Annotated in this window: 49 protein-coding genes and 1 rRNA gene (1 of these 50 cut by a window edge); 24 read left to right on the top strand and 26 right to left on the bottom strand. The window is 44.0% G+C overall.

What is annotated here, in order from left to right; translation table 11 throughout:
• Positions 1–186: 186 nt before the first annotated feature.
• Positions 187–298 (top strand): 5S ribosomal RNA (gene rrf, locus GGE08_RS14000).
• 85 nt (positions 299–383) lie between these two features.
• Positions 384–1,022: a PAQR family membrane homeostasis protein TrhA gene (gene trhA / locus GGE08_RS13995; RefSeq protein ID WP_179385501.1), complete on the top strand. Its 639-nt coding sequence runs from the start codon at positions 384–386 to the stop codon at positions 1,020–1,022.
• Positions 1,023–1,027: 5 nt separating this feature from the next.
• Here trhA and GGE08_RS13990 read toward each other — a convergent pair whose 3' ends face one another.
• Both GGE08_RS13990 and GGE08_RS13985 read right to left on the bottom strand, forming a co-directional pair.
• A complete protein-coding gene (locus GGE08_RS13990; RefSeq protein WP_179385500.1) occupies positions 1,028–2,677 on the bottom strand; it encodes an Ig-like domain-containing protein in 1,650 nt (549 codons plus the stop codon).
• 113 nt (positions 2,678–2,790) lie between these two features.
• Entirely contained in the window at positions 2,791–3,477 is a 687-nt protein-coding gene (locus GGE08_RS13985; RefSeq protein WP_179385499.1) for a ZIP family metal transporter, read from the bottom strand.
• A 56-nt stretch (positions 3,478–3,533) separates the two neighbouring features.
• On the opposite strand from GGE08_RS13985, the gene GGE08_RS13980 reads away from it, so the two are divergent.
• The gene (locus GGE08_RS13980; RefSeq protein ID WP_179385498.1) at positions 3,534–4,697 is read left to right on the top strand and encodes a class I SAM-dependent RNA methyltransferase; all 1,164 of its coding nucleotides are present in this window, start codon (positions 3,534–3,536) and stop codon (positions 4,695–4,697) included.
• 144 nt (positions 4,698–4,841) lie between these two features.
• Here GGE08_RS13980 and GGE08_RS13975 read toward each other — a convergent pair whose 3' ends face one another.
• From GGE08_RS13975 to rlmD, 4 genes are read right to left on the bottom strand one after another with little or no spacing between them, the layout of a single operon-like run.
• A complete protein-coding gene (locus GGE08_RS13975) occupies positions 4,842–5,180 on the bottom strand; it encodes a VOC family protein (RefSeq protein WP_179385497.1) in 339 nt (112 codons plus the stop codon).
• Positions 5,181–5,936 carry a DUF6048 family protein gene (locus GGE08_RS13970; protein ID WP_179385496.1) on the bottom strand — a complete coding sequence of 252 codons (756 nt, stop codon included), beginning with the start codon at positions 5,934–5,936 and terminating at the stop codon, positions 5,181–5,183.
• Entirely contained in the window at positions 5,917–6,435 is a 519-nt protein-coding gene (locus GGE08_RS13965) for a DUF6452 family protein (RefSeq protein WP_179385495.1), read from the bottom strand. Before GGE08_RS13965 ends, GGE08_RS13970 begins: the two co-directional genes overlap by 20 nt.
• Before the next feature lie 30 nt (positions 6,436–6,465).
• A complete protein-coding gene (gene rlmD, locus GGE08_RS13960) occupies positions 6,466–7,878 on the bottom strand; it encodes a 23S rRNA (uracil(1939)-C(5))-methyltransferase RlmD (protein WP_179385494.1) in 1,413 nt (470 codons plus the stop codon).
• Positions 7,879–8,112: 234 nt separating this feature from the next.
• Between rlmD and rocD the strand changes: the two genes are divergently transcribed.
• Positions 8,113–9,396 carry an ornithine--oxo-acid transaminase gene (gene rocD / locus GGE08_RS13955; protein WP_179385493.1) on the top strand — a complete coding sequence of 428 codons (1,284 nt, stop codon included), beginning with the start codon at positions 8,113–8,115 and terminating at the stop codon, positions 9,394–9,396.
• A 29-nt stretch (positions 9,397–9,425) separates the two neighbouring features.
• On the opposite strand, the gene GGE08_RS13950 is transcribed toward rocD, so the two are convergent.
• From GGE08_RS13950 to GGE08_RS13930, 5 genes are all read right to left on the bottom strand, one after another.
• Positions 9,426–10,502, bottom strand: coding sequence for a trypsin-like peptidase domain-containing protein (locus tag GGE08_RS13950; RefSeq protein WP_179385492.1), 1,077 nt, complete (start codon positions 10,500–10,502; stop codon positions 9,426–9,428).
• Positions 10,503–10,518: 16 nt separating this feature from the next.
• Entirely contained in the window at positions 10,519–11,709 is a 1,191-nt protein-coding gene (locus tag GGE08_RS13945; protein WP_179385491.1) for a hypothetical protein, read from the bottom strand.
• 154 nt (positions 11,710–11,863) lie between these two features.
• Positions 11,864–12,916 carry an LD-carboxypeptidase gene (locus tag GGE08_RS13940; protein ID WP_179385490.1) on the bottom strand — a complete coding sequence of 351 codons (1,053 nt, stop codon included), beginning with the start codon at positions 12,914–12,916 and terminating at the stop codon, positions 11,864–11,866.
• 60 nt (positions 12,917–12,976) lie between these two features.
• Complete coding sequence (locus GGE08_RS13935; RefSeq protein ID WP_409553497.1) at positions 12,977–14,224, bottom strand: carboxypeptidase-like regulatory domain-containing protein; 1,248 nt, start codon at positions 14,222–14,224, stop codon at positions 12,977–12,979.
• Positions 14,225–14,412: 188 nt separating this feature from the next.
• Complete coding sequence (locus GGE08_RS13930) at positions 14,413–16,860, bottom strand: M14 family metallopeptidase (RefSeq protein WP_179385489.1); 2,448 nt, start codon at positions 16,858–16,860, stop codon at positions 14,413–14,415.
• A 159-nt stretch (positions 16,861–17,019) separates the two neighbouring features.
• Here GGE08_RS13930 and bshC point away from each other — a divergent pair, with 159 nt between their 5' ends.
• A complete protein-coding gene (gene bshC / locus GGE08_RS13925; protein WP_179385488.1) occupies positions 17,020–18,624 on the top strand; it encodes a bacillithiol biosynthesis cysteine-adding enzyme BshC in 1,605 nt (534 codons plus the stop codon).
• A gap of 212 nt (positions 18,625–18,836) precedes the next feature.
• Here bshC and pgmB read toward each other — a convergent pair whose 3' ends face one another.
• Positions 18,837–19,496: a beta-phosphoglucomutase gene (gene pgmB, locus GGE08_RS13920; RefSeq protein ID WP_179385487.1), complete on the bottom strand. Its 660-nt coding sequence runs from the start codon at positions 19,494–19,496 to the stop codon at positions 18,837–18,839.
• Between the two features lie 208 nt (positions 19,497–19,704).
• Between pgmB and guaA the strand changes: the two genes are divergently transcribed.
• Genes guaA through GGE08_RS13900 form a run of 4 tightly spaced genes read left to right on the top strand, consistent with a single transcriptional unit; the run spans position 19,705 to position 24,329 of the window.
• Entirely contained in the window at positions 19,705–21,237 is a 1,533-nt protein-coding gene (guaA, locus tag GGE08_RS13915) for a glutamine-hydrolyzing GMP synthase (protein WP_179385486.1), read from the top strand.
• Positions 21,234–23,420 (top strand): LysM peptidoglycan-binding domain-containing protein, encoded by a 2,187-nt coding sequence (locus GGE08_RS13910; RefSeq protein WP_179385485.1) that lies wholly within the window; start codon positions 21,234–21,236, stop codon positions 23,418–23,420. The genes guaA and GGE08_RS13910 overlap by 4 nt, the downstream gene beginning before the upstream one ends.
• The gene (locus GGE08_RS13905) at positions 23,398–23,802 is read left to right on the top strand and encodes an OsmC family protein (RefSeq protein ID WP_179385484.1); all 405 of its coding nucleotides are present in this window, start codon (positions 23,398–23,400) and stop codon (positions 23,800–23,802) included. Before GGE08_RS13910 ends, GGE08_RS13905 begins: the two co-directional genes overlap by 23 nt.
• Positions 23,790–24,329: a DUF922 domain-containing protein gene (locus GGE08_RS13900; protein WP_179385483.1), complete on the top strand. Its 540-nt coding sequence runs from the start codon at positions 23,790–23,792 to the stop codon at positions 24,327–24,329. The genes GGE08_RS13905 and GGE08_RS13900 overlap by 13 nt, the downstream gene beginning before the upstream one ends.
• Here GGE08_RS13900 and GGE08_RS13895 read toward each other — a convergent pair.
• Entirely contained in the window at positions 24,307–24,531 is a 225-nt protein-coding gene (locus GGE08_RS13895; RefSeq protein ID WP_179385482.1) for a helix-turn-helix domain-containing protein, read from the bottom strand. The genes GGE08_RS13900 and GGE08_RS13895 overlap by 23 nt on opposite strands.
• Positions 24,532–24,587: 56 nt before the next feature.
• Between GGE08_RS13895 and GGE08_RS13890 the strand changes: the two genes are divergently transcribed.
• Positions 24,588–24,785, top strand: a complete 198-nt coding sequence (locus GGE08_RS13890; protein WP_179385481.1) for a hypothetical protein — start codon at positions 24,588–24,590, stop codon at positions 24,783–24,785.
• Between the two features lie 52 nt (positions 24,786–24,837).
• On the opposite strand, the gene GGE08_RS13885 is transcribed toward GGE08_RS13890, so the two are convergent.
• Positions 24,838–26,175, bottom strand: coding sequence for a TrkH family potassium uptake protein (locus GGE08_RS13885; RefSeq protein ID WP_179385480.1), 1,338 nt, complete (start codon positions 26,173–26,175; stop codon positions 24,838–24,840).
• A gap of 127 nt (positions 26,176–26,302) precedes the next feature.
• Entirely contained in the window at positions 26,303–27,166 is an 864-nt protein-coding gene (locus tag GGE08_RS13880) for a hydroxypyruvate isomerase family protein (RefSeq protein WP_179385479.1), read from the bottom strand.
• Positions 27,167–27,209: 43 nt separating this feature from the next.
• On the opposite strand from GGE08_RS13880, the gene GGE08_RS13875 reads away from it, so the two are divergent.
• From GGE08_RS13875 to GGE08_RS13860, 4 genes are all read left to right on the top strand, one after another.
• The gene (locus tag GGE08_RS13875) at positions 27,210–27,452 is read left to right on the top strand and encodes a DUF3820 family protein (RefSeq protein WP_179385478.1); all 243 of its coding nucleotides are present in this window, start codon (positions 27,210–27,212) and stop codon (positions 27,450–27,452) included.
• Between the two features lie 49 nt (positions 27,453–27,501).
• Complete coding sequence (locus GGE08_RS13870) at positions 27,502–29,136, top strand: CTP synthase (RefSeq protein ID WP_179385477.1); 1,635 nt, start codon at positions 27,502–27,504, stop codon at positions 29,134–29,136.
• Positions 29,137–29,201: 65 nt separating this feature from the next.
• A complete protein-coding gene (gene yidC, locus GGE08_RS13865) occupies positions 29,202–31,076 on the top strand; it encodes a membrane protein insertase YidC (protein ID WP_179385476.1) in 1,875 nt (624 codons plus the stop codon).
• 82 nt (positions 31,077–31,158) lie between these two features.
• Positions 31,159–31,707, top strand: coding sequence for a DUF6515 family protein (locus tag GGE08_RS13860; protein ID WP_179385475.1), 549 nt, complete (start codon positions 31,159–31,161; stop codon positions 31,705–31,707).
• Between the two features lie 275 nt (positions 31,708–31,982).
• Here GGE08_RS13860 and GGE08_RS13855 read toward each other — a convergent pair whose 3' ends face one another.
• Positions 31,983–33,863 (bottom strand): fasciclin domain-containing protein, encoded by a 1,881-nt coding sequence (locus GGE08_RS13855; RefSeq protein WP_179385474.1) that lies wholly within the window; start codon positions 33,861–33,863, stop codon positions 31,983–31,985.
• 202 nt (positions 33,864–34,065) lie between these two features.
• Between GGE08_RS13855 and mnmA the strand changes: the two genes are divergently transcribed.
• Genes mnmA through GGE08_RS13840 form a run of 3 tightly spaced genes read left to right on the top strand, consistent with a single transcriptional unit; the run spans position 34,066 to position 36,779 of the window.
• Positions 34,066–35,256: a tRNA 2-thiouridine(34) synthase MnmA gene (gene mnmA / locus GGE08_RS13850; RefSeq protein ID WP_179385473.1), complete on the top strand. Its 1,191-nt coding sequence runs from the start codon at positions 34,066–34,068 to the stop codon at positions 35,254–35,256.
• A gap of 54 nt (positions 35,257–35,310) precedes the next feature.
• A complete protein-coding gene (locus GGE08_RS13845) occupies positions 35,311–36,252 on the top strand; it encodes an NAD(P)H-dependent flavin oxidoreductase (protein ID WP_179385472.1) in 942 nt (313 codons plus the stop codon).
• A gap of 50 nt (positions 36,253–36,302) precedes the next feature.
• Positions 36,303–36,779, top strand: coding sequence for a hypothetical protein (locus tag GGE08_RS13840; protein ID WP_179385471.1), 477 nt, complete (start codon positions 36,303–36,305; stop codon positions 36,777–36,779).
• Positions 36,780–36,857: 78 nt separating this feature from the next.
• Here the strand turns inward: GGE08_RS13840 and GGE08_RS13835 are convergent, their stop codons facing one another.
• From GGE08_RS13835 to GGE08_RS13810, 6 genes are read right to left on the bottom strand one after another with little or no spacing between them, the layout of a single operon-like run.
• Positions 36,858–38,189 (bottom strand): DUF58 domain-containing protein, encoded by a 1,332-nt coding sequence (locus GGE08_RS13835; protein WP_179385470.1) that lies wholly within the window; start codon positions 38,187–38,189, stop codon positions 36,858–36,860.
• 2 nt (positions 38,190–38,191) lie between these two features.
• The gene (locus GGE08_RS13830; RefSeq protein WP_179385469.1) at positions 38,192–39,175 is read right to left on the bottom strand and encodes an AAA family ATPase; all 984 of its coding nucleotides are present in this window, start codon (positions 39,173–39,175) and stop codon (positions 38,192–38,194) included.
• Positions 39,165–40,382, bottom strand: a complete 1,218-nt coding sequence (locus GGE08_RS13825; RefSeq protein WP_179385468.1) for a DUF4350 domain-containing protein — start codon at positions 40,380–40,382, stop codon at positions 39,165–39,167. The genes GGE08_RS13830 and GGE08_RS13825 overlap by 11 nt, the downstream gene beginning before the upstream one ends.
• Positions 40,375–41,103: a DUF4129 domain-containing protein gene (locus GGE08_RS13820; protein WP_179385467.1), complete on the bottom strand. Its 729-nt coding sequence runs from the start codon at positions 41,101–41,103 to the stop codon at positions 40,375–40,377. Before GGE08_RS13820 ends, GGE08_RS13825 begins: the two co-directional genes overlap by 8 nt.
• Complete coding sequence (locus GGE08_RS13815; RefSeq protein ID WP_179385466.1) at positions 41,104–41,994, bottom strand: hypothetical protein; 891 nt, start codon at positions 41,992–41,994, stop codon at positions 41,104–41,106.
• Positions 41,978–42,949, bottom strand: coding sequence for a stage II sporulation protein M (locus GGE08_RS13810; RefSeq protein WP_179385465.1), 972 nt, complete (start codon positions 42,947–42,949; stop codon positions 41,978–41,980). Before GGE08_RS13810 ends, GGE08_RS13815 begins: the two co-directional genes overlap by 17 nt.
• A 35-nt stretch (positions 42,950–42,984) precedes the next feature.
• Here GGE08_RS13810 and GGE08_RS13805 point away from each other — a divergent pair, with 35 nt between their 5' ends.
• The 4 genes from GGE08_RS13805 (at position 42,985) to GGE08_RS13790 (ending at position 46,157) form a co-directional block, all read left to right on the top strand.
• Positions 42,985–43,701, top strand: coding sequence for an RDD family protein (locus GGE08_RS13805; RefSeq protein ID WP_179385464.1), 717 nt, complete (start codon positions 42,985–42,987; stop codon positions 43,699–43,701).
• A gap of 2 nt (positions 43,702–43,703) precedes the next feature.
• Positions 43,704–44,312, top strand: coding sequence for a trimeric intracellular cation channel family protein (locus GGE08_RS13800; RefSeq protein WP_179385463.1), 609 nt, complete (start codon positions 43,704–43,706; stop codon positions 44,310–44,312).
• Positions 44,313–44,509: 197 nt separating this feature from the next.
• The gene (locus GGE08_RS13795) at positions 44,510–45,655 is read left to right on the top strand and encodes a hypothetical protein (RefSeq protein ID WP_179385462.1); all 1,146 of its coding nucleotides are present in this window, start codon (positions 44,510–44,512) and stop codon (positions 45,653–45,655) included.
• Positions 45,656–45,665: 10 nt separating this feature from the next.
• Positions 45,666–46,157 (top strand): DoxX family membrane protein, encoded by a 492-nt coding sequence (locus GGE08_RS13790; RefSeq protein WP_179385461.1) that lies wholly within the window; start codon positions 45,666–45,668, stop codon positions 46,155–46,157.
• A 26-nt stretch (positions 46,158–46,183) separates the two neighbouring features.
• Here the strand turns inward: GGE08_RS13790 and GGE08_RS13785 are convergent, their stop codons facing one another.
• Positions 46,184–46,909, bottom strand: coding sequence for a peptidylprolyl isomerase (locus GGE08_RS13785; RefSeq protein ID WP_179385460.1), 726 nt, complete (start codon positions 46,907–46,909; stop codon positions 46,184–46,186).
• On the opposite strand from GGE08_RS13785, the gene GGE08_RS13780 reads away from it, so the two are divergent.
• A complete protein-coding gene (locus GGE08_RS13780; RefSeq protein WP_179385459.1) occupies positions 46,908–47,549 on the top strand; it encodes an NUDIX hydrolase in 642 nt (213 codons plus the stop codon). The genes GGE08_RS13785 and GGE08_RS13780 overlap by 2 nt on opposite strands.
• A 40-nt stretch (positions 47,550–47,589) precedes the next feature.
• Positions 47,590–48,411, top strand: a complete 822-nt coding sequence (locus GGE08_RS13775; RefSeq protein ID WP_179385458.1) for a 1-acyl-sn-glycerol-3-phosphate acyltransferase — start codon at positions 47,590–47,592, stop codon at positions 48,409–48,411.
• Here GGE08_RS13775 and GGE08_RS13770 read toward each other — a convergent pair.
• From GGE08_RS13770 to GGE08_RS13760, 3 genes are all read right to left on the bottom strand, one after another.
• Positions 48,408–49,052: a hypothetical protein gene (locus tag GGE08_RS13770; RefSeq protein WP_179385457.1), complete on the bottom strand. Its 645-nt coding sequence runs from the start codon at positions 49,050–49,052 to the stop codon at positions 48,408–48,410. The genes GGE08_RS13775 and GGE08_RS13770 overlap by 4 nt on opposite strands.
• Before the next feature lie 2 nt (positions 49,053–49,054).
• Entirely contained in the window at positions 49,055–49,549 is a 495-nt protein-coding gene (locus tag GGE08_RS13765; protein WP_127139757.1) for an RNA polymerase sigma factor, read from the bottom strand.
• 72 nt (positions 49,550–49,621) lie between these two features.
• Positions 49,622–51,049: an amidohydrolase gene (locus GGE08_RS13760; protein ID WP_179385456.1), complete on the bottom strand. Its 1,428-nt coding sequence runs from the start codon at positions 51,047–51,049 to the stop codon at positions 49,622–49,624.
• Between the two features lie 100 nt (positions 51,050–51,149).
• On the opposite strand from GGE08_RS13760, the gene GGE08_RS13755 reads away from it, so the two are divergent.
• Positions 51,150–52,084: the 5' portion of an NAD(P)/FAD-dependent oxidoreductase gene (locus GGE08_RS13755; protein WP_179385514.1), read on the top strand. 373 nt of this gene lie beyond the right edge of the window; 935 of the gene's 1,308 nt are visible here — the first part of the coding sequence; the start codon lies at positions 51,150–51,152; the stop codon falls past the right edge of the window.

The raw sequence follows: 52,084 nt of genomic DNA, 5'->3' as shown, positions 1-52,084 counted from the left end.
AGCTTGCGCATTGCCCCCTCGGAAGCTCCTTAAGGACGCTGAACTTCGTTGATTCTTTTTTTTGACGGGCACACGCCCGTCCCAACATATGTCATGCTTCGGCTGCGCTCAGCAACCGTGCTTCGGTCATACTTCGACAGGCCCAGAAGGGTCCGCCCAAGTAACCGACATTAAAATATTGAAGATCTAGGTGGCCATGGCGACGGGGCCCACCCCTTTCCATTCCGAACAGGGAAGTTAAGCCCGTTTGCGCCGATGGTACTGCCACACCAGGTGGGAGAGTAGGTCGCCGCCTTCCTTGAAGCCCCTCACACAACGTGAGGGGCTTTTTTGTTTTTTTGGGGTTATCTTTGCACCATAAAAACATCTTTTAAACGATACCATTGAGTTCCCAATCCAATCCAGTCTTACTCGAGGAAAAATTAAATGCCTACTCCCATGCCCTGGGAATCGTGCTCGCGGCCATAGGAGGAATCTTTTTATTTCAAAACGATTTGGGAGCCGAGCCTTTTATGAAAGAGAGCATTGGTGCCTATGTAGCTTCGTTACTTTTATTATTTACAGCATCAACCATATATCACGCGGTGGTAAATCCAAAGTTGAAGAAGCGACTTAGGATTTTAGACCATATTAGTATTTACTATTTGATTGCAGGGACCTACACTCCAGTATGCCTCTCTGTGTTGTTGCCATCCAAAGGATGGTTGTTGTTTTATTTGGTCTGGGGCATTGCACTGTTTGGAACGGTACTTAAAATATTCTTTACTGGTAGGTTTGAGGCGTTTTCTTTAGTGCTCTACGGTGTTATGGGGTGGTTGATTGTCATTGACCTCCCTTACTTAATGCAGCATATGTCTGCATCAGGACTATTTTACCTGTCGTTGGGTGGTGCATTTTATACCATTGGAATACTTTTCTATGCGGTAAAAAAAATACCATATAATCATTTGATATGGCATTTTTTTGTTTTGGGTGGTGCTATAAGTCACTGGTTGCTTATCTTTCAAACTTTGAAAGAATAGAAAAATTAGTCAATCAACCAATCGTCAGTACTAATATGATAGTCACTTTCAGTGGCAATGAATATGGATTCGATTTTGTCAGAAATCAAATAAGCCTTTTGATTATTTGCAATTACTTCCCTGATATAATCATCATATCCAACAATGTTTTCATATTTCTTAATTTCCACTTGTCCGACTTGAAGTGGACTAGTTGAAAAGGCTTCGTAAAATTCCCAAGATTTAATTGCTTCGGGCAATTCTGGAATTTGAATAGTAGTTATCTCTTGACTATTAAAAATAAGTTCCCAACTGTATGGAATATAGTCTTCATCAATAATGGTCGTTCCCAAGGTTATTTTTCCCAAAATATCATCGGTACTATTTTTTTGAATGGATATAGTGCTCCCATCCAATGAATAATCCAGAGTCCAATCCAAAGGGGATAGCGTACTTTGAGGCAAGTCCGTTTGATAGGTATAATAATTTCCCAATGATAACTCAAAGGCATGATTCTCAAAGATTTGATTGTAAAAGTAATGTATCTTGTTTTCCGACATGATGCTGCTTATTCCAGTGTCTATCCGGTGGTAAAAGTTATTTTCGAAGTCACTTTGATCAAAATAACCAAAGACTCTATAATTAAAATTTGTACTACCTGTATTAGAGAAATTGTTGATTTGAATCTCTCTTTTCTCGACGCCTTTATCTGTAAAGTCAGCAAATGATATAATGTCATCTTCATTTATATCCCATGTTGTTGTTAAGTATTTGTAATCATTCGTGCTTAAATTCCGTTTTACTAAGTACAGGGAGTCGGTTGAAGAATTGTTGCAATCAATGCAATTGAACCTATCTATTGTGATAATCTCTGGATTGCTTGGGGTCCATGCACCGAGATACCTATTTCCGAAAATTTGAATTATGTCATCTTCCGCATCTTCATACCCTGAAGCTTGAAACGTATTCGTTCCACTATAGTTCTCAAATAAAGCATAGCTTCCTAGATTAATCTGAGGTAGTAAGGAGGATGTGATGCTGGCAATAGTGCTGAATTGTGCCCCATAAGGTGTTAGTTTGGCAAATGTCAGCATAAAAGGTTCATTTTCAGAGATATCTTCTAAAGTGGAAACTGTAATACTACTATCTGTTGGCTCTACTTTTTTGACCCCAAGAAGTTGACCTTCCATAGTGGAGGCAAATAGGTAGAACTCAATAAGATTTGGGTTAATATATGTTTCTGGGATGTTAATGGTAACCAATGTTTTTTCCGTAACAATGGTAATGGTTTGTTCAAGTGAGGAAGTATTTCCAGAAGTATCTATTGCATCTACACGAAGCGTATAATTTTGAGCTTTTTTGGTCAAAGCTTTAGCTGTATACACCGATAAATCAACAATTATCCTAAACGGTGCACTGGTGTCCTCACCAACTTTTTCATTGTCAATAAAAGCCTCGACTTTATCTATTCCCTTCGCATCTTCAGCGCTGATATTGATTTCCATCTGGTCCCCTACCACTATAGGGGATGAATCACTGGAAGCTCCCGAAATAGTGAAATCGAGTGTCGGAGCTACAGTATCTGGCTCTGGGGTTGGGTCCGCGGAGTCTAAGGAGCAAGAGTAAAAAATACCAACAGCTAGCAATGGCAGTATAGTGGAGCGTAAAAAATTCATATAGTTAGTTTAGTTGATGGGAAAAATAACTCTTTTAGGTAAAAAAAATCCTTTTTCACTCTAAAAAAGTAAGAAAAATCGTTAATCGGCAACACTGGGGTATAGTGGTCTCTCTAAACCAGATACGCAATTCCAATGCCTAAAATAATGACCACCACCTTGCGCAGATTGAACTTGTGACCCTGGGAACTTTCAAAAAGGATAATAGTGGAAATATGGAAAAATACCCCAATGGTCAAAGCCGTCAATAAATGCCCATAATCCTGTATCCACGACACAGTGGACAGGTAACTTCCCAAAGGCGTCATCAGCGAAAAGGCTCCGATAAAGAGCAAAACAGTCCCCAATTTCATCTTTGAATTGATTAAAAAGATACTTAGAATAATAGCTATGGGAATCTTGTGGATAACAATCCCGTAAAGTATGGAGTCGTTATCGTGTATTGGCACTCCTTCGACCAAGGCATGTATGGATAGACTCAAGAACAACAGTGTAGGGAACTTATTTTCTTGTATTTGGATATGCATATGCCCATGTTCGGCACCTTTGGAAAAGAACTCCAAAAATACCTGTAATAAAATCCCTCCCAAGATGTATAGGGCTATTATTTTGGGGTCATGGTCATGATACACTTCGGGCAATAGCTCAAAAAATGTCAGCGATAATAAAAAGGCTCCACTAAAGGCCAGCAATAGCTTTATATTATCGTTGTTCTTTGGTTTGGTGAACCAAACAAATCCAAAACCGAACCAAACGGCCAAAATGGGAACCATGTAAATAATAGCGGAAGGAAAATCCATATCGGGAATTAAAGGGGCAAAAATAACCTATTTTTGCGGAAAGATTTTAGGATAGTATGGCAGGGAATTTTAAAATGATGGCAAAAACGCTCTACGGGTTCGAGCCCATATTGGCAAAGGAGCTTCGTAATTTGGGTGCTGGACATGTGGAGGAGGGTGTTCGTAATGTTACTTTTGAAGGTGATACGGGTTTTATGTACAAGGCCAATTTATGCCTAAGGACCGCTTTAAAAGTCTACAAACCCATCAAAACCTTTCAAGTCTTCAATGAGAAAGATCTTTACAGGCATATTTATGAGTTGGATTGGCCCTCAATTTTTGATGTGGAAAAAACCTTTGCCATTGATAGTATTGCCAATACCGAGGTCTTTGATAATTCCATGTTCGTTTCCTTAAAGGCCAAAGATGCCATCGTGGACAAGTTTAGGGCTGTGATGCACGATCGTCCCAATGTGAAGACCCAAGACCCTGATATCCGAATCAATATACATATCTATAAAAACACCTGTACGGTTTCGTTGGACAGTTCGGGCAACTCCCTGCACCAAAGGGGGTACCGTATTTTGACAAACATAGCGCCCATCAATGAGGTGTTGGCTGCAGGATTATTGCTTAAGAGTGGTTGGGATGGCCAAACGGATTTTTTGGACCCCATGTGTGGGAGCGGGACTTTCTTGGTGGAAGCTGCCATGATTGCTTGTAATATTCCAACGAACATCAATAGGGAATCCTATGCTTTTATGCACTGGAAGGATTATGATGCCGAATTGCACCAGAAAATTGTGGATGCCAGCTTAAAAAAGGTCAGGGAATTCCACCATAAGATCATAGGGTACGATAAGGCTCCTTCTGCGGTACGAAAAACACAGGAGAACGTGGATCATGCGAATCTATCGGATTATATCTCGGTGGAACGCAAGGACTTTTTTAGGACCGAGAAACCCGTGGAAGGGAAATTGCACATGGTCTTTAATCCACCGTATGGGGAGCGCCTGCCCATTGAGATGGAAGAGTTTTACGGAAGGATAGGGGACACCTTAAAGCAAAACTATCCTGGTACGGAAGCCTGGTTGATTACCTCCAACCTAGAGGCATTAAAACACGTAGGCTTGAAAACCTCGAAGAAAATAAAGGCTTTTAATGGGAAACTGGAAGCTCGATTGGTGAAATATGATATTTACGAGGGAAGCAAAAAGGATAAAAGTCAGGGTGATCATTAAGGCTGTGTGGCAAAAGGGCTAGTCCATTGCCCTAAAAAATAATGGTAGGAAAAAGCGAAAGAATTGTTTAGATTTGGAGTGTGTTTAAAACACAACTAACTAACTCAACCAAATTTTGTGAAAGGAGTCCCAGCAGGGCTCCTTTTACTTTTCCGACCAAATGGCCAGTTCGTTGCCCGATGGATCCCTAAAATGAAAACGCTTTCCTCCGGGAAACTCAAAGATTTCCTTGCTTATGGTCCCTCCGTTTTGAATCACTTTTTCCTGGATGGCTTTAAGGTCGCTATGATGAAGTACCACAAGTGCACCATTCTTAATGGGTTCTGCACTCAGTTCAAAACCACCTGCGATTCCAACCTCGGAAAACGACACATAATTCGGACCATAATCCGTAAACTCCCATCCAAAGACCTCATGGTAGAAAGTTTTGGTCTTCTCTAAATCCGTTGCTTTGAATTCGATATAATCAATAGGGGTTTTCATTTACTGTTCGGCTTCGGGTTGCTTCTTTTTGGATTTTTTATATAGTGGGATAAAGTAGGAGATGGAGTAGTTGTAATTCACCCCAAAGTTGCTTCCGTCGGTCACTTTATTGAATCCGGGAATCCAGAGATTGGGAAATTGTTCATCCTCTGTATTGGTGATCAAAAATCCCAGTCGCGCACTCATGCCCACAAAAATATTGGCAAAAAGTTCCACTTTCGCCCCCACGACAAACTCCAACCACGAGGCAGAAAGGCCACTAAATTCACGGTTAGGGTTTTCTCCCGGTAAAAATTCCTCGTTGAAAAATTGGTTGGTCTCGTACAGACTGTAATCGTTCAGGGTTTGGGTAAAGCTGGCAAAGGCATAACGCCCCCCAATGGTAATGGCGTTGTTCATCCCATACCAATTGGTGTAGGTATTAACGTCCACCCCGGCCTTAATGTAACTTCCTGAGGTCTCGTAGTCGTACAACAGTGTGTTGAGCAGGGTTTCGTCCTGCTTTTTGGTCTCGTTCCCGATTTCGGCCGCGAGATATAGTTTTTGGGTCAGCCGATAGTCGCCCACCAATTCCAGTCCGGTGTAATCCTCATCTGCGAAGGAAAGCACCAATTTACTGATATCGGCACCCACACGAAGTCCATATTTTTCCTTGTACTCCACGGTGTCTTTTTGGGAAAGGTCTATGGGTTCGCTCTGGGCCAGTGCGAAAAAGGGCATGAGGCCGAATAAAATCTTAGTGAAATATCTTGACATGGATGTTATCGGTATTTTCTACATTGGGCTGAACGACCCTAATATCTTGAATCCAGTTTTCGGCACCCTCGGTCAGGGTCACTGAAATGTTATTGTAATTGGTCACAAATCCGCAGGCTCTTGATATAAAAGCTTCCCCAAGTTCATAGGAAATGGTCAGGGTATCGATATTCCCGATTTCCTCATCGGTTTCATCATCGTCGTCCGAGCCGGAGATAATTTGGTACATGGTGGTCACCGCATTGCTCCGTAAGGGTACCTGTAGCGAATCCGGTGAATTGGACCGGTCACCAAAGGTTGAATTGGTTAGTACGCTATCAATATCAATACTTTTGATGCGAATGGAAGGCACGGCCTTGGCGGCTGTGGTGTCGTTCACATCAAAAAAGCCCAACACCAATAAAGGGGTGTCTCCATCAACACAGATGTCGTCCTTTTCGCAGGAAGATACCCAGTAAAATAGAGCGGTGATAAGTAGGATGGGGATTAGTTTCTTCATTCTGTTTACCTGAGGGTTTACGTTCAAATGCTAGACCCGTTTTTCCAAAAGTACAACATTTTCAACGTGGTGGGTCTGGGGGAACATATCCACCGGCTGCACTTTGACAACTTGATATTGTTCTTTCATCAATGCCAAGTCCCTTGCTTGTGTGGCACTGTTACAGCTTACATAAACAATCTTTGGTGGTCCCACTTGCAATAACTGCTCTACCACCTGTTTGTGCATACCATCCCTTGGCGGGTCGGTGATAATAACATCTGGTTGGCCTTGGGCAGCAATAAAATCATCATTAAATACATTCTTCATATCGCCAACAAAAAATTCTACATTGGAAATTTGGTTGTGCACCGCATTGGCCTTTGCATCGGCAATCGCTTCTGGAACGGATTCAACACCGACTACCTTCTTGGCATCTTTCGCTACAAACTGGGCAATGGTGCCTGTTCCTGTGTATAGATCATACACCAGCTCATTTCCCGTAAGCCCGGCAAAATCCCTGGTTACTTTGTAAAGTTCGTAGGCTTGGGCTGAATTGGTCTGGTAGAAGGATTTCGCATTGATTTTGAACTGTAAGCCCTCCATTTCCTCGAAAATATGGTCGCGTCCTGCAAAGCAGATGATCTCTTGGTCATAAATGGTATCGTTGGCCTTGGAATTGACAACATATAGCAAGGAGGTAATTTCTGGAAAGGTATTCTTCAAATGGTTCAGCAACAGCTCTCGTTGCTCCTTATGCTCTTCAAAGAATTGGATGAGCACCATAATTTCGCCAGTGGAGGAAGTACGAATCATCAAAGTCCTTAGTAGCCCTTCCTGTTTTCTTGGATTGAAAAAGCGCAGCCCGTTCTTGTTGGCAAACTGTTTCGTTTCCAAACGGATAGCATTGGAGGGGTCTTCCTGTAAGTGACATTTTTTGATGTCCAGAATCTTGTCCCACATCCCTGGAATATGGAATCCAAGGGCATTTCTGTCCTCAATATCTTTGTCGGAGTCGATTTCTTTCTGTGTTAACCATCGACTGTCAGAAAACGAAAACTCCATTTTGTTTCGGTAGAAATATTGTTCCTTGGAACCCAAAATGGGTTGGGTCGTGGGTAATTCCAAGTTACCGATGCGCTTCAGGTTATTTTCCACCTCTTTTTGTTTAAAATAGAGTTGGTGCTCATAGCCCATGTGCTGCCACTTGCAGCCCCCACAAGTACCAAAGTGCTGGCAAACGGGTTCCGTCCGTTTGTCGGACAGTGTATGGAATTTTGTGGCAACGCCTTCAAAATAGGCTTTTCGTTTTTTGGTGGTCATTACGTCCACCACATCACCAGGTACGGCATTACTGAGGAAAATTACTCGTCCATCTGGTGCTTTCCCCACGGATTTTCCCTTTGCTCCCGCATCTACCACGGTGACGTTTTCAAACGTTTTTCTCCTTCTGTTTTTACGCATGGCGCAAAAGTAAGTTCTTTTTGGTATTTCGGGGAATGCAGCTTCTTAAATTGCATCTAAACTTTTGGTTTTTCCAGCGGGAAAGGCGTGGCGAAAATTATATTTTCATCAATTAATTTGTAATTTGCGGGCACTCCAAGGGATGATTTCTCTCCCACGCTGCTTTTTCGAGACTTCGAAAGAATAAAGGTACAGTAGGAATGGTTATTTTATCAATTTTAATCATTTAATGAAATGGCTGTTTTAGAGCATTTAACATCGCAGCAAGCGATAGATTTGGAAAACAAGTACGGAGCGCACAACTATCACCCATTACCCGTGGTCCTGAGCAAAGGCGATGGGGTCCATGTGTGGGATGTGGAAGGAAAGCAATATTACGACTTCCTCTCCGCGTATTCTGCCGTAAACCAGGGGCACTGTCACCCCAAAATTATTGGCGCCATGATGGAGCAGGCAAAAACCTTGACCTTGACTTCGCGCGCATTTTATAACGATATGTTGGGGAAATTTGAGAAATACGCTACGGAGACTTTTAATTTTGACAAGTTGTTGCCCATGAACACGGGTGCCGAAGCAGTTGAAACTGCACTGAAAATCTGTAGGAGATGGGCATACGGCAAGAAAGGAATTCCAGAAAACCAAGCGCAGATTATTGTTTGCGAGAATAATTTCCACGGCAGAACCACTACCATTATTTCTTTTTCGAATGACGAGGTAGCGCGTGATAATTACGGTCCCTACACCGAAGGTTTTATCAGAATTGAGTATGATAATCTGACCGCTTTGGAGAATGCCCTAAAAAGCAATCCCCATGTAGCTGGTTTCTTGGTGGAACCCATTCAGGGCGAAGCAGGTGTTTATGTGCCTTCGGAGGGTTATTTAAAAGGTGCCAAGGCCCTTTGCGAAAAATATAATGTCCTTTTTATTGCCGATGAAGTGCAAACAGGTATTGCCCGAACGGGACGTTTATTGGCCACCTGTGGCAATTGTAGCTGTGCGGACAAAAACTGTAGCGGCACACCAGAGGTGAAACCCGATATTTTGATTTTAGGGAAGGCCCTTTCCGGCGGTGTTTATCCAGTATCCGCCGTATTGGCCAACGATCCCATTATGGAAGTGATCACTCCAGGGAGCCACGGAAGCACCTTTGGTGGAAACCCTGTTGCGGCAGCGGTGGGCATGGCTGCTTTGGAAGTGGTCAAAGAAGAAAGCCTGGCCGAGAATGCAGGAACCTTGGGAGAACTTTTCCGTGAGGAGCTGAACAAGTTCATCCCCGAGTGTGATTTGGTGGTGAAGGTTCGCGGACGTGGGCTGCTCAACGCCATCGTCATCAACGATACCGAGGACAGCTCCACGGCATGGGATATTTGCATGGCACTCAAGGAAAACGGCCTATTGGCAAAACCTACCCATGGAAACATTATCCGGTTTGCACCACCTTTGGTGATGAACCGTGAACAATTGCTGGATTGCGTGTCCATTATTATAAAGACACTGAACGAGTTTAAAAAGAGTTAAAAGAAAACTGGGGCAAACGCCCCAGTTTTTTATTGTTCTTTGGATTCTATAGACATTTCACAACCAAAAGTGTCGGCGAAAAAGTTATCCAAATCATCGGCTTTAAGCGCTAAATTCTTGATGTTCTCTTTGATTTTTTCAGCATAATCAGTGAAAATATCCGAAAGATGCACGCGATAGGAGAGATAGATTTGGTTATCGTGAATACCTAGATAATAAGGTTCCACGTTGCTTTCCATTAAATGGTTCAATAGTTCTAAAAGGTTTTGTTTTGGTAAATGGTTCAGGGGAGATGTAGCAACCAAATACTCTCTTTTAAAAACGAATATGCGAACCAATGCGCTCCCTTGGTGAAACTCCCAATAATCCCTTCCTGCCCTCCCCAAAACTGGGTTGATTCCTAAATCCTCTAGGGCACCTTCCACAAACTTTGCAAAGTCACTTTTTTCAAATTCTTCCCAAATGGATATATCCAAATGGTTGCCACAATGGGCACAAAACTCCGATTCTTTGTCGGTATAATTGTCACAGGAGTTACACTTTACATTGTAAGTCGATTGGTTTGGCAAATGGGAAAAATCATTTAATTCCTTGATCAAGTCGGTATGTTTTATCCCAAAGCCCACATTGTCCGCATTGGTAAATTTTGATGTGGTAACCCCCACCAGAACACCGGCTTCGTTCAACATGGGGCCACCGGAATTTCCTGGATTGACAGCGGCATCCGTTTGGATGTAACTTCTGCTTCCCATGGGTTGGTTCGGTGACGATACGATACCTTCCGTCACGGTGTACGGCATTCCAAAAGGATATCCATTGATAAAGACTTTCTGTGTATTCACAATCTGGATTTCATGTTGGAGGGAAATATCCGTGTTGGTGTTGGTGAACCCATCTATGCTCAAAAAAGCTAGGTCAACCTCTGGATTTACCATTACAACGCTGGCTACGTACCTGTCTTTTTTATAATCCTCCACAGCAACTATCTTTTCTCCCTTTACCACATGATAATTGGTAATGATATGATTTTGCCCTTTAACGGTAAAGCCACTTCCTGTACCTGAGGCGGTAACAATTTTATATACTGATTTTCTAATATTTTCCACGGTCTTTTATTTCTGGTTAGCTAAAAAATTTTGAAAAGAAACCTTTTCCTTTTTTGGTGGATGATGTGGCACTTGCAATAACTGTTTCACCTGCGGTCCCGTCCAAAAAGGCATAATACGTTTGCAGCAAAAGCGGACGGGCTTCGTCCAGGCTCTTGCTTGAAACTCTTTCGAGCACATCGTAAATGGCATTTTGATGTTGTTCCTCCATGTTGTAGTCATAAATCATTTTTAAAAAAGCGGACTGAAGGTAATAGCAGAGCATCAACTGATTGTTTTCATTAATATAGCGTTCCACGTGGGTTTCCATACTTTTGGCGTGGTTCTGCAATATTTCGTTAGAACTTCTCCACTTGAGGGAAATCAATGATTCTGCATGATACATATCCTGCATAAACTCCTCCTTGGATTTTGCAAGTAGCTTCTGCATGAAGTTTGTTCCTTTATCAATCCTAAAGTTGAAATCAATCTGACCATTAAAGAGGTTGAAGACATATTCCTCCAGCTTGGTTCGGAGCGTTCCATGAACGCAGGACATGTTCACGATTTTTAGAAGGGACAATACTGTAATATCCCATTGATAATCGTTCCATCTCTTTTCCTTAAATTCCTTACTGAACTTTTCATAGTCCTCGAAAACCTCTTGAATCTGCTGCCAAACGGTATCTTTTTCGTCATCGGATAAGGGGGTTGTCTTTGGAGTAGCGAAGAATTCAGCCTGATATTTTTCTATAAACTCATCATCATAATGATCGGTATTTGTACTTATCTCATTCAATACATCGTATACCTTGTACGGTTGACAAAGGGCAATTGGGGTCTCATACTCAAACCATAAAACATCTTGTTTGCGACGAATTTGGGCTAGGGTCAACGGATTGAAATTGATTTCCGCCACTTTTCTGAATAGAGGTACCTTGTTGGTGTTCTCCGTGATTTTTACAAAGGGGGCCTTCACTGAAAACATTTCCTGCGATATGGAGATGCGTATTTCTGCTGAACCTTGCCCATGAACAATTTGGATATCATCGTCCAAAGATTGGTCCCGCAACACATTTGAATTGATGTAATTGATAGTTTCCAATAGGGCCTGCCTGTAATTTTTGGCATCGTAGGCATCCATTGCCTTGCTCCAGTAGGATACATCCATGTGTGGATTACCCTTGCTTTTAATAGGTCTGGAGAACCTAGGTAGTACATGTGACATTAGTATAGGTTAAGAATTAACAAATCAGATTTGGGTGAGGTTGATTTGTCGTTCTTTAGAGGTTGAAGAAAAACAATGTGCTAATATCGTATTTTTTTTAAAGCAAACATCATTTAAATGATTGATTGCCAAATGGGTGTACAATGACGCTTCGTTAACACACGGCTGCTTCCAGTAAACGAAGCTGCTTTTTGTAGGCATTTAACCGGGCCAAGATACCAATGGGAAGCGTTGCATTCTGTGGAATGTGCCCAAAACTCATCCCATACACGGCAGGGATGCCCAAAGGTGCAATCCTGTCCGTTATCACTTCTTTAAGGGTGAAATTATCCGTGGTCCGTTTGCGGTCACATCCTTTGCATACCCCAAATACGATTCCCTTGGCTTTTAAAAAGGTGTCCACTTGGGTGAGTTGGGTCAGCATACGGTCGATTCGGTAGGGAGCTTCCTCCACATCTTCCAAAAAAACGATACGGTCGGTGAAATCAATTTCATAAGGGGTGCCAATCATGGCCGTTACCAACGATAAACTTCCGCCAACGAGTTCACCCTCTGCCATTCCGGGTGTAATGGTATACCTGTAATACTCGCTGTTTCGGTACTGTTTGGGGTCTTCCAGAATGGCATTTTTAATGGGAAGCACTTCTTGGGGCTCCATTAAAACTTTTTTGAAATAGGCTTGGCTATACTCATCGTCCAATGTTTTGCCCACGGGTCCATGAAAACAAACAAGTCCCGTCTTTTTATAAAAGGTGTTGATAAGCGCGGTGATATCGCTAAAGCCAATAAATGCCTTAGGGTTGTTTGCGATGGTCTCGTAGTCCAATAAATCCAAAATTCGGGTGCATCCATAACCGCCTCGGGCACAGAGTATACCATCAATATCAGGATTGGCAAACATCTCGTTGATGTCCTTCGCCCGTTCTTCGTCCGTATTGCTAAAATAGCCGTGATTGCCTTCTATCCGTTCTGTATAAAATGCCTTGAACCCCATTTTTTTAAGGGTATCTACCGCTAGATATATGGACTCTGTATCCAAAGCAAACCCAGGAGCTACCAAGCCAATAGTATCGCCCATTTGTAGGCGTTTGGGCTTTATTTTGGGCAACGGTTTGGCTAAGGGGGCATTACTCCATCCAGTTTGATGCAAAAGGGTGGCTGCACCAAGGGCAGTGGCCGATTTTAGAAAATTTCTTCTTTTGGACATTTATATGGGATTAGGCACCACAAAGATAAAAATCCAAATAGATAGATGGTAGAAATGGGATTAATCGCTGCTGCGTTCCTCTCGCCGAAGTTGTCTTTGAATCTTTCTAATGGCCGATTCAATGGATTTTTCGGGTTCAATGATGTTGTACTCTCCCCAGAAATCGGGGTCAGAGAAACCTGAAGCCTCATCACTTAAGATGACGGATTTACGTATCCGTTGGCGATATTTCGGTCTTTCGTCCTTGCCGACCTTTTCCCAGTCGGTAACGGCCATTTCAGCGGTCATGCTGTATTGTGAATTGAACCATTTATCGGCCCAGTCCACTTTAAATTCCATGAAAACGCTGCTGTAGCCATAAAACCATTTTCCGTCTTTTTCCCGGTAATCCACGCGGTAGGATACTTCTGTGGGCCAAACGTCGACTTTCGCCGGTTTTTTGCGGACAAAAAGTTGTGCGGCCATATCCCTGTCCGTAATGTTCAGCGAAAATATGGCGCCTGTCATAATTTTCTTGTCCACATCAATATAGATCTCCCCACGATAAAGCGGCTCCAGCACATCTGGTCGTTGATCAAACTTGATGACATAGATCAATTGATCGTTGGTACGGGTGGAACGGTCAAATGTGAATTTGTAATCTTCCATCATTTCTTCCGAAAAAATATATTCTGGATACTTCATCAAATCCACATAGAGCGTATTGTAAGGCCCGCCTTGCAGTTTAAGGGCCACGGTGTCCAGTTTACTGTAGTCCGTGCTTTTTCTTGCTTTGTAAAGTTCCACGGCATCTTCCCTGTTGATATTATATGGCGTTTTATAGACATTGACCACGGCTTCTGCTAAGGATACATTCTTTCTTCTTCTTTTGATGGTTTCCCGATAGAAGGCTGTCATCAAAGTGGGATCGGTAAAATAATTTTCTCCTCTATTTTTCAAGGTTTCCCTAAAGAGTGCCATGGCATCCTTTGGAGCGTTGATGTTCACTTCGGATAATTGGGTCGCGGATACTTCAAGATAGATTTCGTTCTTTTCGCGTTGCAGGCTTGCAATAGGGATTTGCTTGGTCCTGTATCCCAAAAAGGAAACGATTACGTTTTTATCAAGGTGTTCCTTAGGGACCTTTAAAAGGAAGTTGCCCTCCGTGTTGGTAATGGTACTAATATTGGTTCCCTCTACAGTAAGGGTAGCAAAGACCAAGGATTTATTGCTTGATTCTTCTTTAACCTCACCGCTATATTCATTGTACTCCACGGGCGAAGCTTCTTCCTGTAAGGCCAGTCCCTGAAAGGGATTGATGAATAGCATGGCCAATAGGGCCACAATGGGCAACGAGTTGAGTTTTGGTTTTAAAATCAATGATGGGTTGATAGGTGACATAGGTGCAATTTTCTTTTTTTCCATTCTACTAAAGATACAAAAAAATGAACATACCCTCTTTCTTGGATTTCGTTAAAAAACCAAACAATTCTCTACATATCAACCGTTAAGCCTACCTAGTCTACCATAAAAAGGGCATTGGCAAAAAACAGTTTTCCGTTTTCCCAAAACCCTCGGAAGAGCGGGTTGTCCACCATATAGATAACCTGGCCGCGACCGTAGTTTTCCACCCCATAAATTAGGGTTTCCGAAATCCGTTTTTGGGCTTCTATGCCGGCAAAACCTGAAAACGGTTTGGTATTTTGCTCCAAGTACACCGCGTTGCCATTGTCGAGATACTCGAATGCGCTGCTGCCCAATTTCAAGGTAAAATAATCTGAACCGTATCCATAGGCCAAAGGATTGGAATTGTCCACCTTTGTTTTGAAGATGGCTCCTGTAATAGCTCCCTTGATGCGTTCCCTCTCCCAATCTTCATAAGGTTGTGGGGAATTTTCACTGGTATCCCTTTCCATTTTCTTTTGTTTGATCCCGAAACCATTTTCACCATCAAGGGCATTTATGGAGCCTCCCATGGCTATAATTTTTCCACCTTGGCGAACCCAGCTCTTCAGCTCGGAAAGTTTGTCTTCGTTAAATTGGTTGCCATAACGGCCGTCGGGCAAAATCAAAATGTGGTACTCGTCCAAATCCACCCTATCGGCATATTCATCATCGATTACGGTCAGAGGATAATGTAATTGCTGTTCAAAAAAGTGCCAAATTTCTCCAAACCGTAGGGTAGAAGTGGGGCCGCCGGACAAAACGGCTATTTTTGGCTTGGTAATCATTTGTATGGATGACGAACCAAAGTCTTTTCCTGAGTCTACAAAACCGGTGCTGGTCGCCGTAAGGTCTTTGTTGAATCTTTGGGCAACGGATTGCAAAGTAGTTATAAAATCCTCCTTGTTTTCATTATCACCTTTGGTGATGATCAAGGTTCCGCGATCAAAGGACTTGCCCTCGATGCCAAATGGATGGTCCGCTTTGCGAACCCGTATGCCCTCTTTGAGCAATGCTGCCAAAAAGCGGGCGTCTTCCATGCTGTTCCAATCCGCGAGATAGGCATAGCTCCCACTGTTGATGTTGGAACTTGCCATGGATTGTTGTACTGATTGCGGGGACACTGCGGAAGTGGAGGCAATGGCATCCAATCCGTACGCATAAGGGAGCGACCACGCAGTGATATCGTACGTCAATGAATCCGAAAGTTTGGCATTGGGTTCGAACAGCACTTTTACCAAGGTTCCTTTGGGTTGATCTGTAGATACGACCATGCCGTTTTTATTGATGGTCAGGCTACCTGTATTTCCAGAACTATAGCTGTGTCCTTTGTAAGAACCGCTCTCAAGGTCACCGTATGCAATATTGTGTTTTTCCAAAAGGGATTTAAGGGCATCCAATTTGTCTTTATCTCCTCGTAACACATAACTCTTGTACTTAAATGCCTTGTTTTGATGGAATTTTCTAAATTCTTCGTTGAGTTTTTGTGCATTTTGGGAAGAGACCTCAACCGTAGAGAGCCCCGTTGTAAAATGATGTGCAATCCGGTCTTTCAAGGTCAAGGTGTCGCCAATGGAGGTGATAATGCCCAATCCGGCCCTGCCGCTACCACCTTGTTCGTAGGTCATCCCAATGGAACCATTGTACATAGGGTAGGTATCCCCATAACTTGGATACAATAGGTCAAATACCTCTTTAGTAAAATAGAACCAACCATTGGCATCAAAATATTTGGCATGGTTTCTACCCAAGGTCACTTGAAAATCACGTTGGAAATCCGTTATCACTTCATGATAGGGCTCTGCGGCCGGTGCAAAATAATAGGGATTGTCCACACCTTGCTCATGGAAATCGACATGCACATGAGGCATCCATTGGTTGAACACCTTGAGACGCTGCTGGCTTTCCACCTGCGTTAACCAGGCCCAGTCACGGTTCAAATCGAACATATAGTGATTGCTCCTGCCGCTCCACCAACCCTCATGGTGTTCCTTGCTGTTCGGGTCCACCTGGTAAGGAGTGTTTTTGAATTGATTGTACCAGTTGCTGTACCGGTCCCGGCCATCTGGATTGATACACGGGTCCATGATAACCACGGTGTTTTCCAAATAGGAACTTTTGTTGGTCAACAATTCGTAAATGGTCTTCATGGAAGCTTCGGTGCTTACACTCTCGTTGCCGTGTACGTTGTAGCTTAACCATACAATAGCTTTGTTTGAATTTCCAGTGCCCTCGGTATCCTTTAAGTGCTCCTGACGGATGTTCTCCAAATTGGAGAGGTTTTCCGCTGAGGATACATAGGCCAAAATGAGAGGTCTCCGCTCGTTGGTCTGGCCGTAGACCGTTAACTTTACCCTGTCGGGGGCGGCTTCGGCCAAGTATTCGTAGTAATCCACCACTTCGTGATGACGACTGAATTGTGTCCCGAGTTCGTATCCCAAAAATTCTGATGGGGATTTTAATTGTTGTGCAGATACCGAAACGGATACTAAAAGAGCGAGAGAAAATAAAAATCTGGTCATGCTTGGGTTAATTGGTTCGACCAAATCTACTAATAAATTGAGGCAGATGCCTAATTTTTTGAACGGTTGGAGTATAAAATGGTGTAAAATTCAATTAACGTATTTTTAGGAACAGAAAAAAAGAAGAGACTTATCTTTGAACACCTCATTAGCGATTGAATGGAAGTAGAATGTATACCCTTTAGGGAGACGGGTTATTTTTCCCAACTGATTTGCGATTATTTGGAACAGAAAGAAGGATTGACTCCTTTTTATAATCGATATCCGCTGGCCGAAAATTTTGAGGCGCAGATTAAAGAGAAGATGGCCAACTTCCCCAAAGAAAATCGCACTGTGCTGGTCCAAGTCCTAAAGAACCAGTATCACGGTATCGACGCTTCCAAAGCGACCCAAAAAAATATGGAGGCCCTTCAAAAGGAGACCACCTTTACCGTGGTGACCGGGCATCAATTGAACTTGTTTACGGGACCCTTATACTTTTTATATAAAATCATATCTACCATCAATCTGGCCAAAAAGCTGAACAAGCAATATCCCAGCAACCATTTTGTGCCTGTGTATTGGATGGCTACGGAAGACCATGATTTTGAGGAAATCAACTATTTCAACCTACATGGCAAAAAGGTCCTCTGGAACAAAAAAGCTTCTGGAGCGGTAGGCCGACTTTCCACCGAGGGTCTGGAAGAGGTTTTTGATGTATTTGCGGCCGAACTGGGCCATTTGGGTCTAACGGACGATTTAAAATCCCTGTTCCAAAAGGCTTACTTGGAGCACGATACATTGACCGAAGCCACCCGCTATCTGGCGAACGCCCTCTTTGGGGAAGAAGGGCTGGTGATTGTTGACGGTGATGACAAGGCGCTAAAAAAACTATTGGTGCCCTATGCCAAAGCGGATATGCTGGAGCACGTTCCGTATCAAAAAATAAATAAGACCATCGAGGCTTTGCAGCAGGCTTCTTCGGATTACACCATTCAAGTAAACCCTAGGGAAATCAACTATTTTTATCTGGAAGATGGCCTCAGGGAACGTATTATCCTCAAAAAGGGGAAATACCATGTGATCAATACCCATTTGGACTTTACGGAGGAAGAACTCCTAGCGGAACTGGAAGAACATCCCGAACGATTTTCGCCCAACGTGGTGGCACGTCCACTCTATCAAGAAGTGATCCTGCCCAACCTGTGCTACATTGGAGGAGGAGGGGAGTTGGCCTATTGGTTGGAACTCAAGTCCTATTTTGATGAGGTGGGAGTTACGTTTCCGATGCTGATGTTGCGCAATTCAGCTTTGCTGATTACCGAAAAACAATCGGAAAAAGTGGAGCGGATGGGCCTAAAGGTATCCCATTTGTTCATGAAGCAGCATTCACTAATTAACAAGAAAATTCGGGATATTTCCAACATAGATATTGATTTCTCGCCCCAGAAAAAGTTGTTGGAAGAACAATTTCAGCACATGTACGAGCTGGCCGAGAAAACGGACAAAAGCTTTTTGGGTGCCGTAAAGGCCCAAGAAGTGAAACAAAAAAAGGGTTTGGACAATTTGGAAAAGCGTTTGTTGCGGGCCCAAAAGCGGAAGCTAAAGGACCATGTAGTTCGCCTGACTGAGCTGCAGAATGAATTGTTTCCCAATCAATCCTTACAGGAAAGGCAACTCAATTTTTCCGAAATGTACCTGCACATGGGTGAAAACCTTATTCCGTTGTTGTTGAAAACGCTGGACCCATTTTCCAAAGATTTTACCATTATTCGTCACGAATAGGGTAGCACCCTAAACTTTTCTATTTGGTTATTTTCTAAAAAAATTGAAAACCTTGGTAGGGTATTTTCCTTCCAGGTTGTTCCATTACCGTAAATAGCTATGAAAATTTAAATTTTGAGTTGGTTAACTCATATGTTTAGGTTGGTTTTGATTTTATTGAAAAGCCCCGGAGTGGTTCCCGGGGCTTTTTGTTTTTATAAATTTTGAGGGAGCTAAAACAGTTCCTTAAAATGTGATTTCACCTCAAAAAGGGTAGCCTCTTTCATGGTGTTGAAGCGAATATCCGCGTGACCTACACGCTCTTCAGGTCCGATACCAACACTATGAAACTTTCCAGCTTTGGCAGCATCGATACCTTTTTCAGCATCTTCAAAAACAATACAATTTTCTGGGGGGAGTCCCAATTTTTCAGCAGCGTAAAGGAAAATGTCCGGTTCGGGTTTGCTTTTGGAGACGCTGTTCCCATCGCCTATCACATCAAAGAAATGTGTAGCGTTCAATTGTTTTAAAACTTTTACGGCGTTCTTGCTAGCACTGCCCAAGGCAACCTTGAATCCCTCAGATCGCAGGTGTGTCAGAAGTTCGCGAGCTCCGGGGAGGTAGTCATCTGGAGTCATGTGATCAAGGCTTGCCACATAGATATCGTTCTTTTTGGTGGCCAGTTCCGCTACCGTGGCATCATCCAAAGTAACATTGTTGTGGTCCATAATTACCTTTATGGAGTCCATTCGGGAGATTCCCCTCAGTTTTTCGTTGAGTTCCCGGTTGAATTCCCAGTCCATATCGTCGGACAAATGCTTCCAAGCTTCATAATGCAGTTCGGCCGTATCGGTGATCACACCGTCCAAATCAAAAATGAATCCCTTGATCATGGTCAATAGTGTTTAGACCGCAAAGAAATAATGAAATCAGTTAAGAAAAAAACTATATAGCAATATGTTCTTTCCGAAGGCGGGTGTAAGGCGAATCCAGAACTGGCCGAACTGTTGATAACCCGTTGGAATTACTTGTGGGGAAAACTTGTCATAAATAACCTTTAAAAGATACTTTTGCAACTAAAGCAAATTGCTATTTTTGCCCATGCATAACAACGTACTCATCCTAGACTTTGGTTCCCAGTACACACAATTGATCGCTAGACGCGTTAGGGAACTCAACATTTACTCAGAAATTAAACCGTACAATAAACTGCCGGAAAATTTGTCCGATTACAAAGCAGTGATTCTTTCCGGGTCCCCGTCATCGGTGCGTTCGGAGAGTGCCCCGCATCCTGATTTATCTGAAATAAAGGGAAAAACACCCCTTTTGGGCATTTGCTACGGTGCACAATATCTGTCCCATTTTCATGGTGGCAATGTTGCGCCCTCCGCGACCAGGGAATACGGTAGAGCGAACCTTTCCTTTGTAAAAGAAGGAGAAGATTTTCTAAAGGGTATTGGCGAAGGAAGTCAGGTTTGGATGAGCCATAGCGATACCATCAAAGAACTACCCAAAGGCGCCATCCGGTTGGCGAGCACCCACGATGTGGAGAATGCGGCCTACAAGATTGATGGAGAGACTACCTATGGGATACAATTTCACCCCGAAGTATACCACACCACGGACGGAACCAAATTGCTCGAAAACTTTTTGGTGAACATCGCAGGATTGGAACAGGACTGGACGCCCGATGCATTTGTGGAAACCACTGTTGAGGAATTACGACAAGAAATCGGTGACGAAAAGGTCATTTTGGGACTTTCTGGTGGCGTGGATTCCAGTGTGGCGGCCATGTTGCTGCACAAGGCTATTGGAGACCACCTATATTGTATCTTCGTGAACAATGGTCTTCTACGTAAAAATGAGTTTGAAAGTGTACTAGATCAGTACAAGCATATGGGGCTCAATGTAAAGGGCGTTGATGCTTCGGCACGCTTTTTGGATGCCTTGAAAGGCGAATCCGACCCTGAAAAGAAACGAAAGATCATCGGAAGGGTGTTTATTGAGGTTTTTGATGATGAATCCCACCAAGTGGAAAATGCGAAATGGCTGGCACAAGGCACCATTTATCCCGATAGGATCGAGTCCGTTTCCGCCAGTGGAGGTCCATCAGCGGTGATCAAAAGTCACCACAATGTGGGAGGATTGCCCGACTACATGAAATTGAAAATTGTGGAGCCCTTAAAAATGTTGTTCAAGGATGAGGTGAGAAGGGTTGGTGCCAGTATGGATATGCCGGCCGAAATATTGGGAAGGCATCCTTTTCCCGGTCCAGGATTGGGAATCCGTATCTTGGGCGATATTACGGCAGAAAAGGTGGCCATTTTGCAAGAAGTTGACGCCATTTTTATCGAAGGATTGAAAAAATGGGGACTTTATGACAAGGTTTGGCAGGCCGGAGCTATGCTTTTGCCCGTAGATAGTGTAGGAGTTATGGGAGATGAGCGTACATACGAAAAATGTGTTGCGCTCAGAGCCGTGGAAAGTACCGATGGTATGACGGCCGATTGGGTGAATTTGCCCTACGAATTCCTTCAAAAAACCTCGAATGATATAATAAATAAGGTTAAAGGCGTTAATAGAGTGGTGTATGACATTAGCTCAAAACCACCGGCAACTATAGAATGGGAATGAAAAAATATATGTTACAACTGGTTGTTACCATGGTTCTTTTGTTGGCCATGGTGCCAGTTTCTGCACAAAACTATGCAACCCACGCGGTTAAGGAAGGTGAAACGCTCAAGAGCATTTCGCAAAAATATCGGGTGACCCCTTACAGTATTTTACAGGCCAATAAGGAAATCAAAACAGCGGACGATGTAAAGAAGAACACCATCCTTATCATTCCGTTGAATGGCAGTAAGCCTGCCGAAACCAAACCTGTAACCAAAAAGGAGGAGCCTCAGGAAGAAGAAGTAAAACCTATTCGCTTTACTAGACATAGGGTACGCAGAAAAGAGACCCTTTTTGGACTTACCCAAAAATATAATATTACCGAGGACCAACTGAAGCGATACAATACCCGATTGTACTCCGAAACCTTGGACAAGGGCATGGTACTCCAGATTCCGGTATACCCGGAAATAGACCCGGATGAAGAGAAGGAGCTAGATTTTGAAATCTACACTGTTAAGCCCAAAGAGACCCGTTGGAGTATTGCGCACAAATACGGAATCAGTGTAGATAGTCTTTTGGTACTGAATCCCGAATTGGATAAGAATACCAACTATTTGGCGGCTGGTGAAGAACTTAAATTGCCAAGGCCCAAGGGGGATAGTCTCAAAGAACAAAAGACAGAAATCTTTACCTCGTACACCGTACCACCCAAAATGACGCTTTACAGTCTGGGGCGTGAGTACGGCATTCCAACGGATTCCATCGTTCGTTTGAACCCCGAAATTATGAAGGAGGGTGGACTTAAGGAAGGTATGGTGGTCCGTTTGCCCAAGAAGCGCGAAAAAGGCAACGAAGTCAATACTGAAAATTATGTGTTCTACGAAGTAAAACCCAAACAGAACATCTTCAGGATTACCCAAAACTTAAAGATTACCCGCGACGAACTGTTCCGTTTGAACCCAGCACTTGAAAATGGATTGAAAGCTGGAATGGTATTGAAATTGCCCAAGGAAAAGGAAAAGGAGTTGGAGGTAAAGAATGCTCTCGTACTGGATAAGATCAACTTGGTGGACAGCATCGATGTGGCGAACAGGCCCAAGTTGGTGTATATGCTGCCGTTTCGATTGGACAAGGTGAATGTGGCCGACACCCAAAAAGCGGAAGAGCTCATTAAAAACAGAAGGGACTTAGCGATCAGCCTTGGTTTCTATACTGGAGCCATGGTGGCATTGGACTCCATCAAAAAGCTTGGGGTGTCCGTGGATGTCAAAACCTATGATACCCAATTGGACCAAGCCAAGGTCAAGGAAATCCTTCTAAGGGAAAATTTAACCGGTGTTGATGCTGTAATCGGTCCATTGGCTGCTGGTCCGTTAGATGAAGTGGCCGTTCAAGCCGCTGCCAAAAATATCCCTGTCATTGCACCGATTGCGTCCGACAGTAAACTGAGCCACAGCAATGTCTTTTTCTCCGTGCCCCAAGATGTGGTGCTTCGGGATAAAATGTTGGCCTATATGGAAAAAATCCACAAAGATGAAAATGTCATTATCATCGCGGATTCGACCCATCAAGTGGCACACGATTCCATTTTGAGCAAATTCCCCTCTGCCCAAATCGCTAAGGTAATCGACAATAAATCGCTTCACTTGGATAGATTTTTGGTCCAACTTTCAGAAGAAAAGGAAAACTGGGTGTTTTTGGAGACCGACCAAGTAAATATGGTGTCCAGTGTTACATCTATTTTAAATTCTGCCAACATCTCTAGATTGGATGCCGAAGAAACCGATAAACAGGTTAAGGTCCGCATGTTTACCACCAGTTACAACGGGGCATTTGAAGATGAGGCGGTCTCCAAAGCGCATTTGTCCAATTTGAAGTTTACCTATCCTTCGTTTTACCGCGAAACGGTCGACGATACTTTCACTCGGGCCTATACCAAAAAATATGACGGTCTGTTGCCGGACAGGTATGCCGTTCGTGGCTTTGATGTAACCATGGATGTTTTGTTGAAGCTCGCTTATAGAAAGAATCTTTTCGAGACCTCAAAATATATTGGTTTGACCGAGTATGCCGGCAACGGTTTCGATTATTATAATGATTGGACCTCAGGTTATTTTAACAGGGCGTGCTATATCATGGAATATGACGATCTTCGTATAAAAGAGGTAGAGCAAAAAAATGACAGCAAAAGTAACCTATAACGGCAATCTGCGCACCACCTGTGTGCACATACGTTCGGGCAGCGAATACATTACCGATGCCCCAGTGGACAACAATGGCAAAGGTGAGGCATTTTCGCCCACCGATACCGTGGCCACCGGCTTGGCCAACTGCATGATAACCATGATGGGCATAAAGGCACGTGACCTTGGAGTAGATCTAGAGGGCTCAACCGCCGAGGTGACCAAGCATATGGCCGCCAACCCAAGACGGATTTCCAAAATAGAAGTGAAATTGGAACTGCCTGCCTCGGTTTTAGAGAAACACCGAAAAATTTTGGTGCACACCGCAAATACCTGCCCAGTGCATTACAGCCTGCATCCCGACATTGAACGTTCAATCGAATTTAATTGGGTAAAATAATTTCCATAGCATGTGTCTTTTTGCTCGCTTTTTTGGGATTTGGACAAGAAATTGAGGAAGGGGTCCCATGGACGGAAAATGTTCGCCTTACTTGGGCCGACTTTAAGGGGAAGGTACCTCCAGCACAGCCTCCCGCTGCCACCACCGCAAGCGGCATCAGTTACTCCTATTCCGCCAATTTGTTGCACCACGAAGTAAAGTTGGATTTTGAGGTAAACGCCTATTTTTATCCAAACGAATCGTGGTACAAGCCCGAGCTCTGCGACGAAAATACCTTGGCACACGAGCAGCTCCATTTTGATATAACGGAGGTTTTTGCCCGAAAGATGCGCGAAAAACTACGTCGTACTTCTTTTTCGGATGATGTGAAGGCAGAAGTACGCAAGATTTACCACGATATCCTCAAAGAACTTCAGGAATACCAAGAGCGATACGACTGGGAGACCAATTTTTCCCGAAACCGGGAAAAGCAAGCGGAGTGGAACAGAAAAATTGCGGAAGCACTTAAAAATCAATCAAATCCTTGACCTTAAGTCCCAAGGCGTCTGCAAGTGCCTTCAAAGTACAGATGGAGGTATTGATGTTCCCTTTTTCTATAGAATTTATCTGACTACGTGAAATATTAGACTCGTATGAGAGGTCGTAAGTAGAGATGCCTTTTTCCTTTCTTACTTCCTTGATTTTTTTTCCAAGGGCTTTCAGATATTTTTCATCTCTAATTTTCGTCATGGGTCTAAAATCTCATATTTTGTTTAGATTTGTAGACCTATATATCGTACTATTTTATGATGAACAATAATCAATTGGATGAGTTGTCCCAAATAATCGAGAACCGCTACGGTACTCCTGAAACTTTGGCGAATTGGTTGGATTTGGCTGTGGAAATGTTGTTTTATGTGGAAGAGGATACCTTTTCCAGAGAGGAACTACAGGAAGTGGCCACTGCACTAAGGGCTGTGGTTCGGGTTTTGAGGGGAATGTGATTTCCATCAAAGAAGTAGTTAATACTTATTTAAGGCCGATTTTTTCTGCTATTTACACGGCCAAATCTTCACTTTTTGCCTCTAGAGGTTTCTTTTTCATTCGCATCAACAGGGCAAAACCAAAGGTGAGTACACCTACACGGCCCAAGAACATCAATAGGATGATCAGGGATTTTCCCACCTCGGACAAGTCGGCAGTAATCCCAGTACTTAGACCGACCGTTCCTAGCGCAGAGGCCACTTCAAAAAGGATTTTATCAAAACTGGATTGCTCGGTAAAGGAGAGCAAAAAGCTGAAAAGAAAAATCATAGATGTATAGAGGATAAAGGTGGATGTCGCCACAAAAAGCCGTTCCAAAGGAATGGTTCTTTTTAAGAAAGTGATTTTTTTCTGTCCGAGCAACCTGCTTTTTAAAATGGCTATCATGGCGGTCAATGTGGTTATCTTCATTCCACCGGCAGTACCGGATGGTGATGCTCCGATATACATCAAAAAAATGGTCAAAAGGAGTAGTGGCAATGTAAGCGAACTAATTGGTACGGTGTTAAATCCTACGGTGGTCATGGAGGTCATTGATTGGAAAAAAGCTTCCATCAACCGATGGTTGGATACCTTGGCATAAGGTTCGTTGAAATAGAAAATCAAGGTACCAATACCCAGCAGTAGGATAAATCCATACACTATAATCTTGGTGGTAAATGTGATGTTCTTTGATTTTCTGGTAATTCTGTACCACACATCGGTTATGACGATAAAACCAAGAGATCCCGCAATAGCTAAAATGGAAATGGTCCAATTGATCAGGGTATTGGCTGAAAAGCTCTCAAAACTATCATTGAACAGACTAAAACCGGCGGTGCAAAATGAAGACACGCTATGGAACAATGAGAACCATACCCCTTTTAGGCCGGTGATACCTTCTTGATGGAAAGCGATATAGAATGCTATGGTTCCCAAAAGCTCCATTACCAACGTAAAATAAACCACACTTTTTATAAAATCCTTGATCTTAATGGTGGCGGGCATGGTGAATTCCGCACCAATGATTTTTTGGTGCCATCGGGTTATACGCTTGGTGGTAAAGAGCAGGTAGTAGGTGGTCAGGGTCATATACCCAATCCCTCCTAGCTGAATAAGGATCATGATAATGAACTGTCCAAAAAAGTTATAGGAATCAAAAATACTTATTGTTACAAGCCCCGTTGTTGAAATGGCTGAGGTTGAAATAAAGAGGTTGTCTAGAATGGCAATATCAGTCTTGTGAAAGAGTGGGATCGACAGCAATAGGAAACCTATTAGCGTGTATAAAAAAAAGCCCCAAACTAAATTTAGTTGGGGTGATTTACTTATCTGGAATCTTTTGTATCGGGATAAAATTGTGCTGAACATCGAGGTTTCGGATTCACATATTCAAACAAAGCTAGGCCGATTTTTGAATAATACACCACTTATTTGTAAAATTCAATTTGGGATGGAATAAAATATTAGGTCCATAGATGGGCTTGTCGCATATTGGTCATACATCACACCTTAAAAAACCATCCTTGAGCGCAGCGATCTTATCCTCCCAGGTCACGATAAATTCTTGCGCTACGTAGCCTGTAAATCCGGTATCGTGGATAGCTTTAATGATGGCTGGATAGTACAGTTCTTGGGTTTCATCAATTTCGTGCCTGCCCGGAACGCCCGCTGTATGGTAGTGCCCAAAATAAGGATGATAGTTTTGTATGCTTCGGATAATGTCGCCTTCCTGGATTTGCATATGGTAGATATCGAACAACAATTTAAAATTGTCACTGCCCAAATGTTTGCACAGTTCCACGCCCCAAAGGGAGTTGTCGCACATATAATCCGGATGGTTCACTTGATTAAAAAGCTCCATTTGAATCACTACCCCATGTTTTTCGGCCAAGGGCATGATCTGCGAAAGCCCATCCACACAATTTTGTAACCCAACGTAGTCGTTCATCCCGTCTCGATTGCCACTAAAACAAATGAGGTTGGTGTAGCCCGCTTCGGCCACCTTCGGGATCATTTCCGTATAGTTCTTAATAAGCTGTTCATGATATTTGGGATTGTTCCATCCCTCGGTCAGGCTTATCTCGGCCCCATTGCACATGGAGCAGTGGATGTCGTATTTTTTTAAAATGGGCCACCTATCGGGACCCACCAAATCAATGGCCTTAACGCCCAACTCGTTCAGGGTTTTTAGAAAATCTTCCAGCGGAATATCGCTAAAGCACCATTCGCATACACTGTGGTTGATGTTCCCCTTGAGTTTGAACTCCTTACTGGGAGCTTGGGAAGCGGTCATGGCTGAGGTTGAGGCCAGACCTGCGGAGCCGATTGCGGCCGTGGCGATAAAATTTCTACGTTTCATTTTACGGATTTGTTCTTGGAAAGATAGTATTTTAGGCCTATAAATGGAAATACGTCCCGATTCACAGCAACTTTTGGAACTGGCACATTACAGAATACCCTTTGGTAAGTATAAGGGGCGTTATTTGGTAGATCTGCCCTTGGCCTATTTGGTTTGGTTCCGGCAAAAAGGGTTTCCTGAGGGCAAGCTGGGCAACTATCTCAATACCATGCTCACCATTAAGGACAACAACCTAGAACCCTTAATAAGAAAGCTACAAAAAGATTTTCCTCGCAAATCTACCTGATTTTTGCCCAGCAATTAGTAATTTTACGCCCCGTAATAGAAAGATCAATATGTCAGATACCAAGTACATTTTCGTTACGGGAGGCGTTACCTCTTCATTGGGTAAGGGAATCATCGCCGCATCCTTGGCCAAATTGCTGCAGGCCAGGGGTTACCGAACCACCATCCAAAAGTTAGATCCCTACATCAATGTGGACCCTGGAACCCTTAATCCGTATGAGCATGGTGAATGTTACGTGACCGATGATGGTGCCGAAACCGACTTGGATCTTGGACATTATGAGCGCTTCTTGAACGTTCGCACATCACAGGCCAATAACGTGACCACTGGTCGAATCTACCAAAGCGTAATCGAAAAGGAACGAAGAGGGGAGTTTTTGGGCAAAACGGTGCAAGTAGTGCCCCACATCACCAACGAAATCAAAGAGCGTATCCAAATTTTAGGGAACAGTGGCGATTACGACATTGTGATCACTGAAATTGGCGGGACCGTGGGTGATATTGAATCCTTGCCCTACATAGAAGCGGTTCGGCAATTGCTTTGGGAATTGGGCGAACATAACGGAATTGTAATCCACCTTACCTTGGTGCCCTTTTTGTCCGCAGCGGGTGAGTTAAAGACAAAACCCACGCAGCACTCGGTAAAGACCTTAATGGAAAGCGGTATAAAGGCAGATATATTGGTATGCCGCACCGAGCATCAGATTTCGGAGGATATCAAACAAAAATTGGCCCTTTTCTGTAATGTGAAGAAAGAGGCCGTAATCCAATCCATCGATGCATCTACCATTTACGATGTACCATTGATGATGCAGGAAGAAGGCTTGGATACGGTAGCCCTGGAAAAATTGGCACTCACCAATACCGTGGAGCCCAATTTGGACCAATGGAAAGAATTTTTGCAGAGGCATAAAAATCCGAAGGATAAAGTTGTTATTGGGTTGATCGGAAAATATGTGGAGCTTCCCGATTCCTACAAGTCCATACAAGAAGCATTTATCCACGCAGGAGCGGCCAATGAGGTGGAGGTGGAAGTGAAATCGATTCACTCCGAACATCTATCAGAAAAAAATATTGAAAAGAAATTACAGGGCCTCGACGGTATTTTGGTGGCTCCCGGTTTTGGGGAGCGCGGTATCGAAGGAAAAGTGACCGCTGTGAGATATGCAAGGGAAAACAACATTCCTTTCTTGGGCATTTGTTTGGGCATGCAAATGGCAGTGATTGAATTTGCCCGAACCGTACTTGGACTTTCTAAGGCCAATTCTACCGAAATGGACAAGGACACACCGGACCCTGTCATTAGTTTGATGGAGGAACAGAAATCCATAACCGATATGGGTGGAACCATGCGATTGGGATCTTGGGACTGCCACCTACAAGAAGGTAGCTTGGTAAAGCAAGTGTACGGGAGCTCCGATATTGAGGAACGCCACAGGCACCGCTACGAATTCAACAACAAATACAAGGAGCAGATGGAGCAGGCTGGTTTGATCGCTTCAGGGCTAAACCCGAAAACAGGCTTGGTAGAAGTGGTGGAAATTCCATCGCACCCATGGTTTGTGGGAGTGCAGTACCATCCTGAATACAAGAGTACAGTCGCAAGCCCGCATCCGCTGTTCGTGGGGTTCGTAAAGGCGGTGTTGACCCAAAAACATAAACAAAACAATGCCAGTTTGGCATAAAACGCGGTTTTGGGCATATATTTGCCCACTGGAATACCGTAACATAGTTCTACTAAACAATATTCATGGAAGAAAAGAAGCTGGATATTAAATCCATTATTGGATTTGTACTGATTTTTGGGATACTCATTTACATGTTTTACCAAAATCAGCCTACGCCAGAAGAGTTGGAGGCACAAAAAGCCGAGCAGGCAAGAGTTGAGGCGGAAGAGGCCCAGGCACAAGAAGAAGCGACCAAAAAGGCTCCCGTAAAAGAAGTTAAGACCATCGACCTGAGCGATTCCACAGCGGTGGCACAATACAAAAGCACGGTAGGTGCCTTTGGATTCACCCCCACAAGGGAGGGAACCACCCTTTTGGAAAATGAAGTGCTTCAACTGGAAGTTTCCAATAAAGGCGGACAGATCGTGGAGGCTAAAATGAAGAATTTTGTTACCTACGATTCCGTTCCCGTGTATTTGGTGAAGGATGGCAATGCCAACTTTGCATTGAATTTTACTACGACAGACAATAGAGTGCTCAACACCGCAGACCTATATTTTGAGCCGTCATTGTCCCAAAGTGGGGACAATCAAGTACTTTCCATGAAGGCCAAAGTGGCCAGTAACCAATACTTGGAGTATCGGTACGAAATGAAACCCGACGAATATTTGGTGGACTTTACCGTTCGTTCCCAAGGATTGAATGGAGTTTTCAATACCAGCAAACCAGTGACCTTGGAATGGGACTTGAAAGGAATCCGACACAACAAAAGTGTCCAATACGAAAATCGATATACCCGTTTAACCTATAACCACGACGATGGAAACATCAGCAAGCTGTCGGAAAGCAGCGATTTTGATGAGGAAACCGAAGTGGACGTCAAATGGTTGTCCTACCGTCAGCACTTTTTTAGTTCCATCTTGGCAACTGATAACCATTTTAAGACTGCCGATTTGACCTCTACCAACTTGGTGGAGGAAGAAAGCAAGGAGTTGCAATTTACCAAGGCTTATACCACAAGGGCTCCTTTGGAGTTCCAAGGTGGAGAGATTTCACAAAATATGTATTGGTACTACGGTCCTACGGATGTTAAGGTCTTGGATGACTACACCGATTTGGGTCTAGCGGATTCCATTCCTTTTGGATGGGGTATTTTCGGGTGGATCAACCGCTACGTATTTACACCGTTCTATACCTTTTTGAGTTCGTTCCTGCCATATGGTATCGCCATTATTATCATGACCATTTTGGTTCGATTGGCACTTTCGCCCGTTACCTATAAGTCCTACTTGTCGCAAGCGAAGATGAAAGTATTGAAACCAGAGATTACCGAAATCAACGAGAAGTACAAGGATAACGCCATGAAAAAGCAGCAAGAGACGATGAAGCTCTACAACAAAGCCGGGGTGAGCCCCATGAGCGGTTGTGTGCCAGCTTTATTGCAGTTGCCCATTTTCTACGCGCTCTTCATGTTCTTCCCCACATCGTTCGCGCTGCGCCAAAAATCGTTTTTATGGGCCGAAGATCTATCCTCTTACGATACCATTTTTGAACTGCCATTTACCATACCATTTTATGGCGATCACGTATCCCTGTTCCCGATTTTGGCTTCCGTAGCGATTTTCTTTTACATGCAGATGACCACAGGGCAGAGCATGCAGATGCAACAACAGCCCGGGATGCCGAACATGAAGTTCATTATGTACCTATCGCCCATTATGATGTTGTTCTTCTTCAACAACTACGCAAGTGGGTTGAGTTTGTACTACTTTATCTCCAACTTGATTACCATCTTTATTATGTTGGCCATCAAGAATTACATCTTGGATGAGAATAAAATCCATGCCCAGATTCAGGAGAACAAGAAAAAGCCCAAAAAGGAAAACAAGTTCCAGCGTAAAATGCGCGAAATGATGGAACAGGCCGAGGAACAAAAGAAATTAGGGAAGCGGAAATAATTTTCTGTTGAATTTTAGGTAACCCGATTAAACCTTTGGCATCAAACGATGTCAAAGTGGGGTTAACCATTAATTCAATACTATGAAAAATATGAGATTGGCTCTTTTGCTATTTGCGTTCCTCGCTTTGGGAACTACCGATTATGTAGAGGCCCAAGTAAGGCGAACCCCTGAAGAAAGGCGAACCGTAAGAAGAAAAGTACGTCGCCATAACCGACGTGTGGTCCGAAGGACGCTTAGACGCCTGCCTGCAAACACCAGACCTTTGGTATTCCGAAATGTGACCTACTATCCCGTGGGCGGAATGTATTTTGTGAAACGACGGGGAGTATATGTTCGTGCCTTTCCAGCCAGAGGACTCCGTTTAAGGGCATTGCCCATAGCTGCCGTCCGTATCGTTGTTCGAGGCGTTCCTTATCAGTACGCAGACGGTGTATTTTATATGGAAAAGCAAGGTGAGTACGAAGTGGCTGCCCCTCCGGTTGGTGCCGTGGTAAACGAACTGCCAGAAGATGCCGAGGAAATCGACTTTGATGGAGTGACCATGCACGAACTGAACCAAGCGGTCTACAAAGAAGTGGAAAACGGGTATGAGATTATCGAGGTGTTGGAAGAAGAGCCTCAGGAGTAAAGCAAATTCATATACTACACATTACTACATAAAAAAACTCCCTCAAGAAGGTCTTGGGGGAGTTTCCATTTACAGGTTTAGTTTGGAAAGATTTGGGACTCCAAAGATGCGGCATAACCTGCACCCAAAAAATTAAAAGTTGTAAAACGGCTCCTTTTTGTGGGTAACCATTCCCTAGTTGATGTGTCATCGACGAACGGTAATATCCATTCGATAAAAAGCCCCCTCAAAACAAATTGAGGGGGCTTTTGGCACTATCTATGATTCAATTTTAATTAGTTCATTGTATCGGGAATCAATACGGTGTTCACGGCATGGATGACACCATTGCTGGCTTGTACATCCACAGCTATAATACCGATGCCTGTGTTTCCGGCTCCGTCGGTAATATCGGCAATGTTATCACCGGTTCCTGGCAAGTTGATGGTGATGTCGTCACCTTCCAAAGTGGTTGCTGTCGCACCATCGGACAAGTCTCCAGAACGTACATTGGCACCCGATACTACGTGGTGTTGCAATACGCTGGTCAACAAGCCACCATCGATATCTGCCAATCCATTCCACATATCGTTGCTATCCAATAGGGCTTGGAAAGCGTCGTTGGTAGGAGCAAATACAGTAAATGGTCCTGCACCGGACAAGGTGGTCACAAAGTCAGGCTGTCCTTCAGCGGTCAACGCAGCCTGTAGGGAGTCAAATGTTGGGTCGGCAACCGCAAAGGTGACTACGGTTGGCAAATCGATTACAGCATCAACGGTATGGATTACTCCGTTGCTGGCAACGATATCGGCAGTCACGACGTTGCTTATTCCGTTCAGTGTCACACCATCATCGGTATTGATATATAAGCTTAAATTCTCATCAGCAGCAAATTCGGCAGCTGTGTTCACATAAGAATTAGTCAAATCAGCGGAGAATGCAGCGGCTCCAACAACTACGTGATTGGACAAGATAGCATTTAAATCATTGGAATTTGGATTGGTAAATGCACTGAAGGCATCGTTTCCAGGGGCGAACACGGTAAATAGCTCTTCTTCGTTGGATAGCAAGTCCGTGAACGTGGTGTTTCCGCCATCGGTCAATGCGCCTACCAAAGAGGTAAGTCCTGGATTGGCAACCGCATGGTCAACAATATTTGGTATGTCGATTACGGCATCCACTACGTGAACAATACCGTTCAAGGCTTTAACGTCTGGTGTCACTACGGAGGATACTCCGTTAAAGGTCACACCGTCGGACGTATCGAAGAATAGGCTAACCATTTGGTCTCCTGCTCCAGTTGCCATTGTACTGGTGTAGCCAGAGCCAAGTGTGGTCAAGTCAGTGGAAGTTACCTCACCACTGATCACGTGGTTAAGTAGTACATTGGTCAAGACATCCACTGGAATATCTCCTAGGGCAGCTCCGTCAAGGAAGTTTTCAAAGGCTTCATCGGTTGGGGCCAATACGGTAAAGGGTCCATCACCTCTTAATACGGAAGGAAGGTCACCATTGGCAGCAGTCAAAGCAGCAACCAAATTTTCTAGGTTTTCGTTTCCAATGGCCAAATCGGTGATTGGAACCAAAATAACGTCGGCCAAAGCGTCCAAAACGGCTTGTGGCAATAATACTTTATCTATAATATGTACAACTCCGTTGGATACCTCAATATCCGCAGTGGTCACTTCCGCAGGAGTGTCGGTAGCATCTTGAATGAAAACTCCCCCTTGTGTAGACACTTGAACAGTAGAACCTTGTAGGGTAGTAATGGTCTGTCCATCGCTTAAATCGGTAGATAGTACGGAGGCATCGGCCACCACATGATAGGTCAAGATAACGGCAAGCAAGTCTTGCAACTGTTGTGAGTTAAAGTCATCCAAGGAATCATAGCCGTCCAATTGTGCCAATAAATCGGTAAAGGCTTGATTGGTGGGGGCAAATACGGTAAAAGGTCCTTCTCCACTTAGGGCGGTTATCAAATCATTGTTCGCACTTTCGTCCGCTTTTTGAAGGGCGGCCACAAGGGAACTCAATTCTGAAGTGGCCTGTGCCGCTTCTACAATGTTGTCACCTGTCTCCTCTGGTGGAGTGGGTCCGTTGTCGTCATCAGAGCACGAGGTGAACCCAATGAACAGTAATAATAACGTAAGTCGGGATAATTGTTTTAAAGTTTTCATGTTGTCTATAGATGTTTGTTTAACTATTTAAATCTATAATTAAACAATCCAACAACAATAGTGTTTAACATTTTTGATTAAAAATTTAACAAAATATAGATTTATTAACGTTTGATAGACCATTAGGACACTTTTGGTTTAAGACATCCTTATCATATTATATAAGCATCAATTTGTATTTTTGTAGCCTTAAACCAAGTTGATGAAAAAGGTTGTTGTAGGACTTTCGGGAGGAGTTGATTCCAGTGTGGCCGCCTATTTGCTCAAAGAGCAGGGATACGAAGTCATCGGGCTATTCATGAAGAATTGGCATGATGATTCCGTGACCATTTCCGAGGAATGCCCTTGGTTGGAGGATAGCAACGATGCGTTGATCGTAGCGGAAAAGTTGGTTATCCCTTTTCAAACCGTTGATTTGAGCGTGGAATATAAGGAGCGTATTGTGGATTATATGTTTAACGAATACGAAAGGGGACGAACGCCTAATCCCGATGTGCTATGCAATCGCGAAATCAAGTTTGATGTCTTCTTAAAAATTGCCCTGCAATTGGGGGCTGATTATGTCGCGACCGGACATTATTGTAGAAAAGGGACCATTCAAAATGCCGATGGAACCGAAACATATCAGCTCTTGTCCGGAAAAGACCCCAATAAGGATCAATCCTATTTCCTATGCCAACTTTCCCAAGAACAGCTCTCCAAGACCTTGTTTCCTATCGGGGAACTCTTGAAGCCTGAAGTAAGAAAGATTGCTGCAGCAAATAATTTGATTACGGCCGATAAAAAAGATTCGCAAGGATTGTGTTTTATCGGAAAGGTGCATTTGCCCGAATTCCTTCAACAAAAATTAAGGCCCAAAAAAGGAGTCATTGTTGAGGTACCCAGTGATGCCCATCAATTTGCCACTGCAGTGCCCAAGTTCCAAAACGAAAGGGAACGATTGTTGTTCCAAGCCGAGAAACCCGTTTACGCAGAAACGGATGGAAAGGTCGTGGGAGAGCATCAAGGCGCACATTACTTTACCATTGGCCAACGCAAAGGCCTGAATGTGGGGGGAACAAAGGAGCCGTTATTCGTAATCGATACCGATGTGGACAAAAATATTATTTACACAGGGCAAGGCAAATCACATCCGGGTTTGCTCAGGAATACCTTGTTCATTAAAGAGGATGAGCTGCATTGGGTACGCCCCGATTTGGCCCTCGATGTAGATGGCAAAATGGAGGTGATGGCCCGCATCAGGTATCGTCAGCCGCTCCAGTCCGCAACGCTCTACAAAGTAGAGAATGGCTTGTTTGTCGATTTCAAGGAAAAACAATCTGCCATTACCGAAGGTCAGTTTGCTGCGTGGTATGTGGAGGATGAGCTGATAGGGTCCGGGGTAATTTCCTAAGGGCAATACTGCTTAAATTTGATTATTTTGCTGAAAACTTGAAGAACCGTTTTCATGCACAACAAAATCACAGAACTTTTCGGAATCGAATATCCCATCATCCAAGCAGGAATGGTTTGGGCCAGCGGTTGGCGTTTGGCCTCTGCAGTGTCCAATGCCGGAGGACTTGGGCTTTTGGGCGCAGGAAGTATGTATCCCGAAGTGTTGGAAGAGCACATTATCAAATGTAAAAAGGCAACCGACAAGCCTTTTGGGGTGAACGTGCCCATGCTCTACCCGGACATCGAAAAGTTGATGGACATTATTGTAAAGCATGAGGTGAAGATTGTATTTACTTCCGCCGGAAACCCGAAAACATGGACCTCATTTCTGCAGGAGAAGGGTATTACCGTGGTGCATGTGGTGAGTAGTGTAAAGTTTGCCCTCAAAGCACAAGAAGCGGGTGTGGATGCCATTGTGGCCGAAGGTTTCGAAGCCGGTGGGCACAATGGGCGCGACGAAACCACGACCATGGTACTGATTCCTTCCGTAAAAGAAAAAATAAACATTCCCCTCATCGCTGCTGGGGGTATTGCCACGGGACGCGCTATGTTGGCGGCAATGATCTTGGGTGCCGATGGTGTCCAGGTAGGGAGTCGTTTTGTGGCATCGCCCGAAGCCTCTTCGCACCCTCTTTTTAAACAACGCGTGGTAGATGCCCAAGAAGGGGAAACCCAATTGACCTTGAAAGAGCTTGCCCCGGTACGTTTGCTCAAGAACAAGTTTTATAATGATGTCCAATCCGCTTACGCCAAAGGCGCCACTACCGAAGAGCTAAAAGCTTTGTTGGGTAGGGCCCGCGCCAAAAAAGGTATGTTCGAAGGGGATATGGAAGAGGGTGAACTTGAAATTGGCCAGGTATCCGGTTTGATACATCACATTACCCCTGCGGCGGATATTGTCGCGGAACTTTTGGATGAATACCGTAAGGCCAAAGCCGAAATATGCGGCAATTGATGGCTTGGGCAAAAAGTTTCGGAAACTTTTGATATATTTAGCCCAGCGCAATGAGAACACTAATCCCCACACTACTCTTTTTTGTGCTCGCCTCGCATTGCCATGGGCAAGTGGAGCGGGACAAAGCACTCCATTTTTTGGGTGGCAACCTCTTTGGCTTGGCCGGAGCTGGAATTGCCAAACAGGCCTCCGATGGTAACCGTATCTGGACTTTTGTAGGTTCGGTAGCGGGAAGTACCTTGATAGGACTGGCCAAAGAAACCGTAGATGCCGGACAGCAAAATAATGGATGGGACAATGATGACCTAGCCGCTACCATTTTGGGCGGTGTCACCGTTGGGGTAACCATCGACCTATTTGCCAAGAAGGATGATAGAAGACGCCTACGGGGAAGGTATTCCAAGCTTGATTTGAAAAGAAAAAAACGATGGGTACAGCCCCAATCCGAATTTGTGCTGTTGGAAGGCAAACTTCCTTCTTTGCAAACCTTGGGCCTCTCTAACCACGAATTTACCGCGAAACAATAACCGATATCTTCTTTGTCATTGCCTAGGCAACTATTCATTGCAAAAGCAAACTTTTATCTTGGCGATGGACATGGCTCTTTAAATTATTCCCCTTGCCTTAATTTCCAAGTATTTATTGATGGTGTTCACGGTCAGTTCCTCAGGTTTGGTCAGAATGGTCTGGATGCCATACTTCTGAAGTTCTTTTTGCATCAACCGTTTTTCCAGGGAAAATTTTTCGGCAATGGTCTTGTGGTAAATGGCCTGAAGATTCTCCGCATCTTCCGCAATAAGGGATTCCAATTCTGTATTTTCAAAGAAAATAACTACCAGAACATGTTTTTTGGCCATGGCCAAAATGTAGGGGAGTTGGCGTTTGAGCCCAGAGATGTGCTCAAAATTGGTGTACAACAGTAACAGGCTTCGTTGGTTTACCTTTCGTTTGACATGCGCGTACAACAATCCAAAATCCGAATCCGAATAATCCGTAGCCACGTTGTACAGACTTTCCATGATCGTATTCAGGTGGGTGATTTTTTGGACCGCGGGAACAAAGGTTTCAATGGTTTTGGAAAAGGTCAGCAATCCTGTTTTATCGTTTCGTTTGAGGGCCACATTGGAAAAGGCCAGTGCAGAATTGATAGCATAGTCCAATAGGCTCAATCCCCTAAAAGGCATTTTCATCACCCTCCCCGTATCGATAACGGAATAGATGGGTTGCGACCGCTCATCTTGGTATTGGTTTACCATCAATTGGTTTCGTTTGGCGGTGGCCTTCCAGTTGATGGTCCGCACATCGTCCCCTTTGATATATTCCTTGATTTGCTCAAACTCTTGGGTATGGCCTATTTTTCTGATTTTTTTGAGCCCGAACTCGGTCAATCGATTGCTGGTGGCCAAGAAATCGTATTGTTGCATTTGGATGATGGACGGGTATACGGGCACCATCTGGTCCTTTTGGAACGTAAATTTCCGTTTGATGATACGCAAGGGAGAGGATGCAAATACAATCAGGTTGCCGAACACATACTCACCACGCTCCACAGGCCGTAGCGAATATTCAAATAGATAGGGCTCTCCTTTTTGTAGATCCGTATGGTGTTCAAAATCCCTTTTTTGAAATTGAACAGGTAACTCGTCTATGATGCTGACCAAGGTTCTAAAGGGAAACTGGGAACTGAGGTGTATGGATAGTTTGTTTTCGTCGCTGTTGGAAAGTTTCTTGGGCAGATTTCGATGCGCCTTGATGCCATTTTTTGTGCTATACAGCCAGTATAGGTCAAAAAAGAACAGCGCCAGCAAAAGGTAGACCAGCAGCCAAGCAACCGGATAAAGCAAAGGCACCCAAAACGAGATGACAAAGCATGCGGAGAGCATGGCAAGATACCAGAAGAAGCTATTGTGTATGTACAACGACCGAAGAAAAGCCATGCTTATCTGGGAATTTCAACGGATTCCATGATCATGGTGACCACATTTTCGGTGGTCATGCCCTCCATTTCCCGTTCCGGGGTCAAGATGACCCTATGGTTTAAAGCGGGTACCAAGGCTTTTTTTACGTCTTCGGGCATCACAAAATCACGGCCGGCGATGGCAGCAAAGGCCTTCGCTGCCGTCAGCGTTGCAATGGACGCCCTTGGTGAGGCACCTAGATACAAATGCGGATGGTTTCTTGTTCTGGTAATGATGTTTGCGATGTAATCCAATATCTTTTGCTCCACCACCACTTCATGGATGTTTTTTTTGAACTCCATAAGCTTTTTGGGGGTGAGCACCGCCTTGATTTGATCTTGGGGCTTTTCCCCCTTTCGTTCATGATGGTTTTGCAGAATAGTGATTTCCTCTTCCACTGAGGGGTAATCCACTTTGATCTTAAATAGGAAACGGTCCAATTGCGCTTCTGGCAGGGCATAAGTCCCTTCCTGTTCAATGGGATTTTGGGTCGCCAGGACCATAAAGGGCTCTCCCATTTTGTAGGTGGTCCCATCCACAGTGGCCTGACGTTCTTCCATGGTCTCAAAAAGGGCGGCCTGTGTTTTGGCCGGAGCTCTGTTGATCTCGTCGATCAATACAATATTGGAAAAAATCGGCCCTTTTTTAAATTCAAATTCGGTGGTCTTGGTATTGAACACCGAAGTTCCCAAAATATCGCTGGGCATAAGGTCGGGAGTAAATTGGATGCGGTTAAAATCCGTTTTAAGGGTCTTGGCAAACAACTTGGCCGTTACGGTTTTTGCAATTCCCGGGACACCCTCGATTAAGGCGTGGCCATCGGAAAGCACGGATACAATCAAAAGCTCGATAAAATCCTTTTGCCCCACGATGATAGTGGCCAGTTCCTTTTTTATCTGGTCTACGGTGTCCCGCAATTCTTCCAAGGGGACCCTGCTGTCAAAATTCAAGTCGTTATTTTCCATCAACGTTTGCTTTAAATGCTTCTATTTTTTGATTCAGATTTTTCAGTTCGGTTTCAGTGACCATTGATTTGGAACGGAGTTTATCCATCAGTTCCATCAATTTTTCAACATCCTCTAAAGATGTATTGCTCCGCATGGATACATTTTTCAAGAATGTTTCGTCCTTCAGGTCTTGGGTCGAAACATGTAGTTTGGACCTGAGATACTCCAAAAAGTAATCAATTTTATGCTTGGTGATCAAGTGTAGCTCCCCTTTTTCAAAATACATATCGGCAATGGTGCGGGTAAAGGCCAAGGTTTGGTTTTTTACCGGTGGTACAACTGGAATGGCCCGTTGCTTTCGTTTGCCTTCAAAAATGATATACACCAAGGCACCAATCAGTACCAGATAGTAGGCCCATCTAAATTCCTTGGTATTCAGAAATAGGTACATGGGTGAAGTGTAAAAGGATTTCCCTGATTTATGGAAATTGTCCATATAAATGTTGCCTCCTCTTTCCAAATAGGATAGGAGTCCGGCGGTATAAGTTAGATGGTTATCCTTTAGGATAAAGTAATTGGTAAAGGCCTTGGGAAAGCAGGTCAGTATAATTTCTCCATTCCCAAAACCCTGTTTTATGGTATTGACGTGCTTGGAAAGCGTCTCCGTGCTATCAGTTCTGGTGTATACTTCCCCAAGAACTACGGTGCGCAAGGTGTCCAATTGATCAAAGCTATTGGTGTAATAATCTCTTTTGAATTCAAATTTTTTGTTCTGGAACTTTGGGTTGGTGAGTTCAAGATAGAAAAGCGGCTCCAACGAACCCTCGTTGTACACATTGATTTGTTCCAAGTGCAATGTATCCAGCAGTTTTTGCTCAAAATACTCCGACGCCACAAAGAGTTGATTGCCCTGACCCACCCAATTCAAAATGGCATTGAGCTCCGCTTCCTCAAAAGCAACGGTTTCATTTACGAAAAAGTAGGAGCCCTGTACCGAATCCGTACGCGTAAGAAACTCAAAGGGCGGCTTTTGGACTTGTTGGACAGCATTGGGAAATGCTTTTTCCATCAAATCGTTCAGCACATAAGTTCCATAAGGTATTTTGTGATGGGAAACATAGGAAGGGAACCAATTGATGTCCTTGGGTTTGTTGTATTCCAACAAAAATATGCCCAGTAAGGTCAACAGTCCGATGATGATATAGATCCGTCCTTTTTTAGTCATGGGCAATGGCATTTTGTAAGGAGGTAAAAACGGTTTCTGCTTTCGTGTACCGGTCTTGGTCGATGCTAAACTCCCCGTACCAAATGTAATCGTAAAGCACCGTTGCGCGCCCAAAGTCGGCGTAGTGTCCGTTTTCGGATAGTTCGGTCAAGTAATCGTCGTTGGTTTTTTGTTGTTGCCAATCAATAATGTCGCGCTCGGAGAGCAATTGCAGGATGTATAGGTAATGATATCGAATGGCCAATCGGTAATTTTGGTTGGACAAGGCATTTTTGATCAGTTCGCGTATATCCTCGTTTTTGATGATGTGCTCATCTTCCGATAAGGAGACTACGTTCGGGTTTTTGGTGCCCTTTCCCCAGCCCATCATGTTGGACCGTACAAAAAAGCGGATGACCAGATACAGGAAAAGGGCCAGCAAAAGATAAGGGAGTATTTCGAAAAAGATAGCCAAAAAGCCATCGGCATTGCCCACTCCAAAAATCCATTCGAAAAAGCGTCGTAATATGTTGTAGAACCAATTCATTATATCGGTCCACCAGGTGCTTTCCGTTTTTATTTCCTCATAATCAAAGGCAGGATCTTCTTGGTAGGCCTCAAAATCTTCCTGGCTGAATTCAATGGGCGCAATATCTGAATCATCATACTTGACCACGGAATCGTTCTGGGCAACTAATGTCCACGATAGCAATAGGCAGGATACGATCAGGATAATTCGCATTTATTCCTCCGATGATTTTCCAAGATTTTCAATGCGTTCAAACGTACCGGTAAAATTCTTTTTCTCGTTGAGGTTGAAAAATATGAGCGAAGTGGCCACTAAAAAAATGATGTTCATCAGAAACTGCACCAATGAACTGAGAATATTCAAAAACAGATAAATGGGGTCATTAAAAACATTCATGTTTTCGGCATCCATTTCCCCGGAAAACACGCCCATTTTGATCCACATATAAATGATGGAGGGCAAACTGAAGGCATAAGAAGCGATGGCTACAATGATGTATATGACAAATAGTGTGGCAAAGGTAATCCACCAGTTTTCCTTGATCAGGGTAAAACTGTACTGGTAGGATTCCATCGCGTCTTTTTTAAGGAATACCAAAATGGCAAAGGAAATCGATAGTGGAACTGCCAGGTAAATCCCGGGTATAATGCAAAAGAAAATACCGACTATTACGGACAGCCCAACTAGGATGCCGAGTCCGATAAGCGACCAAAAGGAGCCATAGACCCCGCTGCGGATTTCATCATAATTTGTTGTCCCGTTATGGTCGATGTACGATTTGATGTAGTGTAGCACAGTACCTTGAGCCAAAACGTAGGCAGCTATGGAGCTAAACAGCATAGCGGCCACGGCCAGCAGCATTATGAAGGGCGAATAGGTGGAGATGGAAGCGTTTCCGATGTTCCCCAGATTAATAATATCTCCTACGGTGTACATATAGAACCCCATGGAAATCAGCATGGCCAAAATGTAAGGGCCCACGATTTTTAAAATGGTACCAAAAAAGGGTTTGAACTCGTTTCGGATAAAAACGAAGGAATCGGATAGGATTTCCCCCAATTCACGCTGCTTTTTAAACTCGATGAACTTATTCTCTGTCTGCATGAGTGGTTTTTCTATGGATTTGGTTTGGATATATAATGTAATAATAGATAATCAATGACAACGAGCCCACTATGATGAAAATTGCCAACCAGTCCGGCATTTCGGTATGTCGGGTAACGTACCCTTCCAAAAAACCGGCAATGATAAAAAAAGGAACGGTACTCACCATAATTTTAAGGCCATTCTTAACACCGCGTTTAAAGGATTCCAATCGGGTATAAGTGCCCGGAAATAGCATGCCATTGGCAAGTACCAATCCGGCACAGCCTGCAATGATGATGACGGAAATCTCAATGGTACCATGGATCCAAATCGTACGTGCCGATTCCCAAAGCAGGCCCTTTTCATAAAAAAAATATTGAAAACTGCCCAACATAATACCGTTCTGCAACATAATGTACAGGGTACCCACACCCAAAAATATTCCGAAGGCAAAGGCATAAATGGCCACCTTGATATTGTTAATGGTAATGCCCAAAAACATATTGAAGGCGCCTTGTTGTTTGTAAACCGCCATGGGGTCTCCCTTTTCAATATTTTCCAAGGTCATGTTCACATACCCGTTGCCGAGAATGGACCGCACAAAATCCCCCTCGTTGGCCGATGAGAATGCCCCAACTACCACAAAAAAGGCAAATACCAAAAATGAAACGAGCAGTTCTCGATGATGGTGCTTGAACATGATGGGGAATTCGGTTTTCCAAAAATGGACAATACGGTTTCTGGATTCCCGTTTGGTCTTGTAGATTTTCTGGTGCGCTTGGGAGGCAAGTGAATTGAGATAAATTTGTGTGTTGCTGCCCGGATAAAACGTCTTTGCGTAACTCAGATGGTCCGTGATCTCAATATAAAGATCGGAAAGCTCATCGGGATGAAGTTGGCCCTTATCGATCAGGGCATTTTCAAAAGCGGCCCATTTATCCTTATTTTGCCTAATAAAAGCGGCCTCGCGCATTAAATTCGATGGTTTGTAAGTAAAGAAACTAAAATATGGAACAATTTCAAATAGAAACGGCCCAAAATATAACCATCAGCCAAAACACATCGCATTTGGGAGAGCGCATGTTGGCGTACATCATCGATAGTTTTATTATCCTGTGTTACTCTATTTTGATCATTGTTCTTTTGGTTTCGATGGATATCGATATAGATGACCAGTGGGCCTTTTATTTGATACTTTCCCTCCCGGCTTTTTTTTACTATTTGCTGTTGGAGACTTTGATGGACGGAAAAACCATCGGAAAAGGAGCTATGAACCTCCGCGTGGTAAAGTTGGACGGTTCCAAGCCCAATTTTGGCAATTATTTTGTACGATGGGCCCTGCGGATCATCGATGTGTCGCTCACCTCGGGGGGTGCCGCTGTACTCACTATTTTGATACGTGGCAAAGGACAGCGTATCGGAGATATTGCGGCGGGTACCACCGTGATCAGCGAGAAAAAAAGGGTGTCGCTAAACGATACCTTGCTCAGGGAGCTGCCCGATGGCTATCAACCCACCTTCCCACAGGTAACCGTTTTTAAGGATAGCGAAATGCGGACCATCAAGGAGCTTTATGATCAAGCCAAACGTGATGGCAATCATAATATCATCGTCTCGTTGGATGCTCGGATCAAGAAAGTCTTGGGCGTTCAAACCGCATTAAAACCGATTGAATTCGTGGATGTGATCATCAACGATTACAACTACTACACACAAAACATGTAACTATGCTCTACCTCACCATCGATATTTTGGGTACGATCGCTTTTGCTATTTCAGGAGTGTTGGTCGCTATGGAAAAGCGTTTGGACCTGTTTGGGGTGCTGATCATTGCATTTGTGACCGCGATTGGTGGTGGAACCTTGCGCGATCTGTTGATAGGCAATACTCCCGTGGGCTGGATGCACGACCTAACCTATGTGATCACCATATTTATTTCGGTGGTCTTTGCCATTATTTTTGTGAACAAGCTTAAATATTTGAGAAAATCCCTCTTCCTTTTCGATACCATAGGTATTGGACTTTACACCATGGTAGGTGTCGAAAAAGGACTTGAAGCACAGCTTTTGCCTATCATGTGTGTATTCCTGGGCACCATGACGGCCTGTTTTGGTGGGGTGATCCGAGATATCTTGTGCAACGAAATTCCAGTGATCTTTAGAAAGGAAATTTATGCCACAGCCTGTATTTTGGGTGCTTTGAGCTACTTTTTGATTGTGCAGCTTCCGGTTAAGGAGGAGTTCGCCTATATCGCAGGTATTCTAGTTGTCATCATCCTCAGATTGCTTGCGGTCAAATTCAAGATAAGCTTACCGAGCATCTATAAAAAGATTTAGGTTCGATTCCCTATAACCATTTCACAAGCTTGCTTAGCTGTTGCTTAGCGCCATTAACCTCCCATTAGTCATTATTACCATTTCGTTAGTCGCGATCATTGATGTATACCGCTACTTTGGCTCCCGAGCAAATTTAGTAACAACCATGGGAGTGCGATGTAGGTATCCGTACCCCAACAACCAATCAAAAGTCAGGTATGAAAACTTCACGATCATTAATCATTTTTTGTTTAGGGGTGATTTCATTTGTTGGAATCCAAACAATAAAAGCCCAGGGCTGTGTGGCCATTCGCCATTTTTCCTCCTGTGTGGGAAACACCTTGGAAAACAATCTATTGGGGCCCGGGGATATCCAAATTGGGAGCAACTATCGCTATTTCAAGTCCTTTCGCCATTTTAGGGGTACCGAAGAGGAGCCGGACAGGGTCTCCAATGAGACCGAAGTCATCAACCACTCCCATTCTTGGGACTTCTTTTTAACCTATGGTTTCTCCAATAGATGGTATGCGAGCATAACCATTCCAACCGTTATCAATACACGTTCTTCGCTTTACGAGCATGGTAGGAACGAGCGAAATACCACTTTTTCAAGAGGTCTTGCGGATATCAGGGTAGGTGTGGGCTACTGGCTGTTCGATTTGGAAAAACACCAAAATGGTAACGTTGCCGTTGGACTTGGGGTTAAACTGCCAACAGGCAGTTATAATGCTTCGGATATATTTTACAATGTTGGACCCGAGGGTGGTCCCCAAGTTAGGCCGGTGGACCAAAGTATCCAACCCGGTGATGGCGGTTTTGGGATTACCTTGGATTTTCAGTTTTACCAAAAGATTGCCGAACGCTTTTTTGCCTACGGAGGTGGTTTTTATTTAATCAACCCAAGGGAGACGAATGGAACCCGGACCTTTAGGGAAACCTTAAGCCCGATTCTACAAAATGAAGCCATTATGGCCGTTCCGGATCAGTTTTCCGTTAGGGGAGGATTTAGTCATGCGCTGAGCAACACCATATCGGCCTCCTTGGGCGTACGCTATGAAGGTGTTCCGGTAAAGGACCTTATTGGAGGGAACCAAGGATTTCGAAGGCCAGGAAATGTACTGTCCGTTGATCCAGGAATCGCGTTTATGAAGGGTAATTTTGCCCTCAACCTGAATGTTCCTTTCGCAGTGAGACGGGAGCGTCCGCAGAGTGTCACCGATTTGGAGACGCAACAAATAACGGGAGAGCCGAGAATGGGCGACGCCGCCTTTGCCGATTATTTGATCAACGTAGGGGTTTCCTATCGTTTTGCGAGCAACAAGGTAAAAGTTGATCCCGAACTCATGAACGAATTCAATAACTAAAAAAAACTATATGGGAGATACCGTCAAAAAGCGATTGTTGTCAATTTCTATGGGTATCGTATATCTCTGGTTCGGGGCATTAAAATTTGTCCCGAGCCTGAGTCCTGCCGAAGAATTGGCAAAAAATACCATCCACCAGCTCACCCTGGGCCTTATTCCCGATAGGGTTTCTCTTTTTGTGTTAGCAACCTGGGAAGTAGGCGTGGGATTATTATTGTTGCTCGGGCTATGGAAACGACAAGCTGTAATCTTGGCCCTAGCCCATATGGTCTGTACCTTTTCGCCCCTTATCTTTTTTCCCGATGATGTATTTGGTGAGGCACCTTTGTCCTTGACCTTAGTGGGTCAGTACATCATGAAGAACTTGATTATTGTAGCGGTACTTTTTTCGATTTATGAAAGAAGGCCCATTAAAGAAAAATCAGTCCCAAAGACCATGGAACCCAAGCCAGTACTGTTCTTGTATGTGCTGGCGCTCAAGAATAGATTCAAAAAAGGCTAAAATGGCGGTTATTGGGTAGGGGGTGCCTACAGAACCTCTGCTTTCAAAATATATACGTTCTTGAATGGCCAGTCTCCATCACCTACGGGAACGTTGTTAATGGCATCTACCACATCCATCCCATCGATCACCCTTCCAAATGGTGTGTAAGATCCGTCCAAATGGTAAGATCCTGGATCGGTCACTACGATAAAAAACTCATAGGGAGAGGCCAATTTATGCGGATTGTCACGTTCACTGCTGGGCATGGAGATAGTGCCTCGGTGGTGTTTATGCCCCTTCTTTGCATCTGGAGGCAATAAATAGCGACCTATTTTTCCTCTTTTTCGGGCCGTTCTTTTGTCATCGGAATTACCTCCTTGAATAATGAAATCTTTAACTACCCGATGGAATTGGGTGCTGTCAAAATATTTTTGTCTCGCCAAATAAATGAAGTTGGCCTTGTGGTAGGGCACATCATCATAGAGTTGCACGGTAAAGCTCCCCATGGTGGTAGTAATCTTTACCTTATCCATTTTTAGCTTTTTGGAGTAATCAAAAAAGAAGTCGATGGCATTTTCCTCGGTCAACTGAAAGGGTTCCTCTTCTTCTTCCTCTTCAATGGAGGTCGTATCTATCTGAGTTTTGGTGACCGTGTCGGATTTTGAGATATTTTCCCCAACTTTGTCCTTGTCCTTTTTAGGGGATTCTCCGCAGGAAACGATTAGAAAAAGAAATAAGATTGCAGGTAAAGCCGATTGTCTCAACAGCATGGATTTTAATGAATTTTGTCAAAGTGCCCTAAAATTAAAAAATCTCCCACTTCCAGGGGAGCAATCGCACCATAAAATGTCCCCGGAGCTTCGAATCGAATGGTTGAAGAAGAATCGATGGGAGGACATGAACCCCAAACGGGCTGGGGTAATGGCGTTGTTTTATCCTGATGTAGAGCGGCAGACACGTTTATTGTTGATTCTTCGTAAGGTGTATCAGGGCGTCCATTCCAATCAGATAGGCTTTCCGGGCGGAAAGGTGGAACGGATAGACAAAGATCTGATGGATACCGCACTCCGGGAAACCCATGAGGAAGTAGGGGTGCCACCAAGCGATGTTGAGGTGATCAAAGAGCTTAGTGAGGTGTATATCCCGCCCAGTAATTTTTTGGTAAGGCCGTTTATGGGGATTTACCATAATCCGCAACCCTTCATTAAAGAAGAGGCAGAGGTGGAGCGTTTGGTAGAGGTATATCTCAGGGATTTTCTGGACGATGCCAACCATATTCAAGAAATTTTGAGTACTTCCTATGCCAAAAACATCAACGTACCTGCCTTTAAATTAAATGGTTATACGGTTTGGGGCGCCACAGCTATGATGTTGAGCGAGATCAAGGAACTTTTGCGGCAAGTGCTTTAATGGCGATTTCGTAAATTTGCGGTTACAATCAACACAAAATATGGGTCTGTTCAAGAAAAATCCTTTTGGTCATATTTTATTTTTAAAGAGATGGCTAATTCGAATAGCCGGTATGATGACGCACCAACGCTATAAAGGATTCAATACCTTGGAAATCGAGGGGTCCCAAATTATTCGCGACCTCCCGGAGAACAATGTTCTTTTTGTAAGCAATCACCAAACCTACTTCGCCGATGTGGTGGCCATGTTCCATGTTTTTAATGCCAGTTTGAGCGGTAGGGAGGACAACATCAAAAATTTGGGCTATTTATGGAACCCCAAACTGAACATTTATTATGTTGCAGCAAAGGAGACCATGAAAAAGAGCCTGCTGACCAAGATTTTGGCCTATGCAGGGTCCATAAGCATTGAAAGGACATGGCGGGCAGATGGGCAAGAAGTGAACAGACAGGTAAAGTTCAGCGACATTTCCAACATAGGAAAAGCGCTTAACGATGGTTGGGTAATTACCTTTCCACAAGGCACCACCACTCCATGGAAACCGCTCCGTAAGGGTACGGCACATATTATCAAAAAATATAAACCAGTAGTTGTACCTGTAGTTATCGATGGTTTCCGCCGGTCGTTCGATAAAAAGGGACTTCGGGTCAAAAAGAAAGGGATTCTCCAATCCATGCACATCAAGGAACCTTTGGACATCGATTACGATAATGAGTCCATCGAAGCTATTTTGGAAAAGTTGGAATACGCCATTGAGCAACATCCTTCCTTTTTAAAGGTAATCCCACAGGCGGAATTGTTGGCCTATGAAGAGGAAAATCAAAAAAGGCGATACAGCTACAAGGGCAAAATTGACGGTTAGACTTCCAGACGTTTAAGTTCGTTGTAGTTTTTTCTCAGCTTTTTCAGTAAAATTCCATATAGTAATTTGTAGAACAGCCAGATGATGAAGAGCCCTACAGCCGTAAGGGCAATGGAGGTAATAATGATCAATGCCCAAAACTCGGTGCTGTCCCCATCCTGTGCCGCAGCCTGGACGATTTCTTGACCCTCCGGAGTGTACAGCAGGACACCGTATCCGTAGATAATGGCACTTACGGTAAAGATGATGAGGTTGAACCATACATATTGGGTCACCGTGCGTTTTACCTTTAAAATGGTCCGCATCATGACCCTGGATGAATCTGTAAAGGAAATTTTTCGGTAATTGGTATAGAACTTATAGATAAAGTAAAGGATGATGGCGTAGTTGAAGACATTTAGCAGCATGACCACTTTGTAGATGTGCATGTCCTTTAATTCCTGCATGGTCTCTGGGCCACTGAAAATGATATTGATGCCCGCCCAGAACACAAATTCTATGATACTGATATAAAAAATCCACTTTACTATGGATGATGATTTTTTCTTCATCATCGGGTAAATCTGCTCATAAGACAACTTGGGAAGGTCTGCCTCCCGCTTCTGCCAATCCTTTTTCAAGAGCTCCAGTTCATCCAACATAATCACGGATTTAGAATTGTTTTTAATTTTGTTTTCACTCTGCTCATCTTCACTCTCGCATTCACTTCTGTTATACCCAAGGTTTCGGCTATTTCGGAATAGTCTTTGTCCTCCAGATAGAGAAACACCAATGCTTTATCGATGTCGCCAAGCTGTTTAATGGCATCGTACATGAGTTTTAATTGGCGTTCCTCCGTATCGTCGTACTCTTTGGCCTTGATTTTGTAGAGTACCGAATCAAAATCTTGGGTCCTCACCCTTTTTTTGGATTTTCGGTACAAGGTAATGGCGGTGTTCAATGCAACACGGTACATCCATGTACTGAATTTGGCATCGCCACGAAACTTTGGGTACGCCTTCCATAACTGTATGGTAATCTCTTGGAACAAATCTTGGTGGGAATCCTTGTCGTTGGTATATAGGCTACACACCTTATGGACAATGTTCTGATTGTCCTCAAGTTCCGTCACAAAACGATGTTCCAGTTCCTTGTTCACTTAAATGGTTGGTGAGTTTGCTTTACCTATTAGTATATCCAACTGCTAATTTGTTACAAGGATTCCCAAAAACTATTTTCGATAATCCAATGCAGGGGGTCTATTGCCCAGCATAGGTACGTATTTGAAGTCTTTTCCCCTTCGCTCTTCCAATTCCTTTTTGGCCGCTTCCACTGTTTTGGGGTTTTCAAAAATATCCATAGCCGTTAATGCAATTGTTTTTGCGGCGACCATCATTCCTTTGGAACCAATGCTCATGCCTCCAGCTGCGACTGCTTGCCAACTGTGTGCAGGTGTACCTGGCACCCAAGTGGCGGCTCCCAGCCCGGCAGTGGGTACTGTATAGCTAACATCACCGACATCGGTAGAGCCAAACGCTTCTGCTGTTTCTTTGTATGGTTGCACGGTTTCTGCCATTTCCATATTAAGCGTTTTGTTGCCCAAGCTTTTCGATATTTTTTCAGCAAAGGCCTTTTCTTCCTCGTTATAGGTAACACCGCCAACCTTTACCAGATTGTCGTGCATCATTTTTTGCAAAGTAAGGTTGGGAAGCAGTTCGTGGGTTCCTCCGATCATTTCGTATTCCATGGTGGTACCTGTACCCAAAGCAGCACCTTCAGCGGCTTTTACCATTCTATCAAAGATATCGACTACCACATCTCTGGTATTGTGTCTCGCATAGTAATATACTTCGGCAAAATCGGGCACAACGTTGGGCGCCTCGCCGCCTTCGGTTATCACATAGTGGATTCTGGCATCTTCCGGTACATGCTCTCGCATCATGTTCACCATATAGTTCATAGCCTCCACACCATCCAATGCAGAACGACCCATTTGTGGTGCTGCTGCCGCATGGGCTGAAATGCCATAGAATCTGAATTTGGCCGATTTATTGGCCAAAGCGGCACCTGCACTTGCTGCATTTGCGGAACTTGGGTGCCAGTGCAAGGCTACATCCACATCATCAAAAACACCTTCGCGCACCATATATACTTTTCCAGAGCCCCCTTCCTCGGCAGGGCATCCATAAAAGCGGATGGTTCCCTTTATGTTATTCGCTTTCATCCAATCCTTTACGGAAATGGCAGCAGCTGTGGATGCGGTTCCGAACAGGTGATGGCCACAGGCATGCCCAGCTTCTCCACCAGCAGATTTTTTTTCTGGAACCGCCTCTTGCGACAGTCCGGGTAGGGCATCATATTCCCCCAATATTCCGATGACAGGATACCCAGAACCATATTCGGCCACAAATGCCGTTGGAATCCCGGCAATTCCTTTTTCTATGGAAAAACCTTCGGCAGCAAGGGTCTCCTGCAATAGTGCTGAACTCTTTTCCTCCAAATAGCCCATTTCGGCAAGACCCCAGATAGTGTGGGCAATTTCGCTATAGGTCTCAGCTTTTGCGTCCAATTGTTTTAGGACATCATTCTTCTTTTTTTGGGCATTAACGGACAAGGTGCATAGTAGTAATAGGGCACCCAAGGGAAGAAGTTTTTTCATCGGTTGAAGTTATTTTGAGTTAGACACTAAAGATACAAAAAAACCATCCTGACATGGGTCGCTGTAGTGCGGAATACGTAAATTTGTGGGTATGTCGAGCATGAACATTCCTCAATCCAGTTTTCCAAGAGTCGTTATCATAGGCGGCGGTTTTGGAGGCATAGCACTAGCCAAGAAATTAAGCAAGAAAGAAGTACAGGTGGTGTTGTTGGATAAACACAATTACCACAATTTCCAACCTTTATTGTATCAGGTGTCCACTGGAGGGCTGGAACCGGATTCGATTGCATACCCTATCCGAAAGGTATTGCAGGGATATCCCAACTTCTATTTTCGATTGGCCCAGGTCAAAGAGGTGAACACAGAGGCCAAGCTGGTCAAGACCAACATCGGTGAAATAGCCTACGACTATTTGGTCGTGGCCACTGGGTCCGAAACCAATTTTTTTGGAAACAAAGCATTGGAGGCCAAGGGTATGGCCATGAAGACCATTCCGCAGTCGCTAAACTTACGTAGTCTTATCCTAGAGAATTTCGAGCAAGCCCTTTTAACGGATGACCTCCATGAAAGGGATGCCCTTATGAACTTTGTGATCGTTGGGGGTGGACCCACGGGAGTGGAACTTGCCGGGGCCCTGGCCGAAATCAAAAAAGGAATCCTGCCCAAGGATTATCCCGATCTGGACACCCGTAGAGCCCAAATCAATTTGGTGCAGGCAGGCGACAGGCTGCTGCCCGCCATGAGCGAAGTAGCCTCCCGAAAAGCGGAGAAGTTTTTGGAGGAATTGGGAGTGAACGTTTGGAAAAATATTCGGGTCACCGATTATGATGGCAAACGGATAACCACCAATACCAACACCATTTTCGATGCGGAAACCTTGGTTTGGGCGGCAGGAGTTAGGGCGGTGAGTCTGAAAGGTTTGTATGGGGCCAATTATCTGAGCCATGGCAACAGGTTGCGGGTAAATGAATTTCACCAAGTGGAAGGGTTCGAGAATATCTTTGCCATTGGAGATGTGGCGCAAATGACCACCGA

Origin of the sequence: Allomuricauda sp. ARW1Y1, assembly GCF_013407935.1 — a bacterium.
Classification (GTDB): Bacteria; Bacteroidota; Bacteroidia; order Flavobacteriales; family Flavobacteriaceae; genus Flagellimonas.
Note: the sequence above shows the minus strand (reverse complement) of the source record. Positions and strands in the feature narration are given on the sequence as shown.

Excerpts from the sequence above, each read along its gene's own strand:
- GGE08_RS13860 (WP_179385475.1), top strand. The coding sequence starts at position 31,159 with ATGAAAAATATGAGATTGGCTCTTTTGCTATTTGCGTTCCTCGCTTTG.
- GGE08_RS13830 (WP_179385469.1), bottom strand. The coding sequence starts at position 39,175 with ATGGAAAATAACGACTTGAATTTTGACAGCAGGGTCCCCTTGGAAGAA.
- GGE08_RS13890 (WP_179385481.1), top strand. The coding sequence starts at position 24,588 with ATGATGAACAATAATCAATTGGATGAGTTGTCCCAAATAATCGAGAAC.
- GGE08_RS13990 (WP_179385500.1), bottom strand. The coding sequence starts at position 2,677 with ATGAATTTTTTACGCTCCACTATACTGCCATTGCTAGCTGTTGGTATT.
- mnmA (WP_179385473.1), top strand. The coding sequence starts at position 34,066 with ATGAAAAAGGTTGTTGTAGGACTTTCGGGAGGAGTTGATTCCAGTGTG.
- GGE08_RS13815 (WP_179385466.1), bottom strand. The coding sequence starts at position 41,994 with ATGCAGACAGAGAATAAGTTCATCGAGTTTAAAAAGCAGCGTGAATTG.
- GGE08_RS13935 (WP_409553497.1), bottom strand. The coding sequence starts at position 14,224 with ATGCTATTCATCAATCCCTTTCAGGGACTGGCCTTACAGGAAGAAGCT.
- GGE08_RS13855 (WP_179385474.1), bottom strand. The coding sequence starts at position 33,863 with ATGAAAACTTTAAAACAATTATCCCGACTTACGTTATTATTACTGTTC.
- GGE08_RS13820 (WP_179385467.1), bottom strand. The coding sequence starts at position 41,103 with ATGCGAATTATCCTGATCGTATCCTGCCTATTGCTATCGTGGACATTA.
- GGE08_RS13845 (WP_179385472.1), top strand. The coding sequence starts at position 35,311 with ATGCACAACAAAATCACAGAACTTTTCGGAATCGAATATCCCATCATC.
- GGE08_RS13760 (WP_179385456.1), bottom strand. The coding sequence starts at position 51,049 with ATGAAAAAACTTCTTCCCTTGGGTGCCCTATTACTACTATGCACCTTG.
- GGE08_RS13835 (WP_179385470.1), bottom strand. The coding sequence starts at position 38,189 with ATGGCTTTTCTTCGGTCGTTGTACATACACAATAGCTTCTTCTGGTAT.
- GGE08_RS13970 (WP_179385496.1), bottom strand. The coding sequence starts at position 5,936 with ATGTCAAGATATTTCACTAAGATTTTATTCGGCCTCATGCCCTTTTTC.
- GGE08_RS13975 (WP_179385497.1), bottom strand. The coding sequence starts at position 5,180 with ATGAAAACCCCTATTGATTATATCGAATTCAAAGCAACGGATTTAGAG.
- GGE08_RS13880 (WP_179385479.1), bottom strand. The coding sequence starts at position 27,166 with ATGAAACGTAGAAATTTTATCGCCACGGCCGCAATCGGCTCCGCAGGT.
- GGE08_RS13805 (WP_179385464.1), top strand. The coding sequence starts at position 42,985 with ATGGAACAATTTCAAATAGAAACGGCCCAAAATATAACCATCAGCCAA.
- GGE08_RS13905 (WP_179385484.1), top strand. The coding sequence starts at position 23,398 with ATGACAGCAAAAGTAACCTATAACGGCAATCTGCGCACCACCTGTGTG.
- GGE08_RS13875 (WP_179385478.1), top strand. The coding sequence starts at position 27,210 with ATGGAAATACGTCCCGATTCACAGCAACTTTTGGAACTGGCACATTAC.
- GGE08_RS13770 (WP_179385457.1), bottom strand. The coding sequence starts at position 49,052 with ATGTTGGATGAACTGGAGCTCTTGAAAAAGGATTGGCAGAAGCGGGAG.
- GGE08_RS13945 (WP_179385491.1), bottom strand. The coding sequence starts at position 11,709 with ATGTCACATGTACTACCTAGGTTCTCCAGACCTATTAAAAGCAAGGGT.
- GGE08_RS13965 (WP_179385495.1), bottom strand. The coding sequence starts at position 6,435 with ATGAAGAAACTAATCCCCATCCTACTTATCACCGCTCTATTTTACTGG.
- GGE08_RS13795 (WP_179385462.1), top strand. The coding sequence starts at position 44,510 with ATGAAAACTTCACGATCATTAATCATTTTTTGTTTAGGGGTGATTTCA.
- GGE08_RS13780 (WP_179385459.1), top strand. The coding sequence starts at position 46,908 with ATGGATTTTAATGAATTTTGTCAAAGTGCCCTAAAATTAAAAAATCTC.
- yidC (WP_179385476.1), top strand. The coding sequence starts at position 29,202 with ATGGAAGAAAAGAAGCTGGATATTAAATCCATTATTGGATTTGTACTG.
- GGE08_RS13940 (WP_179385490.1), bottom strand. The coding sequence starts at position 12,916 with ATGTCCAAAAGAAGAAATTTTCTAAAATCGGCCACTGCCCTTGGTGCA.
- guaA (WP_179385486.1), top strand. The coding sequence starts at position 19,705 with ATGCATAACAACGTACTCATCCTAGACTTTGGTTCCCAGTACACACAA.
- GGE08_RS13895 (WP_179385482.1), bottom strand. The coding sequence starts at position 24,531 with ATGACGAAAATTAGAGATGAAAAATATCTGAAAGCCCTTGGAAAAAAA.
- GGE08_RS13985 (WP_179385499.1), bottom strand. The coding sequence starts at position 3,477 with ATGGATTTTCCTTCCGCTATTATTTACATGGTTCCCATTTTGGCCGTT.
- rocD (WP_179385493.1), top strand. The coding sequence starts at position 8,113 with ATGGCTGTTTTAGAGCATTTAACATCGCAGCAAGCGATAGATTTGGAA.
- pgmB (WP_179385487.1), bottom strand. The coding sequence starts at position 19,496 with ATGATCAAGGGATTCATTTTTGATTTGGACGGTGTGATCACCGATACG.
- GGE08_RS13810 (WP_179385465.1), bottom strand. The coding sequence starts at position 42,949 with ATGCGCGAGGCCGCTTTTATTAGGCAAAATAAGGATAAATGGGCCGCT.
- GGE08_RS13930 (WP_179385489.1), bottom strand. The coding sequence starts at position 16,860 with ATGACCAGATTTTTATTTTCTCTCGCTCTTTTAGTATCCGTTTCGGTA.
- GGE08_RS13870 (WP_179385477.1), top strand. The coding sequence starts at position 27,502 with ATGTCAGATACCAAGTACATTTTCGTTACGGGAGGCGTTACCTCTTCA.
- bshC (WP_179385488.1), top strand. The coding sequence starts at position 17,020 with ATGGAAGTAGAATGTATACCCTTTAGGGAGACGGGTTATTTTTCCCAA.
- GGE08_RS13980 (WP_179385498.1), top strand. The coding sequence starts at position 3,534 with ATGGCAGGGAATTTTAAAATGATGGCAAAAACGCTCTACGGGTTCGAG.
- GGE08_RS13785 (WP_179385460.1), bottom strand. The coding sequence starts at position 46,909 with ATGCTGTTGAGACAATCGGCTTTACCTGCAATCTTATTTCTTTTTCTA.
- rlmD (WP_179385494.1), bottom strand. The coding sequence starts at position 7,878 with ATGCGTAAAAACAGAAGGAGAAAAACGTTTGAAAACGTCACCGTGGTA.
- GGE08_RS13775 (WP_179385458.1), top strand. The coding sequence starts at position 47,590 with ATGGGTCTGTTCAAGAAAAATCCTTTTGGTCATATTTTATTTTTAAAG.
- GGE08_RS13790 (WP_179385461.1), top strand. The coding sequence starts at position 45,666 with ATGGGAGATACCGTCAAAAAGCGATTGTTGTCAATTTCTATGGGTATC.
- GGE08_RS13825 (WP_179385468.1), bottom strand. The coding sequence starts at position 40,382 with ATGACTAAAAAAGGACGGATCTATATCATCATCGGACTGTTGACCTTA.
- GGE08_RS13910 (WP_179385485.1), top strand. The coding sequence starts at position 21,234 with ATGAAAAAATATATGTTACAACTGGTTGTTACCATGGTTCTTTTGTTG.
- GGE08_RS13885 (WP_179385480.1), bottom strand. The coding sequence starts at position 26,175 with ATGTTCAGCACAATTTTATCCCGATACAAAAGATTCCAGATAAGTAAA.
- GGE08_RS13800 (WP_179385463.1), top strand. The coding sequence starts at position 43,704 with ATGCTCTACCTCACCATCGATATTTTGGGTACGATCGCTTTTGCTATT.
- GGE08_RS13840 (WP_179385471.1), top strand. The coding sequence starts at position 36,303 with ATGAGAACACTAATCCCCACACTACTCTTTTTTGTGCTCGCCTCGCAT.